Source organism: Runella sp. R5_40 (assembly GCF_057652295.1).
In genome coordinates this window covers 1-49,936 of record NZ_JBYFCH010000037.1, presented here as the reverse complement: position 1 = coordinate 49,936, position 49,936 = coordinate 1, and the positions used below count along the sequence as shown (strand labels likewise).

Annotated in this window: 45 protein-coding genes and 1 riboswitch; of the genes, 13 read left to right on the top strand and 32 right to left on the bottom strand. The window is 43.5% G+C overall.

Annotation, left to right across the window (positions count from 1 at the left end; genetic code table 11):
• Window positions 1-252: 252 nt before the first annotated feature.
• The gene (locus AC23N5_RS30320; RefSeq protein ID WP_487758398.1) at window positions 253-1,170 is read right to left on the bottom strand and encodes a CE1 family esterase; all 918 of its coding nucleotides are present in this window, start codon (window positions 1,168-1,170) and stop codon (window positions 253-255) included.
• 173 nt (window positions 1,171-1,343) lie between these two features.
• On the opposite strand from AC23N5_RS30320, the gene AC23N5_RS30315 reads away from it, so the two are divergent.
• The 5 genes from AC23N5_RS30315 (at window position 1,344) to AC23N5_RS30295 (ending at window position 4,771) form a co-directional block, all read left to right on the top strand.
• Entirely contained in the window at window positions 1,344-1,844 is a 501-nt protein-coding gene (locus AC23N5_RS30315) for a DinB family protein (protein WP_487758397.1), read from the top strand.
• Between the two features lie 59 nt (window positions 1,845-1,903).
• Window positions 1,904-1,994, top strand: a riboswitch (TPP riboswitch).
• A 105-nt stretch (window positions 1,995-2,099) separates the two neighbouring features.
• Window positions 2,100-2,825 carry a class I SAM-dependent methyltransferase gene (locus tag AC23N5_RS30310; protein ID WP_487758396.1) on the top strand — a complete coding sequence of 242 codons (726 nt, stop codon included), beginning with the start codon at window positions 2,100-2,102 and terminating at the stop codon, window positions 2,823-2,825.
• 2 nt (window positions 2,826-2,827) lie between these two features.
• The gene (locus AC23N5_RS30305) at window positions 2,828-3,880 is read left to right on the top strand and encodes an AIR synthase family protein (RefSeq protein ID WP_487758395.1); all 1,053 of its coding nucleotides are present in this window, start codon (window positions 2,828-2,830) and stop codon (window positions 3,878-3,880) included.
• Window positions 3,877-4,515, top strand: a complete 639-nt coding sequence (locus AC23N5_RS30300) for a thiamine phosphate synthase (RefSeq protein ID WP_487758394.1) — start codon at window positions 3,877-3,879, stop codon at window positions 4,513-4,515. The genes AC23N5_RS30305 and AC23N5_RS30300 overlap by 4 nt, the downstream gene beginning before the upstream one ends.
• Window positions 4,493-4,771 (top strand): Trm112 family protein, encoded by a 279-nt coding sequence (locus tag AC23N5_RS30295; protein ID WP_487758393.1) that lies wholly within the window; start codon window positions 4,493-4,495, stop codon window positions 4,769-4,771. The genes AC23N5_RS30300 and AC23N5_RS30295 overlap by 23 nt, the downstream gene beginning before the upstream one ends.
• Here the strand turns inward: AC23N5_RS30295 and AC23N5_RS30290 are convergent.
• Entirely contained in the window at window positions 4,755-5,339 is a 585-nt protein-coding gene (locus AC23N5_RS30290) for a Crp/Fnr family transcriptional regulator (protein WP_487758392.1), read from the bottom strand. The genes AC23N5_RS30295 and AC23N5_RS30290 overlap by 17 nt on opposite strands.
• Window positions 5,340-5,345: 6 nt before the next feature.
• The gene (locus tag AC23N5_RS30285) at window positions 5,346-6,368 is read right to left on the bottom strand and encodes an SDR family oxidoreductase (RefSeq protein WP_487758391.1); all 1,023 of its coding nucleotides are present in this window, start codon (window positions 6,366-6,368) and stop codon (window positions 5,346-5,348) included.
• Between the two features lie 96 nt (window positions 6,369-6,464).
• On the opposite strand from AC23N5_RS30285, the gene AC23N5_RS30280 reads away from it, so the two are divergent.
• Window positions 6,465-7,202: an MFS transporter gene (locus AC23N5_RS30280; RefSeq protein WP_487758390.1), complete on the top strand. Its 738-nt coding sequence runs from the start codon at window positions 6,465-6,467 to the stop codon at window positions 7,200-7,202.
• A gap of 89 nt (window positions 7,203-7,291) precedes the next feature.
• Here the strand turns inward: AC23N5_RS30280 and AC23N5_RS30275 are convergent, their stop codons facing one another.
• The 23 genes from AC23N5_RS30275 to AC23N5_RS30165 all read right to left on the bottom strand — a co-directional run bounded on the left by AC23N5_RS30275 (window position 7,292) and on the right by AC23N5_RS30165 (window position 34,617).
• Complete coding sequence (locus tag AC23N5_RS30275) at window positions 7,292-8,452, bottom strand: NAD(P)/FAD-dependent oxidoreductase (protein WP_487758389.1); 1,161 nt, start codon at window positions 8,450-8,452, stop codon at window positions 7,292-7,294.
• Between the two features lie 10 nt (window positions 8,453-8,462).
• Window positions 8,463-8,783 carry a 2Fe-2S iron-sulfur cluster-binding protein gene (locus AC23N5_RS30270; RefSeq protein ID WP_487758388.1) on the bottom strand — a complete coding sequence of 107 codons (321 nt, stop codon included), beginning with the start codon at window positions 8,781-8,783 and terminating at the stop codon, window positions 8,463-8,465.
• Window positions 8,784-8,875: 92 nt separating this feature from the next.
• Window positions 8,876-9,244, bottom strand: coding sequence for a four helix bundle protein (locus AC23N5_RS30265; protein WP_487758387.1), 369 nt, complete (start codon window positions 9,242-9,244; stop codon window positions 8,876-8,878).
• A gap of 77 nt (window positions 9,245-9,321) precedes the next feature.
• On the bottom strand, window positions 9,322-10,089 hold the full coding sequence (locus AC23N5_RS30260) for an SDR family NAD(P)-dependent oxidoreductase (protein WP_487758386.1): 768 nt from the start codon (window positions 10,087-10,089) through the stop codon (window positions 9,322-9,324).
• A gap of 28 nt (window positions 10,090-10,117) precedes the next feature.
• Window positions 10,118-10,717: an HD domain-containing protein gene (locus AC23N5_RS30255; protein WP_487758385.1), complete on the bottom strand. Its 600-nt coding sequence runs from the start codon at window positions 10,715-10,717 to the stop codon at window positions 10,118-10,120.
• Between the two features lie 261 nt (window positions 10,718-10,978).
• On the bottom strand, window positions 10,979-12,406 hold the full coding sequence (locus AC23N5_RS30250; protein ID WP_487758384.1) for an aldehyde dehydrogenase family protein: 1,428 nt from the start codon (window positions 12,404-12,406) through the stop codon (window positions 10,979-10,981).
• Window positions 12,407-12,410: 4 nt separating this feature from the next.
• Window positions 12,411-12,998 carry an HD domain-containing protein gene (locus AC23N5_RS30245; protein WP_183980266.1) on the bottom strand — a complete coding sequence of 196 codons (588 nt, stop codon included), beginning with the start codon at window positions 12,996-12,998 and terminating at the stop codon, window positions 12,411-12,413.
• Between the two features lie 96 nt (window positions 12,999-13,094).
• The gene (locus tag AC23N5_RS30240) at window positions 13,095-14,909 is read right to left on the bottom strand and encodes a PEP-utilizing enzyme (protein WP_487758383.1); all 1,815 of its coding nucleotides are present in this window, start codon (window positions 14,907-14,909) and stop codon (window positions 13,095-13,097) included.
• Window positions 14,910-15,033: 124 nt separating this feature from the next.
• Window positions 15,034-16,107: a PEP/pyruvate-binding domain-containing protein gene (locus AC23N5_RS30235; RefSeq protein WP_487758382.1), complete on the bottom strand. Its 1,074-nt coding sequence runs from the start codon at window positions 16,105-16,107 to the stop codon at window positions 15,034-15,036.
• 24 nt (window positions 16,108-16,131) lie between these two features.
• A complete protein-coding gene (locus tag AC23N5_RS30230; protein WP_487758381.1) occupies window positions 16,132-17,367 on the bottom strand; it encodes a cytochrome P450 in 1,236 nt (411 codons plus the stop codon).
• Between the two features lie 103 nt (window positions 17,368-17,470).
• Window positions 17,471-18,952: an AfsR/SARP family transcriptional regulator gene (locus AC23N5_RS30225; RefSeq protein ID WP_487758380.1), complete on the bottom strand. Its 1,482-nt coding sequence runs from the start codon at window positions 18,950-18,952 to the stop codon at window positions 17,471-17,473.
• A gap of 103 nt (window positions 18,953-19,055) precedes the next feature.
• Window positions 19,056-20,390, bottom strand: coding sequence for a TolC family protein (locus AC23N5_RS30220; protein WP_487758379.1), 1,335 nt, complete (start codon window positions 20,388-20,390; stop codon window positions 19,056-19,058).
• Between the two features lie 18 nt (window positions 20,391-20,408).
• On the bottom strand, window positions 20,409-23,465 hold the full coding sequence (locus AC23N5_RS30215) for an efflux RND transporter permease subunit (RefSeq protein WP_487758378.1): 3,057 nt from the start codon (window positions 23,463-23,465) through the stop codon (window positions 20,409-20,411).
• Window positions 23,466-23,471: 6 nt separating this feature from the next.
• Complete coding sequence (locus AC23N5_RS30210; RefSeq protein WP_487758377.1) at window positions 23,472-24,512, bottom strand: efflux RND transporter periplasmic adaptor subunit; 1,041 nt, start codon at window positions 24,510-24,512, stop codon at window positions 23,472-23,474.
• Window positions 24,513-24,625: 113 nt separating this feature from the next.
• A complete protein-coding gene (locus AC23N5_RS30205; RefSeq protein ID WP_487758376.1) occupies window positions 24,626-25,189 on the bottom strand; it encodes a Crp/Fnr family transcriptional regulator in 564 nt (187 codons plus the stop codon).
• A gap of 49 nt (window positions 25,190-25,238) precedes the next feature.
• A complete protein-coding gene (locus tag AC23N5_RS30200; protein ID WP_487758375.1) occupies window positions 25,239-27,701 on the bottom strand; it encodes a TonB-dependent receptor in 2,463 nt (820 codons plus the stop codon).
• A 51-nt stretch (window positions 27,702-27,752) separates the two neighbouring features.
• The gene (locus AC23N5_RS30195; RefSeq protein ID WP_487758374.1) at window positions 27,753-28,034 is read right to left on the bottom strand and encodes a PIN domain-containing protein; all 282 of its coding nucleotides are present in this window, start codon (window positions 28,032-28,034) and stop codon (window positions 27,753-27,755) included.
• A gap of 43 nt (window positions 28,035-28,077) precedes the next feature.
• The gene (locus AC23N5_RS30190; protein ID WP_487758373.1) at window positions 28,078-29,607 is read right to left on the bottom strand and encodes an RNA/DNA-binding domain-containing protein; all 1,530 of its coding nucleotides are present in this window, start codon (window positions 29,605-29,607) and stop codon (window positions 28,078-28,080) included.
• Complete coding sequence (locus AC23N5_RS30185; RefSeq protein ID WP_487758372.1) at window positions 29,607-30,365, bottom strand: DUF5131 family protein; 759 nt, start codon at window positions 30,363-30,365, stop codon at window positions 29,607-29,609. The genes AC23N5_RS30190 and AC23N5_RS30185 overlap by 1 nt, the downstream gene beginning before the upstream one ends.
• A gap of 5 nt (window positions 30,366-30,370) precedes the next feature.
• Window positions 30,371-31,273: a hypothetical protein gene (locus tag AC23N5_RS30180; protein WP_487758371.1), complete on the bottom strand. Its 903-nt coding sequence runs from the start codon at window positions 31,271-31,273 to the stop codon at window positions 30,371-30,373.
• Between the two features lie 12 nt (window positions 31,274-31,285).
• The gene (locus AC23N5_RS30175) at window positions 31,286-33,109 is read right to left on the bottom strand and encodes an ATP-binding protein (RefSeq protein WP_487758370.1); all 1,824 of its coding nucleotides are present in this window, start codon (window positions 33,107-33,109) and stop codon (window positions 31,286-31,288) included.
• A gap of 10 nt (window positions 33,110-33,119) precedes the next feature.
• Entirely contained in the window at window positions 33,120-34,406 is a 1,287-nt protein-coding gene (locus AC23N5_RS30170; protein WP_487758369.1) for a hypothetical protein, read from the bottom strand.
• A gap of 1 nt (window position 34,407) precedes the next feature.
• Window positions 34,408-34,617 (bottom strand): helix-turn-helix transcriptional regulator, encoded by a 210-nt coding sequence (locus AC23N5_RS30165; protein WP_487758368.1) that lies wholly within the window; start codon window positions 34,615-34,617, stop codon window positions 34,408-34,410.
• A 163-nt stretch (window positions 34,618-34,780) separates the two neighbouring features.
• Between AC23N5_RS30165 and AC23N5_RS30160 the strand changes: the two genes are divergently transcribed.
• Window positions 34,781-34,930, top strand: a complete 150-nt coding sequence (locus AC23N5_RS30160; RefSeq protein ID WP_487758367.1) for a hypothetical protein — start codon at window positions 34,781-34,783, stop codon at window positions 34,928-34,930.
• 152 nt (window positions 34,931-35,082) lie between these two features.
• On the opposite strand, the gene AC23N5_RS30155 is transcribed toward AC23N5_RS30160, so the two are convergent.
• On the bottom strand, window positions 35,083-35,997 hold the full coding sequence (locus AC23N5_RS30155; RefSeq protein WP_487758366.1) for a glycosyl hydrolase: 915 nt from the start codon (window positions 35,995-35,997) through the stop codon (window positions 35,083-35,085).
• A gap of 37 nt (window positions 35,998-36,034) precedes the next feature.
• Window positions 36,035-36,448, bottom strand: coding sequence for a glycosyl hydrolase (locus AC23N5_RS30150; protein ID WP_487758365.1), 414 nt, complete (start codon window positions 36,446-36,448; stop codon window positions 36,035-36,037).
• Window positions 36,449-36,652: 204 nt separating this feature from the next.
• Here AC23N5_RS30150 and AC23N5_RS30145 point away from each other — a divergent pair, with 204 nt between their 5' ends.
• The 4 genes from AC23N5_RS30145 to AC23N5_RS30130 all read left to right on the top strand — a co-directional run bounded on the left by AC23N5_RS30145 (window position 36,653) and on the right by AC23N5_RS30130 (window position 40,782).
• Entirely contained in the window at window positions 36,653-38,248 is a 1,596-nt protein-coding gene (locus tag AC23N5_RS30145; RefSeq protein ID WP_487758364.1) for a 7TM diverse intracellular signaling domain-containing protein, read from the top strand.
• A 276-nt stretch (window positions 38,249-38,524) separates the two neighbouring features.
• Window positions 38,525-38,887 carry a hypothetical protein gene (locus tag AC23N5_RS30140; RefSeq protein WP_183980288.1) on the top strand — a complete coding sequence of 121 codons (363 nt, stop codon included), beginning with the start codon at window positions 38,525-38,527 and terminating at the stop codon, window positions 38,885-38,887.
• A gap of 58 nt (window positions 38,888-38,945) precedes the next feature.
• Window positions 38,946-39,371 carry a hypothetical protein gene (locus tag AC23N5_RS30135; protein ID WP_487758363.1) on the top strand — a complete coding sequence of 142 codons (426 nt, stop codon included), beginning with the start codon at window positions 38,946-38,948 and terminating at the stop codon, window positions 39,369-39,371.
• Window positions 39,372-39,579: 208 nt separating this feature from the next.
• Window positions 39,580-40,782, top strand: coding sequence for a nuclear transport factor 2 family protein (locus AC23N5_RS30130; protein WP_487758362.1), 1,203 nt, complete (start codon window positions 39,580-39,582; stop codon window positions 40,780-40,782).
• 81 nt (window positions 40,783-40,863) lie between these two features.
• Here AC23N5_RS30130 and AC23N5_RS30125 read toward each other — a convergent pair whose 3' ends face one another.
• A complete protein-coding gene (locus tag AC23N5_RS30125; RefSeq protein ID WP_487758361.1) occupies window positions 40,864-42,042 on the bottom strand; it encodes a hypothetical protein in 1,179 nt (392 codons plus the stop codon).
• 131 nt (window positions 42,043-42,173) lie between these two features.
• Between AC23N5_RS30125 and AC23N5_RS30120 the strand changes: the two genes are divergently transcribed.
• A complete protein-coding gene (locus AC23N5_RS30120; protein WP_487758360.1) occupies window positions 42,174-43,772 on the top strand; it encodes a hypothetical protein in 1,599 nt (532 codons plus the stop codon).
• Between the two features lie 212 nt (window positions 43,773-43,984).
• On the opposite strand, the gene AC23N5_RS30115 is transcribed toward AC23N5_RS30120, so the two are convergent.
• Together AC23N5_RS30115 and AC23N5_RS30110 are read right to left on the bottom strand one after the other, a co-directional pair.
• Complete coding sequence (locus AC23N5_RS30115; RefSeq protein ID WP_487758359.1) at window positions 43,985-47,602, bottom strand: family 78 glycoside hydrolase catalytic domain; 3,618 nt, start codon at window positions 47,600-47,602, stop codon at window positions 43,985-43,987.
• 129 nt (window positions 47,603-47,731) lie between these two features.
• Window positions 47,732-48,139 (bottom strand): EthD family reductase, encoded by a 408-nt coding sequence (locus tag AC23N5_RS30110; RefSeq protein ID WP_183980298.1) that lies wholly within the window; start codon window positions 48,137-48,139, stop codon window positions 47,732-47,734.
• A gap of 127 nt (window positions 48,140-48,266) precedes the next feature.
• Between AC23N5_RS30110 and AC23N5_RS30105 the strand changes: the two genes are divergently transcribed.
• Window positions 48,267-49,133, top strand: a complete 867-nt coding sequence (locus AC23N5_RS30105; protein WP_487758358.1) for a LysR family transcriptional regulator — start codon at window positions 48,267-48,269, stop codon at window positions 49,131-49,133.
• Between the two features lie 14 nt (window positions 49,134-49,147).
• Here AC23N5_RS30105 and AC23N5_RS30100 read toward each other — a convergent pair whose 3' ends face one another.
• On the bottom strand, window positions 49,148-49,906 hold the full coding sequence (locus tag AC23N5_RS30100; RefSeq protein ID WP_487758357.1) for an RpnC/YadD family protein: 759 nt from the start codon (window positions 49,904-49,906) through the stop codon (window positions 49,148-49,150).
• Window positions 49,907-49,936: the final 30 nt, after the last annotated feature.

Sequence of the window (49,936 nt, the reverse complement as noted above, 5' to 3'; positions counted from 1 at the left end):
GGTGGTGCATCACCAGCAAAAATATGACAAAAATTATACTCGCACGCTTGCATAAACCATAGAAATCCGTGCGGTTAACCGTTACCCGTTAATTGTTATCCGTTCAAAATCAATGAATTGCATTAATGCAAATACCCCAAAACTTTTGGTCTGCTACTTAACATAGAGATTCAATTTTAGACCCACAAGGGCAAATTTGCCTCTTGCCTATTTGCCTCTTGCCTTTTGTCTCTTGCCTTTTGTCTCTTGCCCTCACGGCAATTGGTAACGTTGAAAGAACTCCCAAATGACATCGTTGGCGTTGATGGCAGTGGAAGGGTCATCGGCGGCGACGCGACTTTTAACACCCCCAGGCCAGGAATGCCCCCCGTCGTTGGTAAAATAAAACTCGATGGTACTGTTGGTGCAATTGCTCCATTTGGTGAGCGTATAATTGGGGAAAGTGTTGACCGTTTTGCTAGTTGAAGCGCAACCGTCGTTTTTTACCCAAGCTGAAAGGCCGTCGGCGACGGGCGGGAAGTAATACCCAAAAATCCCCGTGCCACCTTCGTAGGGAACTTTGGCATCAAGTTTGGAATGAATGTGCAAAATCGGAACGGGGCGCGTTGGCTGGCAGGTAGTAGTGGTGGCCAATGTTCCTGCGACGGGAGCAATGGCGGCAATTTTGTTGGAAAGCTCACACGCAAGGCGGTAACACATCATGGCGCCGTTTGACATACCCGTGGCATAGACTTTTTTTGGGTTGATGTTGGGGTATTTTTTTATCAATTCATCAATCAGAACACCGATAAATTTTACATCGTCAATGTTTTTCTCCACGGCGTAGTCGCAGCACGTACCTGCATTCCAGGTGCGTGCCCCCAAGATTCCGTCGCTTTGTACGCCATCGGGATAGACAATGGCAAATTGAGCCGCGTTGGCTTTATCTGTCAATAAATAATCACTTTCCATTTGCGAACCTCTCCCACCACCGCCGTGTAGGGCGATGACCAGTGGAACGTCGTTGGATTGGTCGTAATTGGGAGGAAGATTGATTAAATAAAAGCGGTTTCGGCCATCTACGGTCAATGTCCCTTCGGTGCGACGAAGGGTAGGCTCGGCGGGCTGTGTGGGCTGGCAAGCAAGGGCAAAAACGAGGAAAATTCCCAAAATAATAGATAAAGTTTTCATGGAGGTTGAAAGACTGTTTAATGGTGAAGGTGTTGCGGGTTAGATGCGAAGACAGGGCGAAAGTTTAAACTGTGCCCCTAAAAAAGCTACTGACATAGGGTTGTCATAGGCTGTCCCGACCTTTGTGTTGTTCAAAAAACAAAAAGAAAGTTTACCAAAAAAACACAACAACCATGAAAACATTACTTAATTTATTACTGGCCGAATTAGAAGATGAAAGTATCGGTACTCGCAAAATGTTGGCACTTGTTCCTGCCGACAAAGGCGACTGGAAACCACACGCTAAAAGTATGCCTTTGAAGGAGTTAGGAGAACACGTAGCGGATTTACCAACGTGGATAACATTGGCTTTCACTACAGACGAATTAGATTTTGCCAAGAACCCCTACAACCCACATCATTGCAATGGCGGTGAAGAACTCGTTGCCTATTTTGATAAAAACTTGGCAGAAGCAAAAGCTCACTTTGCCCAACATGAGGACGTTATGCTTGAAGAGCGTTGGCAGTTAAAAAATGGCGATGTGGTATATATGGACATCAGCAAGTACGAAACCATTCGCCATACTTTTGGCCAAATGATTCACCACCGTGCGCAGTTGGGCGTCTATCTTCGTTTGCTTGACATTCCGATTCCAGGCGTCTATGGCCCAAGTGCCGACGAGATGGGCGCGTAGTTCAACTATTTTTGCCAAACTGTTGATACTTTAAAATTCCTCCCTACTTTTGTGCTCATATTTCATGCACGGGGTGCTGTAAAAAGCTGAGATGATACCCGAGAACCTGAACTGGTTAGGACCAGCGGAGGAATGCAGGAGACAAAAGACGTAGGAGAACTAGCCCCATCGTAAGAGGGGTATTCATACTGGTTTTGAAACCTCATTTCGAGCATTCGGTGCAGAAATGAGGTTTTATTTTTTAATCCAACTCGTATGAATGAAGAACTTCAATTGAGCGAAAAAAGCCTTGTCAATCCTCCACTGCGCAACTGGCAAGGCCGCAAAGAGTGGTTTTTTAACCGCGAACACACCGACACGTACGAACTTTGGTACGAAGGCCGTTACAAACGTGCCGAAGTTTGGCAGAAGAAAATCATGGGACGGTTTGTCACCTCCGATACTCGCATCAAGACCTTGCTCGAATTTGGCTGCGGCACGGGGCGCTTCACCCGTTGGTGGAAAGAAATCGGCATTGAAGCCGCTGGGGGCGACATTTCTCCCTTTATGCTCGGGCAAGCAGTTCATCTTTTTGGGGGAAATTTGGTGTGGGCCGACTCCCATTTTATGCCGTTCAAAAATCATACCTTCGATTGCCTCGCATTTATCACGACTTTTGAATACTACCGCGACCCCGTGCAGGTAATCCGTGAAGCGGCGCGCGTGGCCAAATACGGCATTGCGTTTGGCATGATGAACCGCAATTCGCCCAAAGTCGTCCGCCGACGAGTGCAAGAAGCTTTTGGCAAAAACCCCTTTTACGTTACCGCAACGTTTTACACTCCTACCCTGCTTACCCAAAAAATCAACGAGGCGCTGGAGGGACGGAGCTATACAATTGAATGGCAAGCAACGGGGCTTCCTGAGTGGTTTCCTGTGCAAGAATGGCACGTTCCGTACGGCGATTTCTTTGGTTTATTTGTCAAATTCAACGATGTGTAGTGATGGAAAACGCGGGCAAAATCAACGAAGAATACTTCAAACAAGTCATTTTACCCAACAGTGGTTTTCGGCGAAAAGAAGTGCTCGTCGGGCCGAATTTTGGCGTGGACGTGGCATTGATTGATTTGCTAGACGGCCGAGCAATAGCACTTACGAGCGACCCGCTCAGCCTTATCCCGACCTTGGGACTGCAAGAATCGGCTTGGCTATCGGTGCATTTGATGGCCAACGACATCGCGACCACGAGTTTTTCGCCCCAGTATTTGCAAACAGTGTTGAACCTCCCAACCAGCATCACCGACGCTCAGTTTCGGGAATATTGGCAGCACATCGACCACTTTAGTCAGCAAATTGGGGTGGCCATTACGGGAGGTCATACGGGAAGTATTGAAGGACAAAATTCAACGATTGCGGGCGGTGGAACGATGATTACCATTGCTCCCAAAGATCAAATATTGACCTCCAACAACGCGCAAGCGGGGGATTTGATTGTGATGACCAAACAGTGCGCCATGTCGTCGGTGGCGATTTTGGCCTTGTCTTTTCCCGAAACGGTCAAACAGCGATTGGGCACAGAAATAGCCCAGAAAGCCAGCGATTTGTTTTACCAAACCTCAGTTTTGACAGAAGCGGAGGTAGTTCGACAACTCAATGAAAAACAGCGGGTTGTCAACGCCATGCACGACGTCACTGAAGGCGGTGTGCTGGGGGCGGTGCTTGAAATGTCGGTAGCGAGTGGGCTTGGCGTGGAGGTAAACGATGAAAAAATTCCGCGTACTGCTGTAGAAATGGCGGTTTGTGAGCTGTTTGCACTTGACCCTCGCTATTGCATTGGGGCAGGTTCTATGATACTTTCGGTAAGGCCAGCCCACGAAACAGCGGTGGTTCAAGCGTTAGTTGAGCAGGGACTTCCAGCAACCGTAATTGGTAAGTTTGTCGCCTCTTCTGAAGGACGTACTATTATCGAAGATGAACAAAGACAAACCTTGCCTTATTTTGAAACAGACCCGTATTGGGCGGCATTTTTTGGGGCATATCACAAAGGCTGGAAATGAAAAAAAGCATCTATCTAATTGCCGACCCAAGCCTCAACACATCGCTTTTGCTCCAAAAAATTGAGCAAGCGCTACGGGGCGGTTTGTTTGCGGTTCAACTTTGGCATAACTGGCGGGGTGTTTCAGCTCCACTTGCGGTGATTCAGCAAGTGCATGAATTGACCCGAGCATCTCACGTACCTTTGTTTTTGAATGAAGGATTGGCGTATCTAAAATGGAGGAGTTTCGAGGGAATTCACCTCGACAAACCCAATGAAACACTTCCCGCCTTAAAAAAACAACGCCCCGATTTACTGTGGGGAATGACCTGTTCTAACTGCGTTGAAGAATTACAATGGGCCGAACAGCATTCGCTTGATTATATTTCTTATTGCTCCGTTTTTCCGTCCAAAACAAGTACGAGTTGCGCGTTAGTCACCTCCGAAACCATCCAAAATACCCGTCAATTTTACCAAGGAAAGGTATTTTTAGCGGGGGGAATCAATGAATTGACCTTACCGCGTTTGCACTCGTTGCCTTTCGACGGAATCGCCTTGGTTTCGGCCATTATGGGGACGTCAAGTCCTGCCGAGGCTGTTTTGAATTACCATTCACTTTTAAATCAACCCACCGATGACAACCCATTTTCTCTCTAAGTTGTGTTGCCCATTTGATAAAAGCGACCTTCATTTACAAGTTTTTACCGAAAAAGAACCAGACCTTATTCACGAAGGATTACTGACTTGCCCAACTTGTAACCGACTGTATCCCATTATCCACGGAGTACCCATTTTGATTCCTGACAATTATCGCGAAGCCCAATTGGAACAACCTTTTTTTGTAAAATGGGAAAGTCAATTGAGCCTCGAAGCGAAAGAAAAAGCAACGCAGCAACTCAAGGGCGTTCTTTAGTAGCTAACTCCTTGCGGATTCTGCTCAATGATTGCGGGGTTATTTTGAGGTAAGAAGCGACGTATTGTTGTGGAACTTGGAGCAAAATTTCGGGATAACGTTTTTGTAACTCAAGGTATTTGTCCATAGCCGTGCCATAGTTCAGGAAGTCATTGTCTTTGATTTTGGTAAGAAATGTGGCTTCAATAATGGTTTTGGTAAAAATATAAAAATTAGGAATGGTCTCATTAAATATTTCCCAGTTTTTGCGTCTGATTACCAAAACTTTCGCAGGTGTCACTGCTTGAATGGCATTTTCACAAGGAGTTAAATTGTAGAAGCTCTCCAAGTCGGCATAAAATTGATTAGGGCGAACAAAATACTTAGTAATTTCTTCGCCCTGATTTCCAGTATCATAACTACGTAAAATACCCTCATCCACAAACATAATTTCGTGCGCAACGGCTCCGAATTCGAGAAAATATTCTCCTGTTTTGAGGGTTTTTAAGTGGACGTGGTTGAGCACTTGCTGGATGCTATCATCGCCCAGAATTCCACCAAATTGAAGGGCTGACTTGAGTTTATTCATACTATTCTATTGGACTATCCCAAGTTTTAAAACACTTTCAGCGCAGGCAAGTACAGCTTCTCGGTTAGTGCGGGGGCGCCATCCAAGTTCGTTGATTGCTTTTGAATTATTGATTTTTCGTTCGACGCCTAAATCTACTAAAATGGGCTGGAGGGTTTTGTCAAACAGTGAAAAAAGTTGCACCACAAAATTGGGTAATAGAAACGAAGGAATCCTTCGACGAGGATAGGCAGTTTTTAAAAGCTGAGCCACTTCTTTGAACGAAATAAATCCTGCTGAACCCGCGTAACGTTGATGAGCCGCTTGGGGTTTTTCCATGGCTAAAATCAGTAACTCAGCGACCGAACGCACGTCCACCATATCGAAACCAATAGCAGGTAAAGCTGGCATGGTTCCGTCCAATGCTTTGATGACAATGTTTGCAGAAGTTCCAAAGTCTTCTTCTAACACAGGGCCTAAAATTGCCCCAGGAAGAACCGTCGTAAGTTCTAAGCCCGATTTGTCGGTTTTTATGTACTCCCACGCGGCCTTTTCTGCAATGGTTTTACTTCGGAAATAAGGAGTGGTATCTGCCAAATTGGAGACGTCTGTCCATGTATTTTCGTCAAGAACAACGTTTTTGTCATTTTTTGCTCTTCCATACAAAATAGCTGAAGAAGAGGACGTTAACACAACTCGTTTAACACCGTTTTTTGAGGCAGCTTTCAGAATATTGAGAACACCGTTTTTAGCAGGCTCTATTAGTTCCTCATCGTTTTTGGGTAACTCTCTTGGAAACGGTGATGCAATGTGTTGTACGTAATCCATTCCTTTGGTAAGTAGCATCCACACTTTTTCGTTACTCAAATCCGCTTCCGCAAAACTCAGTAAATGGGTATTGGCAGTGTGCTGACCAATGACAGCTTTGATGGCGTCGGCACGTTGGAGGCTACGGAGCGTCCCTACGACTTCGTAGCCTTTTTCGAGTAGTTGAATGGCCGTATGCGACCCTAAGAAACCTGTTATTCCAGTGACTAATACTTTTTTCATGGCGATTACTTTTGTTTTAGGCAAAAGTAGGGATGCCCAAAATCACTGCAATTACCAAATGGTAAGAAATGATGGAAGTAATTGGGTATTGATATTATGCTACCAGCCTTTGCGGAAGTTCGACGCCATTTTGCCGTCGGAAACGACGTTGCCCAAACCGACAGGTTGGTTACTTTTTTCTTTATGGGGCAAATTATGCAAATTGTATTTGGCTACCTCACCGACAAAATGGGAAGATTGCCTATCCTACGGTTTGGAATTATCCTCTACATTGTGAGCGGATTCGCCACGGTCTATGCGCCCAGTTTGAATTGGATGTTTTTCTTTCGGTTTATTTCAGGCATGGGAGCCGCGGCAGTATTTATGACTTCTATCGCTTCTGTTCGCGACCGATATGCGGGCGACGAAATGGCCAGAGTCATGTCTCTAGTGCTAACCTTGTTTTTATTCACGCCCGTCATTGCGCCGTCGCTCGGGGCGGTGATTTTAAGTTATTATTCGTGGAAATTAGCGACAGCATCGGTGTTGCTTGGGGGTGTGCTGTTGTTGGGAAATCCTCCACCGATGGTCTATCTCTTTGTGATGATAGCGCTATTGATGGCGTTCACTACCGCTGGTGACCCCAATAGTGGGGCGTTAGCCCTAGAGTTTATGGGTGAAAATGCAGGTTTGGCAGCCGCAGTTGACGGCACTATCTTCTTTTTTATTGGTTCAGGAATTGGAGCCGTCATTAGTAGTCAGTTGACCAACGGCGTTTTACCATTGGCGATTGGAGCGGTTGTTGCTAGTTTGATTTCGGTGATTTTGGTTTTTGGGGATACTGCTAAAAAATAAGGACACATTGCTTTTTAACGGTTCCCCCGCCGAACTCGCTAAAGAATAAAAACGCAGATGCGCGCGGATTGTGAGGGGTTGGTTATCAATCAGGATGTTATCAATTTGAGGGTTGCGTCTTCCACTTGTTCCTTGGTGGGAGTGATACCCGCTTGAATCAATTTGCGAGCTGCCAAGTGATCAGCAGGGCGATTTAGAGAATCTACCGCCACCAGTTTATTTTCTTTAAAGTAAAAAATAGAAAACTTATTAGCCACTAAATCTCCTCGAAAGGCGTACGAATCGTAGTCCGAATTGATGCCTGCCATTTGCAATTTAAGGTCAAACTGATTGGTCCAAAACCACGGTACGGCATCATACGGCTGCGTCTTTTCACAAATATGCGCTGCCGCTATTTTGGCTTGATCCACTGCATTTTGCACCGACTCCAAACGACACTGTTTTCCTGCGAAACGGTTGTAATGACTCGCACAGTCGCCAATGGCATAGACGTTGGAAACGGAAGTTTGTTGATACTCATTGACCAAAACCCCATTTTGACACTCAATACCTGCCTCCTGGGCAAGTTCTTGGTTTGGAACAACCCCAATCCCCACGACGACCAAATCAAACTCAGCCAATGCTTCCGCCGAAACAGTGGCATTTAACTGTACATTTACGCCCATTTCTTGGTGCTTTTTGAGAAACACTTCCGACAAAACGGGCGGCAATACGCGTGCCATAAGTCGATTTTGCACCTCCAAAACTGTCACCTGCTTACCAGCTTCAGCAGCACTAGCAGCTACTTCTAATCCGATAAAACCACCACCTACTACGGCTACACTTTCTACAACATCAAGGGCTAATTTCAGTTGTTGAGCATCGCTCATACTTCTTAAATACAGCGCATTGGAGGCAATAGCCTTCGGAAGTTCCCGATTACGAGCACCCGTGGCAAGTATCAAATAGTCGTACTCAAATGTATGTCCAGTTGATGAGGTTACGGTCTGGTTATGAAGCTGAATTGCTTCTATTTTTTCCCCAACAATTACCTCAATGTGATGTTCGGCGTAGTAATTGGCATTCCGAAATAGTAGGTTCTCAACGGTTTGTTTACCATTAAGAAAACCTTTTGACAATGGAGGTTTCTGATACGGCAAATGCGCTTCATCGGCAATCAATTGTATCGTTCCTTCAAAGCCCATTTCGCGCAAAGAAGTAGCCGCTTGGACACCTCCATGCCCTGCTCCGATGATAACCACTTTTTTCATGTTAAAAACGCTATTGTACTGAAGGAATACGAACAATCAAGCCATCTACTTTTGGGGTTGCCCGCACTTGACATCCCAAGCGACTATTCGGCCGTCGCTCGGCCGTAGCGCTATCTAGCATTTCGTTTTCTTCTTCCTCCATTTCAGGCAATTGGCTCAAAAACGCATCATCGACATAGATATGGCAAGTGGCACACATGCAGGAGCCGCCACATTCGGCGACGATACCGTTTACACCATTTTGTACAGCGCCTTCCATAAGGCTAGCTCCCAAGGGCAAATCATACGTCTTTGCCGTTCCGTTCGGTTCAATGTAAGTAATGTGAGGCATAGGGATTAATTTGATTTACGATTATTTCGACTTGCGATTATTTCGATTTTGCGAAAATCAATTATAGTTAAGTTCAAAATTATTATCTTTTGTTAGTCGGTACCTTTGCTTTTTTTCTTTCGAAGGGTGCGCAACGATGCTACAACCATGGATAGTATTTCATTAGTCTCTCGCATCAAGTCAGCTATCCTTTCTCGCGGCACTAAGTTTGATTCAGTTACAAGTTCGAGCCAGTAGAGTGTTTCATCTGCTTCTTCTTCAACAATTTTAAGCTTATTTATCATGTCTGCCAGCGATTTTGCCCTACAAACAGCTCGATAATTTGCTCCTACTGACGAGGATGAGCGAATGAGTTGTTTACCATAAATATCTGCACTCCTACTCGAAGGAAGGGCGTCAGCTAATCGTCCAATCCGAAGAGCTAGCTTTTGGGTTCTTGCTTTAAATTCGTCAGCTTTCATGCGATTTAATTAATTTGATTAATAAATAAGACTACTAAAATAATCGAATTAATCGTAAATCGTATAATCGTTTTAATCTAAAGGAACTGTTTCCCTCCGTCCACCACAATGGTTTGGCCCGTGACAAAATCAGAGGCCGACGAGGCGAGGTAAAGGGCTGTCCCTACAATATCCTCGGCCGTAGAAGAACGTTTAATTGCGCCACGTTCCACGCCGTATTTCTGCGCATTTTCAATCAAATTTAAACTAGCATCGGTCAACGTAAATCCTGGAGCAATCGCGTTGACGGTGATGTTAAACTCGCCTAATTCTTTGGCCATCGACCGCGTTAACCCAATCACGCCCCCTTTGGAGGCCACATAATGTGACCACATGGGCGAACCACTCATGACCGTTGCCGATGAAATATTGATTATTTTACCCGTACTCATTTCGCTATTGGCCGTACTTGCCCGATGCTCCTGAATCATGTGCTTTGCAACGGCTTTGGTACACAACCACGCCCCTTTTAGGTTTACATTCATGACCAAGTCCCACTCAGCGACGGTAATTTCATAGAATGGCTTTCGTTGAATGGTGGCATAAATCGCGGCGTTGTTGACCAACACATCTATTCTCCCCCATTTTTCTATGACCGTACGAGCCATTTGTTCCGTTGAGGCTTCATCGGCTACGTCCACTTTCAGCGCCAAGGCATCTTCTCCCACCATGGCCGCCGTTTCTTCGGCTCCTGCAAGATTCAAGTCACAGACAGCTACTTTTGCCCCAGCACTGGCAAATCCCAACGCGAAAGCACGTCCTAATCCTCCTGCGGCTCCTGTAATAATGACTACTTTCTCTTTCATGCTAATTTCTTTTTAATGGCTCTGGGTTTTACAATTCACCTTCTTTAAAGGCTAATTCTATGCGTTCTGCATCTAGCATGGACTTGGCCATGCGTTTCCCAAAATCGGTCAGCAAAGTCGGGAAGACGTAGTTTTGTAAAATCTCGTGAACTTCCGCTCGCGTAATGCCAAACCACCCTTGAATGATGGTAATCCCGCCCGATGAGTAACGCCACAATTTGTCGGCATCTTTCATCACGGCGTCGTTCAATGAGCGGGCTACAGACGTGGTATCATGCCCATCTATGATTTGAGCAACTGCTTCGATGCGAGTTGTATCAAACCCTGCCTCCATCATTATTTCTTTGGCTACTTTTACCCCTTCCACTTCGTGAAGTCGTTGGATTTCGGGGTATTTTGCTCCTGGACCAAATGCTAATAAAAGTTTGTCCTGAGGGACTTTTGACCAACCCGTATCGTGTAGCAAAATGGCAGGCAGGACGATTTCTGCCTCTGCTTCTGGGTAATAATCAAGCAGTTGTTTGGCAAAAGTCATCGCTACCAACGTATGAACATCGTTTGAACGAACGTTGAGGTGAGGCTTAGCTGCTTGCCATAACGTACTGTATTGGCCTAACAAATCACTCATTTTTGGTTTATTTTAATGGTTCTTGTGTGTGTGAAGGGTTTCTCAAAACCCGAGCGTCGCAATCAAGGTCGGGTTTTGAGAAACCCTCCGCACGGGACACGGATTCTCTACACACACCATACGTCGCAATCAGGGTCGGGTTTTGAGAAACCCTCCGCACGGGACACGGATTCTTTACATACACAACACACGTCGCAGTCAGAGTCGGGTTTTGAGAAACCCTCCGCATGGCACGAAACCCTCGACACGACAGGCACGTTGCTAATAATTAAGATAAATCGTTTTTAACTCCGTGTAAGCTTCCAAACCGTAATGTCCTTTTTCGCGACCAACACCGCTTTGTTTTACTCCTCCAAAAGGAACATCTTGGTACGAACGGTGAATGTTATTAACCCACACCGAACCTGCTTCCAACTCCTCTGCTATGCGTAATCCTGTTCCCAATTGTTGGGAAAAAACATAAGCGGCTAATCCATAGTCAGAATCATTGGCGAGCGAAATAGCTTCGTCGATGGTCGAAAATTTCATGACACCGACCACGGGACCAAAGGTTTCTTCGGTCATAATTTTCATGCCATGGTTAGCATCTGCTATAACCGTGGGAGGGAAAAACCAACCTCGGTCGTACATTTCTCCCGTCAGGCGTTTTCCACCTGTTCGTACGGTAGCTCCTTTGTTAAGCGCATCTGCAACTTGAAGTTCGCTGTTTTGGTAAATTTTTTGGTTCACCAAGGGTCCCATGTCCACGCCATCAAAAGGAAATCCAACCTTGATTTTTTGGGTCAATTTTACTATTTGTTCAACAAACTGCTCATAAATGGTTGCATGAACATACATCCGATTCACTCGGTAACAAAATTGTCCGCTGTTGGCAAAAGCGTGTTTGACAATGGCAGGGCAAGCTATCGCCAAATCGGCATCTTCGCAGACAATCACGGGCGACTGCCCACCGAGTTCGAGCGTAATTCGTTTGTTGAGGCTTGCCGCTAATGCCCCTATTCGTTTTCCCGTTGCAGTTCCGCCCGTAAAAGCGACTTTTGACGTAATAGGATGTTCAATCAAAGCATTCCCAATTTCGTGGCCATAGCCCGTAATGACGTTCAATACGCCTTCTGGATAACCCGCCTCTTTAAACAACTCCGCAAGTCGCAAGGTGGAAAGAGGGGTATCCTCGGAAGGTTTGGCCACTACCGTACAACCCACAGGCAGCGCTGCCCCAATTTTCATACAAAGGAGCGTAATTGGATAGTTAAAGGGCGTTATAGACACCACTACGCCAATGGGTTCACGTACGACCAGTGCCTTTTCTCCTTCCAAATTATGAAGCGGAATTTCTCCTTTGAGACGTAAGGCTTCTTCGGCATAAAAATCCAGCAGGTCGGCACTACGGCCTATTTCATGAATACAACCTGCTATGGGTCGCCCAAGTTCGTTGGCTAAAATACCACCAAGTTCCGTGGCATTTTTACGCATCAGTTGGGCCACCGCATGTTGTAATTTGACCCGCTGGGCCGTCGGTTGTTTTTTCCATTGTCGAAATGCTTTTTGGGCACTTTCTAACGCAAAATTCACGTCCAACCCATTCCCTCGGGCGCACCTTCCCACGACCTCGGCGGTACATGGGTTTAAAACCTCAATGTACTGCCCAGAGTCAGGAACGTGGTCATTATTATTGATGAAGTGATTCATATGTTTAAAGTATCTCGCAAAGCAACATTTTACGGGTTTCGGCTAAATCTGCTTGGGCCATTTCGACCGATTCTGGCAAATCTAACAGCGGAATGATGTCGCGTTCGAGGCGATTGGCGTAAAGCGTGGGCGTTAGTTTAAACCAATCAGCCGCTACACTCACACCCACTACGTGAAAGCGCCACAGCTTGTCGGCATCCCGAACGATTTTATCTTCCAACGATTTGGCAAAACTCCGTGTATCGTGTCCGTCGATGATTTCAGCTACTTTTTTTATAAATGCCTCCTCATAACCCAGTCCTTTTAGCACTCCTTCCGACAAGCGTACGCCCTCTGATTCGTGCAGATACCGAACGTCGCTTTGCATAAAGTTTTCTGACTGAAACCCTTTTTTAAAAATATCATCTTCGTCGATGGAATACCAACCGATGTCGTGAAGAATGATACCCGCCGCCACTAAATCGGCATCGGCGTCGGGATAATACTCCAACAATCGGAGGGCATACGCAAACGAAAGCGGAATATGGACGTCGTTTTTACGAACGCGCATATACGTTTCCGCAGCCTTGAAGATAAGAGCGTATTTTGTCATAACAATTTCAAAAGGTATTGAAAACGAATGGGCAAATGTCTTACTATTGGCCATTTTTTATTCACCCATTCGTCATTCGATGATTCGTCATTCCTATCAAGCTGCTTCTACAATCAGCACTTCGCCGCTTGAACCATTTACTTTGATTAAGTCGCCCGTTTTGATGGCCGTACTTGCCGACCCCGTCCCCGTTACGGCTGGCAGTCCATACTCACGGCACACAATGGCTGCGTGCGACATCATTCCGCCAATATCAGTCACCGTTGCTTTGATTTTCCCAAAAACAGGAGCCCAACTAGGTGCCGTCACACGGGTGACTAAGATTTCACCTTCCACGAGTTGGTCAAGGTCTTCGGCTGAGGTGATCACCCGCGCTCTTCCTTCTACTACCCCTGGCGACGCCGCCATGCCTTTGAGCGAGCTTGTATCGTCGCTTCCACCTAGCCAACTTTGAACGCTTTCGGTGGTAATACCCCACAACATAATCGTGAAAGGCTCCGTAATCACCGCTGGAGGTTCGTTATAGGCTGGTTTTGGAGGGGCTGTCGCCAACGCTGCCAAAATTCCCTTGCGGCGTTCGATTTCTTGGGGCAAATAATCGGGGCCAATGTACGGCACGCCAATCGCCCACGCATTACCATAGTCGAAGATAATTTGCCATATTTCCTCCCGACGGAAGTAGAAAATATCCTCCAAATCGCTCCAAAAACCCGCCTGTTGGAAAATAGCACTAAGCTCGCGCATTTTGCGCCAAAATACGCCCAACGACCAGTGTTCAATGTAAAAATTATGGTTTTCAACGTACGGAAACACCAAACGTGCCAAGCCTAACTTCCCTTCAAAAGCCGCAATGGCTTCATCATTGGGGAGCAAATCGCGGTATTCTTCGGTGATGCGCTCTCTTTCTGCCGCAATGGCTTCGGTAGGGCGGTCGATGTTCTCACCTTTGAGCAAACGACCTGTATAGGTTTTTAAGTACCCAAAAGGAATATCAAGGTGGTCGCGCCAGTACTTGTCTGACGAATACATCCCGTTGCCAGAGGTAAAATTAAACCACGGATTTTTTGCTGCCTCCCAAGCAGCCAACCATTGTTGCCCATTTTCGCTCGTTGCAAGTGCGGACAAAGCATCATTGACGTCGTTTTCTAACACCACCGCCGATACATTCAATTCGATGGCCAACTTGGCTAATTTGCGAATCTCTTCGTCGGGGCGGAACAAATCCACTTCAATCCCTTGCACCATTTTTGCTACGGCCAAATCAGGAATATTTGGGAAAGATTCTTTACAAAAACCAAAGAAGTCTAAGTATGCGGCATAACCCAAGTTCAAAAACTCGAAGTGGTACATACACACTTCATAACACAGCTCAATAAGGCGATTGTAATTTTGAGATAGTTGCAAACTTGGGTCGGTTCCTACTCCCCCTTTTACGTCTTCGATGGAAATTACGTCGGGAAGTGGCTCAAATTTGAGCGTTTCCATGTCTTTAATCACTCGTTGAACTTTCTGATGCCAATTATCCAACAAGTCGTTCCAATTCATAAAGTAATGCCCCGCACGCTCCAAAAACTGTGGCACTCGGTCGCCTATCAATTCGGGAGACACCCCTACTGGACTCATGTAGCAATAGCCATTGTGAATCTTAAAATCCACACCATTGGCAGGCGGAATCAGCCATTGACGCGTATTGTAAGCCCCCAAACAGCGAACAAAAAATTCGACCGTAATGGCATCAAAAGGTTTAAAAACGTTAGGCCAGTGCTGAGAATCACAAAAGAAAAACTTGGCTTCTTCGCGTTCTTTGAGGTTGTCGTGAAACAACATGTAGTAGGGATACAACTCCCTCCACCCTTCCGAACCCGCTGGTGCTTTATCGTCGTAGGGACTAATGAACTTGGTTGCTGACATTGGTTTGATTGATTAAAGTGGTTTAAGAATGGACTTTTTAAATGAGGAATGATCCGAGTGACGAATTACGAATGATGACAATTCGTCACTCGTTATTCAAATAATTCGTCATTCATTACTCGTTCTATTTTTTGCTTGCCAAAGGGTTGATGAGGCTTCCTACTAAGCCTTCCATGCCCATTTTGAAAGCAGGAGCAGTGGTGTTTTTTTTCTGCGACCAAACCGTTTCTGGACGGCTTTGAAGTAGCGTAAAATTTTGTCCTTCAGGCAAATCGGCATCAATGGCCCACTCAATATCCTGCGGGCATTTGTAGTGTTTTTCAATGATTTTAGCCATTCGGCACACTTCCTTTACCTCTGATTCGGTAAGCGAAGGCTGCGAGGCACGGTCCTCTGGGACTTCACGAGTTAGCACTTTTCGGCTCACTTTATCAGGGACGTGTTCGATGTGTTTGTGTTGGATATTGGCCTTCACAATGTGCATCATTACTTTGTCAACCAAGTAGTTATCGGGCGTCACTTCTCCCGACACCACGGCTTCACCCAAGCCCCAAGCGGCGTCGATGGCAATGGTGGAGCGGTCGCCATTGGTGGGGTTGAGCGTCATGGCAACGCCAGCGGTACGGGCATTCACCATTTTCTGAACCACTACACTCATCAGCACTTCGTTTTCGACGATTTTTTGGTCACGGCGGTAGTTGATGGCCCGAGAGGTAAACAAGCTTGCCCAACATTTACGAACGTGTTCCAAAACCGCCTCCTCTCCCACTACCCACAAATAAGTATCTTGTTGTCCCGCAAAACTCGCATCGGGAAGGTCTTCGGCCGTAGCACTCGACCGAACCGCCACGGGCAAATCATCGTTTGCGTTACATAGTTCACACAACGCTCGGTACGACTGCCTGATGCTCTCGGCAACCTCAGCAGGCAGCTCAGACGCAATGATGAGTTGGCGAATTTGGGCCGAAATAGCATCCAATTCGGACACTTTCTCAAAAGGAATCGAAGCTACTTTTTGGAAAATAGTTTCGCCGTGCCCACTATCATGCAAAAAGGCTTCATAGGCATGAGTAGTCACACAAAAACCGATGGGTACGGGCAGGTTGGCGCAGGTCATACTGGCTAAACTCGCCCCTTTGCCACCCAGCAAAACGTAGTCGTTGGGAGTGGCGTCCTTGAAGAAAAGGGTATGTTTCATTTACTTGCGAATTGTCCTTTTAACTTACCATTCAACTTCCAGCGCAATGGGTGCGCGGAACGATGTATTGAAAGCAAATTCAAATGTCTGATTGGGTTTGAGTTGGAGTTGCGGAAAGCGTTTTGTCAGCTCCTCCAGTACGATTTTAAACTCTAATTTGGCCAACGGAGCACCTAAACAATAGTGTATTCCGCTCCCAAACGATAAATGTTCTTTGGCATTCGTACGCTCAATATCCAAGGTTTCTCCGTTCGGAAATACACTTTCGTCGCGGTTGCCAGAGCCCATGATGAGTAACAAATTAGCCCCTTTTGGAAAGGTTACTCCCCCAACCGTTGCCTCTTCGGCAGCTCGGCGTCGCCACGTTATCACGGAGGGATTGAAGCGAAGAATTTCTTCAATTGCCCCAGGAATGAGCGCGGGATTGGCGCACAATTTTTCCCAATTTTCGCGGTATTTCAACAATTCACGAATACCGTTTCCCATCAAGGAAGTGGTAGTTTCGTGGCCTGCAAAAAGCTGATTATAGCACATGGCCGCAATCTCTTGGTCGCTGATTTCGTAGCCTTCCTGCTGCAAACGCACCAAATCGCTTGGAAAATCGTCGCCCAGTTGTTCCTTACGGCGGGTAACCATGTCTTTGCAATATTGCCAATACTTAACTACTTGATTGGCATGAAAAAGCTGTTCTTCTTCGGTCGTTTCGCTGAAAGTCAACATCATGCGACTAATCGCCCATGCTTTAACCTGCGTCACTTCTTCTTTGGGAACGCCTAGCAACATAAAAATTACAAAAGCAGGCAAATCATACACCAGTTCTTTGACCAGCTCAGCGTGGTTGTTCTGCTCAAACTTCTCAATCATTTCAATCGCCAACGCCCGAATGTCTGGTTCAAGCTTCCGAAGTCTTTTAGGAGTAAACGCCATCGTAACAATCCGACGAATACGAGTATGGTCAGGCGGAATCCGCCCTGAAAGCCCCGAAAGCCCTACGATACCGCCTTCAACCATGATTTTACGCACCGAATCAGGGACGGGTTTGGGGGGAGTTTGCGCATTTTCAGACGTAAAAACCTGCCAGTTTCCAAAGATTTCTTTGATGTCGGCATAGCGAGTTACTACCCAATAACCCAACTCTTCGCTAAAAAAAATGGGTTCTTCTTCCCGCGCTTTTTTGTAAACGGGAAAGGGGTTGGTCAGGTCGAAAGGTTTAAACTCTTTCGATAACTTAGAATGATAAGGGCAAGCCGAAATATCCATGATGTAGCGGTCGAATTTGCGATTAAGGGATGCATTTGCTTGAATGATGAAACGAAGGTAAGAAGCGATTCTTTGGTTTTTCTTTGGTTTTTGTTGAAGTATTTCAATTTATTTTTGAAATATTCAAATAAAGGCTTCGCATGGCTTCTGAAGGCATTCCCATGTTGAATTTTTTCAACGATTCGCAGTACACCCGATACTGTCGATGAATGGCGTCGATGCGCCTTACTACCGCAAGTGCTTTGATTTTTTCTTGGTGGGCCATTTCCAAGCAGGGGTCTTCGGCCAGGGCTTTATCGGCGTATTTGATGGCTTCGTTGGGATTGCCCAATTGCCGATGCACCGACGCCAAACTGTACAACAACTTATGGTACATTTCGCGGTACCAAAATCGGCGACTCCAGCACCAATCGTTGTCGTTGTTTTCGACGTATTTCATTGGAATATCGCTGAACAAATCGCCCCGATACAAGCGTTCGGCTGATTCGTAGCAGATTAATCCTTGTTCTAAATTAGCTACTTTTAGTTCTTGACTCCCTTTAAAACACAATTCTTCGAACATCGGAAGGTCAATCCAACTATCGTAGGGCAGCGCCAAATAATAATGACTATGCTGATAGACTATAAACGGAGAGTCTTTTTGCGACACATCGCTACCACCCAATGCCACCCGTAAATACCGAATACAATGGTAAAGTCGATTGAGCGTTTGGGTTGTATCCGCCTCATCTTTCCAAAGCAAATCTGCCAATTCTTCCAGCGTTGCGCCTTTTTCTCCTTTTAAAAGTAAGTATGAAAATAAGGCTTTCAGTTTCTTGGTTGCTCCCCCTTTGGAAGACCAATCGATAAGCTCCCCGTTTTCGCGATAGACTTTTAATTCCCCCAAACACCGCACTTTCCAGCGTCCTTCGTCCGTTTTGGCGTTAAATGTTGTCAAAGGATTCTGAACTGCGTACGTTATTTTTTCTACTTCTGCCTCGGTTGAAATCCCCTTAGATTGTACCGTTTTAGGTTCTTTTTCGGGAAAAATACGCTCATACCACGCTTCAAATTGCAGTTTTGGGGTAATTCGACGAAGGACTTGACTCGGCAAATAATACGGATTAGCCTGTAAATGGTCGTGAGAATACAAAAAAGGATGGGCGTACAAACCTAACAGCAAGTGTTCGTCGAGCAGCAAACTGCGGTTGTATAAACAATAAATTGTCAGTGATTTTCGGCCAATGAGTTGTTGTAGATATACCAAAATATCGCGCAAATACACCGAGCCCGAAGGCGTCCGAATGGCCCACGACATTTCTAAAAAGAGTATGGAAGGCACCGTGCTGCTCGTCCACTGGTTTTCAAGCTCTTCGACAACTTGCTTAGCCCGAATGACTTGCTCCCGTAATTTTACGTCGGATGAATTGATAAAACTCCCTTGGTCAATGTCCAATTGGCGTTGCCTAAACCCATCTTTTACGACCGACACGGGCCGTTCATCGCATACATACAGCCAATTTTTACTTTCGTGGGTCAATGAAAGTAAGTTTTGAAGCAGCTCTTCCGAAGCGTCAAAAAACAATCCAATAAAATTCCCGTTCACGCCTTTCACTCATTCTTGTTATTTCAACCAAAATTAGTGAAAGGCGTGCGTTCCTATTCAATTAATCCTATTTTTTCTTGCTAAAATAAGAGAGATGCTGGGTTTATTGCCCAATCAACTGCTTCACTTCTGACACCGACAAGATATACGCCAACTGGGCAGCATATACATCGGCTTCCGCTTTGGCAATGAGCGCTTTGGTTGTCAGCAAATCGGTTTTGAGGTTCATCCCTACCGATTGTTTGTCTTCTTGAAGCTTCAATTCTTCGCGACGGTAATTCAACGCTTTTTCGGCTACCCCAATCAACGATTTGCTTTGAACCGTTTTGCGGTACGCTTTTTCCAAGTCGTACGTCAATTGTTGCTGGGTATTTAGGATGTTTTCTTGGGCTTGTTTTAATTGAAATGAACGTTGTTTTGCTACCTGTTTGTTGGTGTACAAATCCTGCAAATTCCATTTCAGGTTCAATCCAACAAAGGAGTTGTTCATGGGGCTAATCGGATTCCCACTTTGGAAAACATACCCCGCCACCAAACCTACGTCAGGACGATCGCTTAGTTTAGCCGCTTTGATGCCCAATTCGGCCTTGTTTTTGGTCAATTGAGCCATTTGAAGGTCTGGGTTTGACGAGACCTCCCCCGCCAACGTTGCATACGCAGGTAATTCAGGGAGAACGGGCACTTGGCTTTCCACTTCAAAATTGTCATCATTGATTCCCGTCAACTTGGCCAAATCCGATGTATAGTTTTGGATTTGGTAGGTAAGTTTAAGGATGTTTTGCTCTTCGTCGGCAATGCTTGCCAGCAATCCCGCACGGTTCACTCCAATCGTTTTTCCAGCTTCAAGGGCGTTCGTAACATCCTCCAATTTTGCCTTGGCCAACTCCCATTTTGCTTGTGCCTCCGCCAATTGTTTTTGGTTGATAAGAATCCCAAAATACAACTGCTCGATGCCATGTTTGATTTGGAGCGTTATTTTCTGTTTTTCTTTTTCGGTCAAATTCACCTCCAACTTACTGGCTTCTACTCCTGTTTTGATTTTGGCTTGTTGCGAAAGAGGCTGGTAAGCCGTGACCCCTGCGTTGTACATGTTGTTTTTACCAACAGTAAACGTTTTATCGACATTCGGCAAGGGCACTTGGTTAGTCGCACTCAACGGAATCACACCGATGGTTCCTGCGGGGATGGTGATTTCGGCCAAATTAAAATTATACTGGTAAGAACCATTAACGTTGACCACAGGCAAACGCTTGACTTCGTCTTCTTTGATTTTGGCTTGTCGTTCTTCGATTTGTAGTTGTTTGATGGCCAAAATATGGTTGTTTTTAAGTGCAATGTCTGTAAGCTGACCCAACGAATACGTCGTCGATTGGGCTAGGACTGTTCCCCCAAAAAGCACCAAAAGCACTACGGGGATGGTTTTATTGAACGTTTTCATGCGCATTTCATTTCGATGTTAATTCTTCTCTTTGATCCAACCAATGTACAGAATAGGGACGGTCAAAAGCGCCATAATCATGCTCCAAACCACACCAAAGGCCAACACACTTGCCAACGGCGCCCACATGGGAGATTTGGAAATAATCATGGGCAACACCCCAATCGCCGCCGCCATGGCCGTTAGGAAAATAGGGCGCAAACGTCGCTTGCCACTTTCGATGGCCGCCGTTCGGATGTCCATGCCGTGTTTGCGAAGTTCATTGGTATAATCCACCAAAATAATGGCGTTCCGAACCACAATTCCCGAAAGGGCAATCAACCCCACAAAGGCCGTAAAGCTGAAGTTGTTTCCAGTTACGTAAAGACCTAAAATCGCCCCAAACAAGCTCAATGGAATCGTCAACATCACAATGGTGGTTTCCTTGAGGTTTTTGAATTGGAACAATAAGATGAAAAATATAGCCACCAAGCTTACTGCCAGCGCTGTCACCATTTGGCTCAAGGTTTCTACTTTGTTTCCTTGCTCGCCCCCGTACTCAATATGATAGCCATTGGGGAGTGCTATTTTTGCGATTTCGGGTTGTACTTGTTTCAGCAATTCGGCGGGCAATACATTTTCCACTACTTCCGACTGAATGGTGAGGGTACGCACGCCATTTCGGTGCATAATTTTGCCCGTTTGCCACTGAGGAACAATGTCGGCGATTTGACGGAGCGGCACGTTTACGCCCGTTATCGGCGATTTTAAATAGACCTTTTGGAGGTCGTCGGTGTTTTGCCGTTTGATATCGTCCAATCGAAACACAATGCTTACGGGGTTATTTCCTTCGTACATGGTCGAAATGGCCGCCCCACTAAAACCCGTATATACCGTTTGTGAAACGCTGGTGGTGGTAAAACCTAGCCGACTTGCTTCTGGCTTGAGGTTTATGCCGATTCCATAATAATCTTCCGCAAAATCTTTTCGTACGTACTTACTTCCGTTGGCTTGTTTGAGAATGGCCTCGACCTGCCCCCCTATTTCCTTCAACCGACTCATGTCATCCCCCACGATTCGCACCTCCACGGGCGCTTTCAAGGGCGAACCTTGCTGCATCAATTTAACGAAAGTTGTTCCTTCGGGAATCGTTGCATCCACTTGTTGGCGCAGCTCTTCCGTCAATTCTTCCGCCGTTTTATCGGTGGTTGTGTTGACCAAAATTTGGGCATAGTTAGTCGTCGGAAACTCAGGAGAGAAATTATAGTAAAACCGTGGAGCCGCCGTTCCCGTAAACGTCGCATAGGTGGTCACTCGTTTGTCGTTTTTAATCAACGCCTCTGCCTTCAAAATCGCTTGATTGGTTTTATCTAGCTTGGTCCCCGTCGGCATCCAAAGTTCGATGACAAATTGATTTCGCTCAGCAGCAGGAAAAAACAATTGACGAACCCCTTTAGCAAACAAAACTCCCGCCAGCGCAATTGACAAGAAACTCACCGCAATCGTTGTTTTAGGAAATTTTACGCACACATCCAACAACCGATTGTAGCCATCTTGCATGTAATCCAACAACGATTTGCGTTTGGCAGGCGCATTTTCTTCGTGCTGATGTAAGCCTTTTTTGATAAAAACATAACACAACAAAGGCGTCAACAACATCGCTACCACAAACGATGAAAGTAAGGCGATGGCAACCGTAATGGGCAAGGCAAAAATGAACTCACCGATGCTACCGTTAAGCAAAATCATGGGCATAAAGGAGGCGATGATTGTCACGGTGGCTACCAATACAGGCACTACTAAATCGTTGGCACTTCGCCACGCTGCGGTCCAGCGGTCGATGCCCTCGTCAAGCAATTCGACGTAATTATCGGCAATGACGATGGCATCGTCCACCACCATTCCAAGCACCAAAATCAACGCCGCAAGCGATACTTGATGGAGTTCAATGCCAAGGGCGTGCATAAGCGCAAACGTCACCGCGACAGTCACAGGGATGGCCGTAGCAGCCACCGCTGCAATGCGAAACGGCAACAACAAAATCACCACGATAATCACCGAAACGATGGCCAAGAAAAACTCTTTGATGAAGTGCGAGATATTTTCTTGTACCAAATGAGGCTGGTTAACGATGGTCGTTACGGTAACATTTGAAGGGATGACTTGTTTGGCAAGCTCAATTTTTTGGTCAATGGCTTCGCCAAACTTCACGATGTTGTTTCCCTCTTGCATCTGCACAGTCAGCAAAATGGCTTGTTTTCCATTGACGGTTATAAGACTTTGCGGTTCGGCATAGTCGCGTTTGAGCGTAGCCACATCCCCCAATTTTACCAGCGACCCCGATTGCGACGTTCCTACAATTTGATTGGCGAGGTCGTTTTCGGTGGTAAAATACCCATTCGTATATAAAGGTGTTTTGCTGTTGTCCGTTTTAATGTCACCCGTTGGGTTAATGGCATTTTGCGATTGCAGCACCTTCACTACTTGCGGCAAACTCACGCCGTACTGCGACATTTTTTCAGAGCTGGACGAGACAACAATCTCTTCTTTCTGTTCGCCAATGCGCTTCACTTTTGACGTGGCAGGAATCGCGCGGAGGTAATCTTCCAATTTTTGAGCGTATTCCTTTAATTCCGTTGGGCTTGCGGTTGGACTTTCCAAGGCAATCACCATGGCTTCGGTATCGCCAAAGTCAGAGTTGACCAACGGGCCTCGAACACCTTCGGGAAGGTCGAGTTGCTTGGCTACCAACAACTGATTGCGCAATTTGCTCCAAAAAATATCTGGTTGTTTTACACGCTCTGTCAATTCCACGTTGATAACCACCACGCCGTCTTTGGTGGTAGAGTACGTTTTGGCTTTGTTAACTTCTTCGTATTGAAACAAATACTGTTCGAGTTTCTTGGTCACTTGGTCTTCCACTTGGGCAGAATTCGCCCCTGGAAAATAGGCAATGACCAAGCCCGAACGAATGGTGATTTTGGGGTCTTCGCGGCGGGGCATGTTCAACAATGACTGTATCCCGACGGCAAACAACATCAGCAAAACCGACAATGTTATTTGCTTGTATTTCAATGATGCTTGAATGATATTCATGGCTGTCTATTGGTTGATTGAAACCACGGTTCCGTCCGTAATTTTTGTTTGTCCTGCTACCACCACACGCTCGCCAGCTTGCACGCCTTTGGTGATTTCAATTTTGTTTTCTATCATTTTACCAATGCCTACTTCGCGCTTAAACGCCTTGTTTTGAGCTTTATCCACGACATAGACGTAGGTTTGGTTGTTCAAATCATGGATGATACATTCGGCAGGAAGTAGTAACGCCTGCGAGCTGGCATCGACCTTGATTTTTGCCTCGGCAATCATCCCAGGGCGAATTTGGGAGGCGGGATTGGCCACCTCAATCTTGATGGTAAACGCACGAGTTGTAGCGTCGGCAGCAGAACCAACCTCAATCACTCGCCCCATAAATGTTTTTTCCAGCGCCGAAACGGTGATTTCAGCCCGTTGCCCAATTTTGATATAATGAAGTTCTCCCTCTGGGATATACGCCAACACCTTTACTTTACTAATGTCCGATACGACAAAGGCGGGAATACCGACACCCACAATTTCGCCCGTTTCGGTAAGTTTTTTCAGCATCACCCCACCAATCGGCGAATACAACTTGGTATCACTTTCGTTTTTGGCGTGAAGTTGTTGTTGAAGTTTGGCCTGCTGCAAGGAAAAATTCACCTTTGAAAAATCACTGTCTGTGACACTCCCTTTGTCGTGCAAGGTTTTTAGGCGAGAAAATTCGTCGGAAACAGCATTGACCTGAACGTCCGACAATTCTTTGGCGATGTGGTAATTAGTAGGCTCCAAACTTGCTACTAACTGGCCTTTTTTGATCATTTGACCTTCTTTGGCCGAAATAAAATTTACTTTACCCGCCACCAAAAAAGCCAATTTTACGGTGGTATTGCCTTCGATATTGCCACTAACCGACACATCGTTTTTCACGGTAGTGGACTGCACTTCTTCTATGCTAACGGGAATGGCTGCTTCGGCCGTTTTTTCAGCCGTTTTTTCAGTTTTTGAGTTACACCCTACCAGCAATGCAACCAAGGCTGGCGCGGCAAAAATGACTGTCTTTTTCATGGGGATTGCGTACCTTTTGTTTTGATGCTACAAAGGTCGCGGGTATTTTTCCCCCAATTTTTAAGATAGATTAAAAAATGAACTGATTTTCATTTTTTAATCAACCACCCATTTTAACCGATTTGTCCACGAATTACGCTGAGGGTTTGTTGGGTAATGCCCAAATACGACGCCACGTGCCCAAGCGGCGCCCGAAGAAGAATGTTGGGATACTCGGCAATCATGCGCTCGTAGCGTTCTTTGGCCGAATGAAACTTCAAGAAGTAATTGGTATCGGCTAGTTTTTTGATAACACCGTACAAAATGAGTTTTTCTAAATGACTCACCTCAGGTAGCTTGTTGCTCAGCTCCGTAAAGTCACGAAAATTGAACGAAGTAACCGTAGTTGGCTCTAAGGTATCGCAGCCGTACGCAGAGGATTGTTGGTAAAAAATACTTTCCACAGACATCAACACGGAATCTTCGGCAAAGAAACCGTGGGTGATTTCTTTGCCATCTTTTTCGTAAAACATCCGCAAAAGTCCTGATTCGATGAAATAGACGCGTTGGGGAGAATCGCCTTCGGCAAACAAAACCTGGCCTTTGGGATAGGTCTTGGTTTTGGAATGATGCTGTACCCAATCGACGAGCGAATCTGAGTAAATACCGTGCTGTTTGAGGTACGACAATATGTCCATCGAAATTTGCTTCTTGAGTTTGAGGGGTAAAGTAATAAAAAATCCGTTTTTAAAACTCTCGCTCCCCAAATTCGCTCGATGGTAACTTGGCTTTACGGTCGGTTTTGTTGAAGCTATACGAAAGGTTTAGCAAGAAAATATTGGTTTCTTGGATGTAGTTGGTAGTCGTATAAAAATTGGCACCCCAAGTCGAGATCCGTTGTTCATTGACTTTCATTTTTCCAAAGGACGTATTTTGCCAAAGCAGTGAAACGCTCATCTTGTTGTTCATCAATGATTTCTTTATCGAAAAATTGGGTTGGTAAAAACGCGAATCTTCTCCCTGCGCCGTATTTCTAGCTGATAAATACGAGAGGTTAAACTGCGTGCTCAACGTTGGCGTAAATTGGTAATTGAGGTTAGCATTGATGGAATAAGCCCAACCTTGACTATTGACTACCACCGAGTTATCAAACAATGTCCCCTTAATTCTTAGATTATAAACGTTGCCTCCCACAAAGATTTTCAGCTTCTTGACGGGCGAAATTGTCACCCCGATTTCTGAACCCATCAAGCGCGCTTTGCCTGCATTAGTATAAATTCGATTCAAAATCGTGTCATTATATACACTGTTGACGCGGTTGACGATGTTCGTAATTTGTTGGCGATACACGTTCCAGTACAACGATACCTTTTTAAAATCTTTGGTGAGTCCAAGTTCATAAATCCCTACAAACTCAGGACGGATATTAGGGTCGCCCTGTTCGAGGGTTTCGCTGTGTTCGCGTTCAGGGTAAGGATTCAGCTCATTGTTGGTCGAGCGTTGCACGCGACGACTGTAAGCGGCTTTGAGGCGAAGGTCTTTCCCCATATCGTACAACAAATTGGCCGAAGGGAACAAGTTTGACAATTTCAATTCATTCGGTTTTCCTCCACGGTCATCCGTAAATTCCCGCAAAGCGTTCTCATACCTCAGTCCCGACGAAAATTCCAGCTTTTTGTACTTGCCCGCGTACTGCGTATAAAGACCATGTATTCGGTTATAAATAGAAACGTTGGCCGTAAAAGCAGGATTAACCACCAACGGCTGATTGTTTCCATTTTTCTCAGAATACACAAACACGCCCTCTTGGTTTTGTTGACGATATTGGTAACCTATTGAGAGTTTCCCAATGCCTAGTTGCTTTTCATAATCGGCTTTGAGGCGGAGGGCGCGGAGCGGATTCGAGCCCGTATTGAGGGTGTATTGAAGGGTATCTCTGAGGTTATTGATGTTGATATTGCTATTTTTGGTAAAGCCATCAATCATCGCATCTTCGTACAAACCCGAAACGCTCAAGGCGGAGGAGTTTTTGAATTTGTGGGTATAATCGAGATTTACGACCTTAAACTCTCCCGATTTTAGCACCAAATTGGGATTATAATACTGCGCTCTCCCCACCATTTGGCTGGTAAGAATATTTCTTTTAGTATTGTTTCGGTAATAAATATCTGCCGTTCGGTACTGGTCGCGGCCACCCACATATACGCCCGCCGAAAGTTCATCCGATTTCGAAATGGTATAAATGGCGGAAGCCCGCAGGCCATAGTTTTCGCGTTTTAGGCTTCGCTCTCCGTCGCTCGGGAACTGGGTCAGTACATTATTAATGATGGTATAAACATCTCCTACGCGTTGTCCTGCAATGTCGTTTTTGAGGTAATTGCCCGAAACCGTCACGTCCCACTTTCCTTTGCGGTAATTGAGCGTCGCATCGACTCCATAGCGACGGGGTTCGGTGGCGTTTTCATAGGCTTGCAGACGAGGCAAGCCGTATTGGAGGTTGGTGGTTAGCGACAAACCGTCGTTGGTACCCGTTTTGGTGATGATATTAATAATTCCCGCTTTGCCATCGGCATCGTATTTGGCCGAAGGTGCAGTAATCATTTCTATTTTTTCAATGGTATTGGCGGGAATTTGCGACAAAATTGTGGCGGCATCAATTTGCGAAGGTTTGCCATTGACCAAAATCAAAAAACCTTTTGACCCTCTGACCAAAATTTCCCCTTCGGCATTGACCATCACCGACGGGATATTTTTTAGCACATCGGTGGCCGTCCCGCCCCTTGCTACTTCAAACTGTTCGGCCTTAAATACTTGTTTTTCGAGGGTTGCTACTACGTTGGGTTTGATTCCAGTCACCGTTACCACGTCTAATTGTTGGCTCGTTGGAGTGAGGGAAATCGACCCCAAATCTAGGCGTTGACTGGCTTTGTCATAACTCACTTCGATGTACTTGGTTTTGTAGCCAACGTACTCGACTTTGATGACGTACTTATCGTCTTTTAGACCCACAAACTGAAACGACCCTTTGTCGTCGGCCACTTCACCTTTTACCATACTACCCTGCGATTTGGACTCCAACCGAATGGTGGCGAACGACAATGGCTCGGCTGTCAGCGAATCAACAAGTTTACCTTTGATAAAACTGCCCGACTGTGAATAGCTCGTCAAAGCCAGTAGAACTAACAATGGAATAAAAATCAACTTTTTCATAGAATGGGGTAAATTCAACTTCTCATTACAAAAGTGTAAACTTCCCCCAAGCTACTTTGGTTTCCAGTGGGTGAGGCGTTCGCGGCATTCTTTTAGGGGAAGTCTGCGGTTAATTTTCATTAACTGCTCTAATAATTCGCAAGCCATTCGTTCCCTAACCTTTTGATTGCGAACCAATTCATCCAAAATCCACAAGATACCATGAACCTCTACACCACTGCTACTAGCTCTAGTTCTCAGTCTATTATCACCTGTCAGTAACATACAAGACCACTTTTGGGCAAAATAATACGCTGACCAGTCTTGTTCTGATAAATTTGGGTCAAGTGGCAATAAATTAGAAAGGCCTCAGTTTATTACCTCATCAGAAAAATTCTTAAAACGTATTTTTTAAAACTTTACGGCCTAGTTCAGTTATAAAATAAACTTGATACCCTGAAAAATATTTAGCGCTAATTAGATATTTTTTTTCCAAATATTCAATACTTGGTAAAATATCAACATCAAATTTTTGACTAAGCTCAAACCTATCAGATGGTTCAATAATTAGTTCGTCAAGTATAATCTGTTGAATATCTGAAAGACTAATTATATTTTCTACTTCTTTAGAATTATCAAATGGAGTATCTGGATGTACCTTAATAACTACTAAAAAATGGCTTCTTTCGACATCAGTGGAAAGAATTGGTTTGGGTGATCCATTCACTTCTAATGCATTTAGAATCGTAGGTATACCAGTAGCGTATTTTTCAGCTAACCGCAAATTTTTTAGCCAATCACCAAGTTTTATATTTCTATAGTTTCTTGCAGTTATTTTCAATTCTACCAAGGCATTTTCATCTATTGGTGGCAAAGGTCCTGGGTAACTTAGTATTTCAATTCTTCTTTCGTCGACTTCAGAACTAAAAAATTTTTTTGTCTCAGAATATCTATATATTCGTATTTCATTAGGTGTTGGATTATTGTAACTTCTATGATACAAAGAATTAACAACAGCTTCTTCTAAAGCTTGATAGGGGTAATTTACAAAGCGTCTTGATTCAGCCCTTGAAGCATCTTTTTGAACAAACTCTCTAATGATATTATTTTGTAAATAATCCATTATCTGTTTTATTTGTATGTGTACAGGGCCTTGAAATTTTTTTTCAGAATACTTTGTTCCAGCCTCATTTTCAAACTCTACAATATTTGTATAACAACCTTCAAAGTATTTTTCAGGAGTTTTACAAAATAATAATAATCCAACATTAAGAGGTTTTAAATTTTCAGCTGTCCCTCTTGCAATCTGCATTTTAAGAGCTATTTCTGCCAATGGCAATTTTAGTGTTTCATCATATAAATCACTCTTAACTTCTTGAAGATATGATTGAATCAACCCTAAATCTAAATCGCCAATGTCTGCTTTAGTATTTACCCGATCATCAAAATGTTTATAACCTGATAATTCTCTAAGTTGGTCTTCTAATATTTGTGTTGCTGGAATAGTAACGGACGTTGGTCTCACATATATTCTACGTTGAGCTTTACTACCAAGTGTACTAGGTGCTGAATATGGTCGCTCTTCTCCTGTATTAACCCAAATTACAACTATATGCTTTCCCTGATATTCTAAAGGCTCTATTATTGGGAAAATATTTGGCAATATTTTAAAGCATAGTTCTAAAAATTCTTTTTGAATTCTATCAATTTGATTAAATTGTACACCTTCTGGAGGAAGAATAGGAGTTCCTTCTTGCTCATCGATTCCTATTATAAGGTACGCACTACCATATTCATTTATATCATTTGCATAGGCACAAACAGTATGCAATACTTCTTCAGGATTCCAACCTTTCTTAAACTCTATTCTAACAGATTCTACCGTCTTTGAGTTTACGAGATCTTCTAAATTTATTGGTAATGCCATTATTTATTTTTTGGATATTCTCTGTAAATTTCATTATCAATCATACACCCACCTTTAGCAAATAAGGGGTGTAATTTATTAAGTGTTGGATCATTTTTATTCGGATTATACATTCGTCTCCCCCATTGTTTAAAGAAAAATGGAACTTTATAATCTTTACAGTTTTCTTTAATTTTAATTACCCAATCTTTTTGGATTGGTCTTGCCTTTCCCCCTGATTCACCACCTACGAGTACCCAGTCAATACTACTGTAGTCCTGATAGTCTATATTGCTTATCAATGGCTCAAAAGATATAAATTTTATACAAGCAGAAGTTTCCTTTAACAATTCTATCCTTCTAGTGAAGTCATTACTCTCAACTGAAACCCCTAACCATATATTATTCGACCACTCAAGAAGTGAATGCAAATATTTCAATCGTTCTATTCTCTTTGTCAATATTTGATATGTATGTTGAGGGGTTGAATTCATGACTCTAAAAATTTCACATATATAGGAATCTTCCACGTCACTATGGAATAAATCACTCATCGAATTTACAAACACTATTTGAGTTTTCTTCCATTTAAAAGGATCATTTAAGCGATCTGGGGCCAATGTTAAGTCAAAGCCATTTCTATATTGATTTATTCCACGTTTTTTTTGCATTTTAGCCCATCTTTCTGCATAGCAATTTTTACAACCACTAGAAATTTTCGTACAACCAGTTGTTGGATTCCATGTAGTTTCTGTCCATTCAATATTTGATCGGTTCATAATAATTAAAAAATAGATAGTTCATTGATGCAATCTGAAGTGGCCAATGGTTTTGACACTTTATAATATCTTCTTAACATTCCACGAAACCTTCCCCCTAGCCAAGTCTGATCCTCTAACTGCAACCAAAAGGAGTCAGTAGTCTCATTATGAGCTCTTAAAGCAGCAATTTTAACAGCCTTATCTAGTTCTTTAGACATTTCTTCCACATTCATAGGTAGTGGATTTTCACTAATATCTCTATGCATAAATAACCTTCTTAACACATCTTCTCTTTTAAATCGCATTGAATGAAATTCCCCATGTGTAATTACGACATGCTTAGGTTTAAGTAAGACCAACAGAGTAGGTAAAATTGGCAAAGTAGAACCGCATGTGTCTAAATCAACAATGTCAATATGAATATTATTTACCTTAACATATGCAGCTGCATCAACTGTATCTCCAATAAAAAAGAAAATCTGCTTATTACCTTTTTTATAAAGGTGCCATGATGCAACTTCTGTACTAAATTTCATAAAACCATTAGCTAATGCATTTTTTTCAAATTGCTGTAGCTTGGATTTCATCTTTTCAGAAGCATAGACAATATCAGCAACTGCAATCCATTTAAATGTTTGATGTCCAGCTCCTGCATAAGCATCAAAAACGGATTTAGGCTCTACTTTTTGAGCTATTTTTAAAGTAAAATCTTCCTTATGTCCTCTATAGGATTCTCCAAACAAGTCATGTTTTATTCTTAATTTCCTCACTTTACTTCTAATACTTGGTAAAGCCCTATTAGGAAAAAGTTCTCTAATCAATTTAGTATCAAAAGCTTCATGTTTGAGGTAGTTTAATAATAACTCCTCTTCCTCGTGGCTCCATGACACAGGAATTGTGTTTGCCTTTCTTCTTTCAAGTGCCATTTGACGTTATTTTTATATTGAAGCCTTTCTTATCATTTCGTCTCTAAAGACGTCCATCGAATCATGCGGAATAGGAGGGGCAATGCTGTGAACTCTTACCCAGTCAGGTGTTCCGTTAAAAGGGCTTTGTATCCAAAACTGGCCATGGCTAAAACTATTAGCAACATATGCTAGTTCTTTATCAAGGAATGCATATTGAGCATTTTTCGGATTTATTTTCATGACTATTCTAGTTGGACATTGCTCTGGTACGATTGGATGTAAATCTTGAGGATTTTGAGTACTTAAAACAAGATTTACTCTGAACTTCCGGCCTTCCCTCGCCAATTTTTCAAAATTCGATCTTAGCCTACTGAAAACTTCTGCACTGCTACCAGAACCACTAGATTTAGCAGCAGGTATGATTTGATGAGCTTCGTCGAAAAATACATATGTATTTTGCATCTGTTTCTTCTTCTTATATAACCAACTTACCAGTTGCATTTCCCACATTAGGCGTTCGTCTTGATTCAGATGATCTAAATAAAGAATTGTGGTACCATCGAAATCAAAATCGTCAAGTGGATTTTTATCTTCTTGAAGCCCTATTGGGTCTATATCAAAATATTCCTCAAGGCTTCTGAGCGCCCTTTTACTAGCCTCAAACGTGCTTCTGTAATAGGATACCCCATTCGTTGGAATAGTAATTTGAGGTGTAGTATTTCTAGTCAGAAGTCTTGAAATTGCGGTTTGTAATCTAGATAAGGAGGCAGGCTCACCACTAGCTTTTAACCCTTCCGATAAATCCTCTATTAGTAGCGTTGCTTGATCTGAACTTGTTCGGAATAAATATTCTGCATCTCTAGGTGAATCTAAATCCTGAAATCTTAAACTAATTCTACGAACATCCACACCTCTTTTTTGAGCTAACTTAGTTAAAGCAGTAACCTCTGTATCAGGGTACGATTCCTTTGTCATTGGAACAATTAATCTAAAATTTCCAAATACTTTTTTTGCATCTTCAAAGTCTTTCTCTGTCACAGGTGGCTGCCATCCGCTAGGCGATATGTTCTTTACAAAATCCCAGAATAATAGTTGAGAAATATCTCCCTGTACATCAGTAAGGATAATCTTATTTTTCGAACTGTGCTTCCTGATTTCATAAGCTAAATTTTTAAGAAATACCGTTTTCCCTGACCCACTTTCTCCAACAATAAAGATATGTTTGTTGTCAAGCCTATCAATATCCCATTTGTATTCAATGAATTTTTGATCATTCCAGCCATAAGGCTTATTACCAAATCCAATCATTCCTAAATCAAGCCCATTATCTTTGACCCTCAATATATCTTTAAGTGTAGGTGAGGGGTCAAGACTATCTCGTTTCAATTTTGGAAAGAACAATCTGCTATAACCAGACGGAGGTCTTTGGATTGCGGAATCCATAAATTCTCCAGTTTTGCCTTCAATTTTAGACAATTCTCTAGTCAAGTTAACTTGTATAACCATTGGTTGATGGGTATGGGGGCCATTTAGAAAATCTAAAGGTCTAGTAGGATCCATTTGACTATCTTCCTGATAAAGCATACTAGTTCTTTCAGGATTAAAAGGAGATACAACCTTCAAACCAATAATTCGACCAGCATACCAAAAATCACGATACTCATTTGTACCAATACCTTCTGTTTTCCTATCTCTTATCAAAATAGACGCCCCTAATGCTAACTGGGGCATCTTTTCTGGATCATTTATTATATATTCTGCTAACGCTCCATGCTCATCAATTGAGAATGGGGTATTTATATCATGGTATGGTTTAGCAACCTCGATGTTATGTGATATATCGTTATCCGTCATGTCCTCAAATTTAAAATTCAACCAAACCAAGCTTTTTCTTTTCAAATGCCGCCTTTATCTGTTGCTCTATAACCCAATGTTCATGGTCTAAGACACACCTTTCCAATGCAGCTTTAATTATCAGAGGCCTATCACCACCAAGTTCATACTGCCAAATTGCCGAGGATATTGCGAATTCAACCTGTTCTTTACATTCATCCCACATAAATTTTGGAATTTCTATCCTTATGAAATTGTATGGTTTTGATCGCTTATGATAATAACAAGTAAGAGGCTTTAAACCTTCAAACCCTTCTTTTTGAATAATAGGCTCTCTTGTTTGTTCTATGTATTCGATTAAAGGAGTTCTATAACCAGGTTTTAATACCTTTTTTAGAAGTAGGGCATCAGTGCCAAATGAGTTGATTACCCCAATTGTAATTTCTTGATTCGGAAAATAGCTTTCGATAAGATGAGGATAAGCATTTAATGTATTAATAAGAACTCTTGAATCCGCTATTTTTGATGACAGCGCCACAAATATTTTCTTTTTGTTAGCCCATGAAAATAGTTTTTGTAGTCCGTTTTGTATATCAGATGGTTTACTACTGTTAGAAAATAATGCTCCATCCTTTATACAAACTAATGGGCTAGAATCAGTCACATCTATGTCCGCTATTGCTAATAGTTCAAGGGAGTGCTGAAACTTAACAGCTAACCCTAAAGATTGTGAACTAGGGGCTTTTTTGAATTTTTCGTAATTATATTTAAAAATGAAAGGTCTTCCTTTACTTTTTTGCAAGTGATCATAGATTGGACTATTTGCATTATCTATAAGTTCATTATACGTATATAGGTTATATGCACTATCAAAAATATTGTTGTCTAAAATTAGCAAGGCCGACACATCTTTACTTTTAGTATAGAAATAAGGCTTCTCGAATCCCTTCGTATATTTAAAATTGACAATGGATGATCTAGCTAAAATTAAATGAAAAGAGGTGGTTAAAATTCTATTATTGGCTCCAGTGATTCCTATTATATTCAAACCATCTAAATCATCTTCATTTGGGAGATATACTTCTTTAATTTCTGAAGTCTCAACGATTTTAATTCTGTTTGAAGGTATTATCGAACCATCTTCTTCATCCTCGCCATATATGTCTTGATCAATAGACCTAAGCTCTTCATCCGAAACAGACGAAAATGGCAAATCGATTGGCCCTTTAGGAGGGAGTGAATCATACTTATCACCATCCACTAAGTTATCAAGGATTCTGCTAAAAGCATTTATTATATTTTTCTGACTATCTTCCATTTTATATTTTTGATGACCACAAAAGATCCTTTATGTCTACATTCAAAATATATGCTATATCCAGAAGTGTCTCTAGTGATGGTTGCATTTCATTACTACACCATCGAGAAATTGTCGTTGGATTTTTTTTCATTTTTTCTGCCAACCATTTGTTTGTCAAGTTTTTCTCGGCTAACACAACACGAAGCCTATTAATGCTTTTATTTATCATATTTTTAGCGTAATACGCAAATATATGAACAAATTACGACAAATATTTCTTCTGAAATATACCATAGCCGTTTTTCATTATAATATTAGAACTACATCTTCCAAATTTATTCTTTTTTCGTAACTGTTTAGGTAGCCCATTGCAAAGTGCCTCGTAGAACACTTTGGATATTGAGGATGATATTCTGGTTCATTTTTCGGGTTGTAGAAATGAAGCCAGCGATACGGGCGTAGGCAATGACCCCAACAATAATTCGGAAGCAATTACTGACTTTTTGTTTAACCTTGGCGGCTCTAAGGTCACGCTCGCCTGATTATTGGTGAAGGGTACGCCTGACTCGAATGCAAATGCAAGCACGGCTTCTTGATGTAGCATCAAGCGCTGTAATAAGTTACGCCCTGTCGTCCTTTTGGCTCGGCCCAAGCGGCCATTCGATTTGATAAAGCAGATAGGGGGATGTTCTTCTTAATCAGCTTGTTGGCAGATTTGTTGGTAGCGACTTCTCCAATGAGCTTGTAGGTCAACAGGAATTCGACCATTGATTGAGGTGCGACAACAAATGGGTTTTATTGAACTTGTCCACCTCATAGCCCGTAGCTTCTGGCATCGCAGGGCCATTTTTGGCGTACCATCAGGCTTCATGAAAGAGGTTACGTCAATGATTTCGTCGCCTTTAATGACCGTATTTTGGCCTGTATTTGGTGTTTTAAGACTTTCAAAAGCAAACATTGGCGCAAAAGCTGCTTTGTCTTCCCAACGATGTACCCGCGCACCCGAATGAAAAATAGCTTCGTCAATGTCAAACGACTTAGGCGCGGTGGTTGGTCCCCCAAAGCCTCCCACATTATCGGGGCCACCGACGGTTGTCATCGTTGCTCCTTTAACAAACACTACCCGAAAGTACTTAGCCGCCACCTCTGGAAACGAAAAAGTACGCAATGGCAAGGCACGAATGTCGTGCTGCGGCCCAAGCAATGCCAATAGCGTTTTATAGTTTTTTCCATCTTTACTAAACTGAACGTACCCCACTCGCATCATACAGCTGGAAAACCTTGCTCTATCCCCCAATGCCAACGAAAACGACCTCGCCGTAAACGGTTTTTCATACTCAAATTGTAAATAAACTGGTTCGTCTTGTTTGGGCGCCTCAAGGGTAATTTTTGAGATTAAATCATCATCCAAGAGGACATCGTATGCCACATTTTCACCTTTGTGGTTGGTGATTTTGGGCGTAGCCACTGTCAGTTCTGCTTCGGGCGTTTTGTAGGCAAATACAATTTGATCTTGGTAAAAAGGTTTCGATTTGCTGTTGCTACCACCGAAGCTTGCTCCTTTGGGCAAATTCCGAATTGGTCCCGCAACCGTTGGTGGTAAAGGCAACGGACTGCTAAGTTTTTCACCTCCGCGAAGTTGGGTTCTACTCCATACTATTTTTTTTCATGGCTTCCTGCGGCTTTACCCACGTTCCACCCGTTTCGCTCCAACCTGCGGCAGTTACCATGGTCATTTCCAAGCCCAAACGGTCGGCTTCTGCCGCGGTGTGTTTGATGAGTTCCAGCCATTCAGTTGTCATAAACTTGACTTTTTTCTCAACGATTTGTCCACCACCAATCGACACATCAAACGCTTGAAAACCACCAATACCAACGCGCTGCATCCATTCGAGGTCTTTGGTGATTCCTTCTCTGGTCACATTGCTCCCCACCCAATGCCACCACACGACAGGTTTGGCCGATTTAGGGGGATTTTGAAAGTTTTTTCGCAAAGTAGTTTTTGCCTTACTCCCGAAAGTAACTACAACCAATACCACGAATAGAAGTGTTTTTTTCATTTGACCGAAATTTTGTTTACAACCGATAGTTACTTACCTCAAACGATTTACCTTTTAAATCCAAAAATAAATCCATTAAGTATCATCTCTATCCTACACCTACCTGCTATTGTCTCAAATAGAGAAAATAAAAGTCTTTTGCCATTTTGCTTGACGAGCTTATTTTTTATTTAACTTGCTGTAACGCTCCTCAACCCTTTCGCCATGCGATTTTTCATTTTTTGGTTTGGTTTCTGTGCTTCCGTGTCGTTGTTTGCTCAACAACGTTTTGTGTATCGTTCTTCCGAGGAACTGCAAAACGTAGAACCCTTTACCTATTTTTTAATTGATTCTTCTAAAACATTGACGTTTACACAATTACGTCAACTACCCGACAAAGCATTTACCCAAAACACGAAAAGTTTTCTCAATTTTGGCAATACCGAATACCCCATTTGGCTTCGCGTAGATGTTGAAAACTCGTCGAATGAAGCGTTATTTTTGACGCAAGAATTGCACGACGTGCGATTGCTGGATGTATATGTATTTGACAAAAACGATTCGCTAAGAACCTGGCAAACAGGCGCTATGCGGCCTTTTGGAACGCACTTTTTGAAACGCAGCAATACTGTTTTTGACATCGGGAAAGCACCCAAAAGAGTCTATTTACGCATCCAAAACACCAGCGTGTATGTACCCCTAAAAATGGGTACGATTCAGGCCGTTTCTAATTATTTACACAAATATGACTTGCTTTATGGGGCTATTTACGGCGTTTTGTTGGCGTTGATGTTCTACAATTTGTTTGTGTTTTTGGTCGTTCGCGATCGCGTATTTCTCTATTATTTCTTCTATATCCTAACCTCGGGTTACATCATTTTTAAAGCCGACAACCACCACCACGAATTTATTTTTAAGCAAATCCCTAATTTTAGTTCTGACATCAATTCTTCTTCCGTCATCACTCTATTTTTTATCATTCTATTTGCCAATGCTTACTTGCGAATGAAGGAACTGACCCCCAAATTCTTTTGGACGTTGGTCGTTTTGTGGTGTATTGGGCTAGTTTTACTGCCTTTTGAATGGCTTCCTTACCGTGGCTGGGTCAATGACGTGTTTCAGTTGTTGGTGATTTCCATCATGTTGGTGCTTTTGGGAGCCAGTATTTACATTCATTTTCTGGGCTTCAAACACGCGCGGTACTTCGTACTGGCCTTTGGTTTTTACATTTATGGGGTCGCCAATGTGTTGTTGGGTTTTATGGGAATTGTGTCGATGAACAATTTACGTTCGGCGTATATCTACCAAATTTGTTCAGTGTTGGAGGCCATTTTCTTTGCTTTTGCGGTCGCCTACCGTTTCAACACTTACCGAAAAGAAGCCAAAGATGCGCAAGAAATTGCGTTGAAACGCTCGCAAGAACACGAAGCGTTACTGCAAAAAAACAGTCAGTTGCTGACCGAAAAATTACAAATGGAACAAAGCCTTCAATCGGCATCGAATCACAAAGATTTTGACCAGTTGCTTCAACAAATCAAATCGGATAGCCAACCGATTAAGAAAATTTCAATACCGACCGTAGAAGGGGTGATTCTGTTTCCCGAACAGGACATCAACCGCTTAGAAGCAATGGGAAGTTATTGCACAATTTACTTGACCGACCACAAAAAAATCACCACCTCCAAACCCATGGCGCACTTTGAGCAGATGATTGACGAACGGCAGTTTATGCGCATTCATAAGTCGCACATCGTTAATCTCGACAACGTAACGCGCTACATTCGGGGTGAAGGTGGGTCGGTAGAAATGAAAGATAAGTAGGTAGTACCCGTGTCGCGACGAATGAAAAACGAACTTTTGCAACGGTTGGCGATTGAAACACCCGCCGTTTAGAAATTAGATGCCGCCGTTCAGAAAGTAGAATTGTTTTGAGGGTAGTAAGGCCACTACTTTTGGAGTGAGTTCTTTACCACATAGTCCACAATAGTATTTACACATAGTTTACACTAGGTTTCTCTGTGTTACTTATGTGGTTTTATTCTGATGTGTACTATGTGTGGTAAAGAAATGTAAAAAGCACTCTTAAACCTCAAAATTATGTCAAAATCGGCCAAAACCGTCTATTTTTTCAGTTTTTACCTTTTCTTGGTAGGGCTTGAACTTACCTTTATCCCAAACTTTTTCACCAAAACGGCGCAACTACCCGAAGCCCACGAACCCTACATTCGGGTGGTGGGGATTTTGGCCCTTATCCTCGGCGTTTATTATTATCAGTCGGCCAAAAATGAGCTTACTCCTTTCCTCAAAACCACGATTATCGGTCGGCTGATTTACTTTTTGGGAGCCGTTGGATTGGTCGTTACGCAAATCGCTCCTCCCCTTTTTATCGCCTTCGGTGTGCTTGATTTGCTGGGCGCTGTCTGGACGTGGCAAACACTGAAAAGCGAAGGCAAAATGTAAGTACAATTCTTTCTTCTACAAATACCCATTCACTAACTGTGCCTACGCACGTATTCCCATGAAAAAGCTCCTTTGTTTCTTATTTTTTGCCGTTGCGTTGACAACTTCCGTTTCGGCCCAAACTCCCATTGCGACCTTGTTTGAGAACATGAAAAAAGAGTTTGAAGCAAATCCCTCTAAAGCCATTCAAGACCAAGCGATAGAAGACTATGTGCTTGTTTCGGGCACGGGCTACATTGCCAACAAACAACAGATTGTCAATTTGTTCAAAAACGTCAGTAAAGTAGAGGCGCGCTTTCAAGACCTCAAACTCCGCCAATTTGGTAACCTCGTCATTGCCACTGGTCGCGAGTTTTCCGTTCGGCACTATTCCAACGGCACTCCCGACTTATCCACTGATTATTTGGTCACTTATGTGTATGAAGTCAAAGACGGCAAACTCACTTACGTAAGCGGACAACATACGGTACCCGCAGCTAAATGATTTCTGCTTACACACACTAAGCGTGAGGTCTGGTCTGACTATCGTCTGACCTGTGTTACCCCGCAATAGGCAAGCCTCTTCAGCCCCATGTCGTACGGCCTGGGGCTAAAAGAGTACGTAGATGTCGCATTTTTACAATTTCCGCTCATTTTAATGGGGTAGTTTTGTCAATGAAAAAAAGGTATTTACACAAACCAAAAAACGACCAATGAAAAATCTTTTATTTCTTTTTCTCATCGCCGTGGCGGGTAACGTTGTTGCTCAAACCCAAGCTGAAAAACTCTTTCAGCAAAACATGAGCGATTACCAACAAAATCCTCTGAAAAACGTAACGGAAAATCTCAGCGACAATTACTTACTGGTGTCGGGAAGTGGCTACATTGCCAACAAATCGCAGATTATGGCTTTGTTCAAAAATGTTAGAAGCGTAGAGAGTAATTTTAAAAACCTATCTATCCGCCAATTCGGGAATACCGTGATTGCTACTGGCAACGAACACCATGTAAGACATTACAACGACGGCACACCCGACTTATCAGTTGATTATCTTTCGACATACGTTTATGAAATCAGGGGAAACAAATTGGTTGGTTTGAGTGGGCAGCATACCTATGCGACTCCTAAAAATACCCAAGTAGATGAAGAAATCATCAAAAATAAGCTCCGCCAAGAAACAATTGACGTGTATGCAGGCAAAGACGTAACAGGTAGCTTTATCGACTCTCCAAAAACCTTCAGAGGCTGGAATACTCGTACGGGGTATTCGGTGAAGTTTGGCGTTGCCGATATTAAAAAAGAAAACGACGTTACATTCGGATACCGACCTCGGGAAATGAACCCTATCAATGAGAATTTTACGTTTAAGTTTTACACGCCAAATGTCGCTTTGGTTATCTACGACCAATACCTCTACGGTAAAACACAAATTCCCTCAAAAGAGATGCGGATGCTCGAAAAAGTTAACGGCACGTGGAAAATTGCGGGTTTGTTAGCGCTTTGGGACTATTCAGACAACGCTTTTGAAAAAGGCAATGTTCGTAAAACCATCGAAGCCGAAACCAATGCGTACCATGCAGGCGACGTAGAAGCGATGAATAAACAGTGGGCTTACAATGCCAGTTATGTGGAGCGTCAGCAGGAATATTTTAAGAAAATGGGCATTCCTGTTTATTTGAAAGGTGATGCGCTCAGAGCGTTTGGCGAACAATTTAAGAAAGCCCACAAACCCACTGGCCAAACCTACAAAATTTCGGATTATGAGGCACACGTAGGCACCACCAACGCTTGGGTCACTTACACACAAGAGACTTTTAATGCTGATGGTAAAGTTGCCAATAAAACCCGTGAAATGAGAATCCTGGAAAGAGTAGATGGCTGGAAAATTGTCGCCATGAGTAATGTGGAATTGTAAAGCATACTAAGCTTTGGTGCAAAAGTGTTTCTTTTCTTTGGCCAGAAAAAAAACACCTTTGCTTACCTTCTCAACCTTTGTCTAAAACACGTACGAAAGCGTAAAACTTGGCGATAGGCGGCTCGATAAATTTACCGACAAGTTTTCTTGAGCCCCAAAAGGTGAGTTGTAATAGATATTTAAACCCGCCAATTCGGCCTCAACCAAAAAACGGTTACTAATCAAGTACGCAAGTCCGACCGATGAACCCAACTGATAGGTGTTAGTGTGGTACGTGCTATTGGTAGAGCTTCCTTTTTGGGTTGAGTTAAAACGCATAAAATTGAGCGAGCTTTCGATGTAAGGTGTAAAGCGGCTGTTGGCCAAGTAGCGCTTCACAAAGACACCACCCGAAAGTTGCTCTTCGGTTCTGGTGAAATTTCCTGATACATTGGTATATTCTTCCTTGTCTTTTGCAAATCCAACGCTTGCTCGAACACCAACCACCGTTCTATCTTTTACAAATTTCCCAACTTTTACCCCAAAACGGTAATTACTTTCGTTGTTTCGTACGCGGTAATTATTGACAACGGAATTATTGTCCTTTTGCTGCAATGACGACAAGCCCATGTCTAGTCCAACAACCCAATTACCATTTTGTAACGTAGAAAACGTTGCTTCCTCTACCCGAAACGACGTAGGACGCACCCAGTAAAGTAAGCCCAAAGAGACTCCCGAAAAGTTGATGGGAAACGAGTTTGAAGTTGTTTCAGCCTTTAGCGCCCACTGTTTATCCATGAAATAAATGGCTCCTGCCTTAAAGATTGGGTTGACAGAAAAACTCGAATAGTCTGAGTTTACAAGCGTGTTTGTTCTATTTTCGCTTTTGCTGTTAGTAAAACTGATTCCAATATCTATCCCTCCTCCCACAAAGCCGCGCCATTGGTTTTTTCCAAAAAAGTACGACCCTGAAGTACCTATTCCAAAACCCGAATTGGTCATTCGGAATTGATTATCATTGGCTCTTCCGACGACATTGCGACTAAAAACGATGCTCTCATTGGCATTGATTTCCCAAAGGACATTATCTTTTACAAATTTTCCGTACTGAAGCCCTAAGCCCACAGCCGTACTTCGCCATTTTGAGTTGTAATTCTCTTTTTTCAGCGTCGTTTCAAATCTCGTAGAGAAATTACCTGCAATAAACGAATTTCCTTTTTCGGTTTGACCGCACACACTGAGGGCAGAGAAAGTGAGTAAAAATACGTAAGCGTTTTTCATGACATTGTTTTTTTGAGTGAATAACTATACTCAAAACGCCGATTTCACTACTTTATTGGGGAAACTACTTCCTAAATAATGTTAAATTTCGTCGGTTGTCTGCTTTTGTCATTATTCCTAACACCTCCTCCATGTTTCGCCATTTTTACCTCCTCCTTTTTCTTCTTGGGTCGCTCAAAAGTTGGGCGCAAACCAACGACCAAACCTATTTTGACCAAGCCCTGGCCAACGGCAAAGTGGCTAACGAAGCCTTCCTACGAAGTCACCGTTTTTTGTTGGGATGGCTTGGCAAAGCTGACCCCGCTACGGGCCTTATTCCGCGTAACCTTACCCAAAGTACGTGCATTTGGAACGCTTGGGATGCCGCCGCCGACAATTATCCGTTTATGGTAATGACCGCTTCCATGCTCGACAAGCCCCTTTTTGAAGGCAAAATGCGGAAAATGCTTGCTACCGAAACCCGCCTTACGTCACGCGTCGGGCGACTTCCCGATACGTATTCGTTTTGCAAAAAAGGCTTTGAAAATGCGGTGATTGATAGCAGCCAACTGGTGTTTGGCAGCGCCGAATACATGAAAGACGGACTCATTCCCCTCACCGAATGGCTGGGGACAAGCCCGTGGTCGGAGCGGATGTTGGGAATCTTGGAAGACCTCGATAAAATCGTGGATGTACCAACTCAAATCAAAGGCAGCTTTTTTGGAAACAGCGCCGTGGTGGAAGTTGGCGGCGATTTGTTACAGGTATTGGCGCGAATGTATTGGCTTACCAAAAACCCCAAGTGGCTGGCGTGGGGCATCCAAATTGGCGATTATTACTTGAGCGAAGCCCATTTGCCCACTCGTGCATTGCCGCGCCTTCGCCTTCGCGACCACGGCTGTGAAATTGTGTCGGGGTTGGTAGAAATGTACGCGGTTGTATCGATGGCAAATCCTGCCAAAAAGAAACAGTGGCAGCCGTTTATTCACGAAATGTTGGATACCATTTTGGCCAAAGGAAGAAACGAACACGGGCTTTTTTACGACGAAGTAAATCCACTGACGGGTGAAGTGATTCAAAAGCGAATTGCCGATAATTTTGGCTATACGCTCAACGCATTCTACACCGTGTATCTTCTTGATAAGCAACCCACTTACCGCGACGCTACCTTAAAAGCACTCAGCGCCCTCAATGCCAATTACTGCAACCACGATTGGGAATCGGGCAGCGCTGATGGCTACGCCGACGCCATTGAAGGCACGTTGAATTTGTATTTGCGCGAACCTATCGCCAGCACCAAAGACTGGCTTGAAAGCGAAATCAAGGTGTTGTGGAATTTTCAAAAACCCGACGGAATCATTGAGGGCTGGCACGGTGACGGAAATTTTGCGCGAACGTCGCTGATGTATGCCCTTTGGAAAACGGCAGGCACGCAACTTTCAGACTGGAATCAGGAGGTTGTGTATGGCGCTGTGACCGACAACAATACTGTTTACATTACGCTCAGTTCGCCCAAAGCTTGGTCGGGAAAGCTGATTTTTGGTGGACAATGGCACAAACAAAACTTGCATTTACCGTTTGACTATCCGCGCATCAATCAGTTTCAAGAATGGTTTCCGATTGATGCCAACAAAAGCTACGAATTGACGATTGACGGGAAGTCATCCAAATTAAAAGGGGCGGTTTTACTGGCAGGCTACCCCCTCCAACTCAAACCTCAACAAACGATTCAGGTACGGTGTAAGCGTTGACAAAAAAAAATTGAATTTGTCAAAATCGCCTCGGCAGAGGCGCAACATTTGTAGAAAGGTTTTAAAAAAATCCAAAATCGCTTCGGAGAAGCGCAACCTTTGTAGGCGCAACATTTATTGAAAGGTTTTGAACAATCCAAAATCGCTTCGGAGAAGCGCAACCTTTGTAAGGGTTACGCTTCTCCGAAGCAATATAAACTTCTTTGTAACTATTACTCTTTCACCTCAAAAACATAACTTCCTGATATTAAAGGCAAAACCACTTCTCCATTTTCCAGCTTTGCCCCTTTCCATTGCGCAATAGGTTTGCCGCTTTCGGTGATTTGGGTCAGGCTTTTGGCAGGAAGATGCAACGTCGCGGTTGTATTGGCAGGCACCGTGCATTTGTACGTAAACGTAGTTGATTTGCTTTCCCATTCACTCGAAATGCGTCCGTACATTGTGTCCACGTAGCCTTTAGCAAAGGTAATGCGTTTGTCGGGGTCAGGAGTAGGCTTGAGTACAAACTCTTTGAAAGCGGCTTTGTCGGGATGGCGCTGAATTCCCAACGAATAATTGTACATCCACGAAGCTACCGCCCCGAAAGAATAGTGGTTGAAGGAGTTCATGCTGTTGTTTCCTCCAAAACCATTTTCAACGGTGTAGCTGTTCAAACGTTCCCAAATCGACGTTGCGCCATTGACCACCGAGTACAACCACGACGGATAGTCTTTTTGCTGCACCAAACGATACGCTTGGGCGTGATTTCCGTTATCAGACAGCGCTTCCGAAATAGAAGCAGTCCCGATAAAGCCCGTCATCAGCGAATAAGGGGGACGTTCGATGCCGCCGTCGTCTTTGTTTTTACGCTCAATGGTTTCGTTTAAATACTTGATAGCAAACGGCTTATTTACTTCGTCAAACATTCCCAACGCTAACGGAATGGCGTACGAGGCTTGGGTATCCATGAGCACGCCTTTGTCCGATTTTGTTTCAGCCGCTTGCGGCCCTGGAGGCCCCATCCGTGCTGCTACTACCCCCGATTTGATGGTACGGTGCGTATTTTTATCAACATAGACGTCATTAATGGTCTTTTTGATTTCTTGTTGACGTTTGGCAAACTGCGCCGCTTCGTCGGTTTTGCCCAAAATGGTCGCGACTTTACTCATAATTTCCAAGTCGTAGGCAAAGTACGACATCCAGAAAAGGGTGTTGTCATTTTTGTTGTTTTCGGGACTGAGCCAGTCGCCCAGCGGGCCTTCGTTCAAAATCCCGTTCGTTTTGTCCACCTTGGTTTCCAAGAAGTTGATGTACTTTTTCATGGCATCGTAGTGTTCCCGTAAAAGTTGTACATCCCCGTATTGACGGTAGGTTTCCCACGCCACCGTAAGCCCTGCACTTCCCCACAACGTTCCTCCAAAACCACCACCCACGGGCGCGACGTCGGTAAAACGGCCATTTTCAGGCTGCATGTCACGCATTGCCAACAAATGGCGGCGCAAGAAAGGATTGGCCTGAGTCAAAAAGGTAGCACTTTTGACAAAAACCGAAATATCACCACTCCAGCCCATGCGCTCGTTGCGGGCGGGGGTGTCGGTGGGAATCGACAAGAAATTACTACGCAACGACCACGTAATGTTTTGCCAAAGCTTGTTCACCAATTCATTGGAAGTGGTGTAACTCGACGATAAATCCATCACCGAGCTAATCACCAAACCCTTTACATCCGACACGGGAATGGCTTGGTCGATGCCCGTAATTTCTAAATAGCGATAGCCGTGGAAGGTAAAACGCGGCTGAATCACTTCGTCGCCCCCCTTCAAAATGTACAAATCTTGGGCCAACGCCGCCCGAATGTTTTCCATCATCACCATGCCTTCATTGCCTTTGTAGTCGGGCAAATTGGGGTACTTCACTTCCGCAAAACGCAGGGTAACAGCTTGACCTTTTCGGCCATTTTTGATAGTAATTTGGGGGACACCTACCATGTTTTGCGTCATGTCATAGACAAATACCTTGGGGCGCACTTCCTCCACGCTTTTAGCGGTCAACGTTTTGACAATCGTGGCATTTTCACCCATTTGTCCAACAAGTTTAAAGTCATCGTATTCCAGCGACGATTTCCGCCCCAAGGCATCGGTAACGGTACCCTTAAACGCAGTTCCGTCCAAAGGTACAACGACTGCCGATTTCCATGCAGCATCGTTGTAGTCCGCCGTCGCCCAGCCATTGACGACTGCTTCTTTGTTGGCATCATAAACCTCGCCCTGAAAAAACGAACCGTACCGAATGGGACCATCGCCAAAAAACTTCCATTCGGTAGGATTTGACGTTACCACTTGCTCTGAACCATCGGCGTAGGTAATGACCAATTTACTCAACAACGACTGACGGTCGCCGAAGAAGTTCCAGTTTTCGCCGCTGAACGTGATATTACCACTCCACCAGCCTTCGCTCAACCATGCTCCAATGGCATTCTTTTTACCCGATTTTATACCAGTAGTAACATCGTACGTTTGGTATAGGTGGGTTTTGTTGTACTGCGTAAGACCTGGGTTAAAATAATCGTTAGATACGCGACTTCCGTTGAGAAATAGTTCGTAAATCCCACGGGCAGTAACGTACAAACGTGCCTTTGCGATGGGTTTCGACTGGGTAGTAAACGTAGTCCGAAGCATGGGCGCTGCATTTTGGCTGGGGTCGGCCGTGACTAAGCCGCCACTTACTGCGTAGCTTCCGTTCTCAATTTTCACATTTGAAGCCGCAAAAATCCCCGAATATGGTTGTTTTTGGAGGTTTTCAGTAAAAATTGGATTGGATGGATAGCGATAATTCCGAATTGTTACTCCCGAAAAAAAGGCTTTTTGTCCGTTAGGTACGCGAAAACCAATGTCGGACAACATGGGAAAACTGATGTAATTATTTCCACTTCCAACGGGATTTAAGTTGTACCCCCGAGCACCAAAACGCCCTCCACCGCCAGCGGGTGCCGCTTTGTCTTTCAGCTTGTTAGCATCTTTGTTGCCGTCCACGTAAAATTCAAACAATCCAAAATTACATTCCACCAGCAATTGGTGCTTTTCGTATTTATTGGCCGTATTTATCAACGATTGCGGAATGTCAAAGCTTTTCAATGGGACGTCTTCCTTATCGTCTTTGGTATAACCTACACGATAAATAGTCAGTTTGGCGAGACCGTCCGCAGCGTCGCTAACGTTGGAAATATCCAATTCCAAGGCCACATAACTTTCGTTTTTGCCTTTGGTCATCCCCATGAGGTTCAAGTCTTTGGTCATCAAACGGCGGTCGTTGGCACCAAACACAAAAGAAGCTTTCGTAGCATTGCTAGTTTTATCGAGTTGAAGGCCATACTCAAACTTAAACACCGATAAATAATGCGAATACAACACCATATCGTCGTCGCTTCCCCCAATCCAATTGGCTCCCGACCACGCCGCAATCGAAGGGTTCATCAAGCCCGTTTCAAACCAAGAGTTACTTGTAGTTGGTTTACCCGTATTGTCCCAAACAGTCAATTTCCACTGGTAGCGCGTGGTGGGTTGGAGGCCATTTCCAGCATATTCGATGCCATGCGAAAGCGCCGAGTTTACCTTTTTGGTGTCCCAAACCACTTGATTTTTAGCGTTGGAAACCACAATTTGATAAGCAGTTTGGCTGTAACCTCGTTTGGCGTCCAAGGCTTTCATTTGCCAAGAAAACTGCGGAATTGGGGTATCAATTCCTAAGGGCGTGGCTTGATAGTTGACTTGTAATTGGTTCAGCACGACGTTTGCCAACACCTTTGCTCCCCACAAAAACAAGACACAAGCGGTAAAAATTAGTCTTTTCATTTTTGAACTTTGGTTTAGATATGCCATTGCATTTCTTTTAATTATTCAAAAATATATTGACATTATACCGCTTGTATCCTGTGCTTCCCCGTTATTGTCTCAAGTGGGGGCAATAAAAACTGACTATGGCTACTTCACCACTTCACTCACCAAAATGATGGGAGCGACATTGGTATAATTGGCAAAATCAGCCCGAATGGCTTCTCTATTAGGGGCAACGGCTGCTTGATAGTCGCTTAGACTTTTGATGTAAAAAGTCCCAATCGCCATAAAGGGAAGTGGTTGATTAGGCAGCCCACTCGCCAATCCTTTTTCAATGGTATATTTTACCAAATTTGCCCCCAAATATCCTGCAACCATGGGCATGTGCTTGGTTTCGTAGTACTCCATGTTGAAGGTTTTGCCTTCGGCGTAAGGATACATGACGGATACTTTAATCAAGCCCTTTTCGGCAGCTTGATTTGACTGTTTTTCTTGGCTAAACGCCGCCAAACAAGAAATAAGAAGAAAAGATGACAGAAGTAGTTTGAGCTTCATGGCTAAGGGTGCTTTTTAAGTGTTAACTGATTGATTTAAAACAATTTCGCACAAATATCTAAAGAGGTTTTATATTTGCAAAACGCTATTTTTCGATAAAAACAATCGAAAAAACCGATTTAGAAAGATGGAATTACGACAACTCAAGTACTTTTTAAAAGCCAAGGAGCTCTTGAACTTTACGGAGGCGGCAAAGGCACTGAATATCAGCCAAAGCACTCTTTCACAGCAAATTAAACAATTAGAAGATGAATTAAACGTGCCCTTGTTTAACCGTATCGGCAAACGAATCACGCTTACCGAAGCGGGAGGTCTGTTTGAAATGTATGCGTTTCAGTGCATCAATAGAGCAAATGAAGGATTATTGCTCTTGCAAGATTTGAAAAACCTGAACACGGGAAAAATTACCGTCGGCGTGATTTATTCCATGCGGATTCTTTTTGCCAAAACCTTGATACAGTTTGCCCAGCAGTACCAAAATATCAAAATCCAAGTGGTGTTCGGTACCACCAAAGACCTGCTCGACAAACTCAATTCGCACCAATTTGATTTTGTCTTGATTTTCCATGAAAAGCCCAACGAGCCACACCTCAAATACCAGCCTATTTTGACCTCTAATATGGTATTGGTTACTGCTAAGAAATCATCGTTGGCCTCCAAAAAAACAATCTCTCTTCATGAAGTAGCAGCCCTTCCTTTGGCACTCCCTTTCAGCGGCTACAGTACAATCCAGTTTTTTGAAGAAGTGTTCAGCCAAAAAAATTTAGAACCCAACATCTGCATGGAAATCAACGATATACCTACATTGTTTGAAATTGTAAAAACGGGGTTTTGGCACACCATCTTGAGTGATACCAGCGTCAATGACCCCGAAGTAGTGGGCATTCCCATCGAAGGCGAAAACATGAAGCGAACGATTATGATTATTTCACTCAAAGAAGCCTACGAGAAGCAGGCGGTAAAAAAGCTGTATGAATTGCTGCGGGGGATTTGAGTTATACAGAATGTCTATTTACTACTAATCTGTTGTTGAACAGCTTTAACAAAGTCCACCGTAGTACCTGCAATCTCTGCGATTTGCTCAAAAGTTTTGTTTCCTTCACGCAAAAGAAAAGTAACAAATCTTATTTCAACTTTTTCTTGTCCACGAAGATAAAGAACGTCTCTTTCTTCTTTGATATATTCTGCGATACTATCCATAGCATTTTTTAAATTTAGCTCCAAGTTACGAAGTTGAGCCAACACACGCAACTGATTAAAGTATCTCTTTAACGAAAAATCCCCTTGAGCAGTTTCTCTTACACGCACAAGTATCTGTTTTAAAGCAATTTCTGGGTTTTCTCCCTTGAAATTCACCAAAATACCTAAGATGATTTCCTCAGGCTTGTCTGAATTGAGGAAAATATGATAATCAAGTGTCGAGAGTGCAATAAGTGGAAACTTAAATTTGAGCATCTCTCGATCAAGTCTCGTTGACATTTTAGGGTCTCCAGAACCAAGAAAAATAACAAATTGCTTAACAGGCAAATCATACTTCCTTTCCAGCATGATAAAATATTCTGCCATTCGGTAAACCATTTTTGGTTCATTCCTCAATTGGAACTCTATTTGAAGCACAAATGTATCTCCCGCGTTATCAGTTATTTTTTTAAGTACATCTGGTTTTCGCTCCTTGGTATATTGAATATCATCAGGCAATTCTTCCATAGAAACAGCAGTCATTTCAACGGGGCCGCCCTTTAGGTTTGTACTATGGTAAAATTTCAAGATTGAGTATTTTTAACAAACAGTACCAGA

Coding starts and splice junctions, on each gene's coding strand:
- AC23N5_RS30145 (WP_487758364.1), top strand. CDS start 36,653: ATGCGATTTTTCATTTTTTGGTTTGGTTTCTGTGCTTCCGTGTCGTTG.
- AC23N5_RS30125 (WP_487758361.1), bottom strand. CDS start 42,042: ATGAAAAACGCTTACGTATTTTTACTCACTTTCTCTGCCCTCAGTGTG.
- AC23N5_RS30210 (WP_487758377.1), bottom strand. CDS start 24,512: ATGAAAAAGACAGTCATTTTTGCCGCGCCAGCCTTGGTTGCATTGCTG.
- AC23N5_RS30300 (WP_487758394.1), top strand. CDS start 3,877: ATGAAAAAAAGCATCTATCTAATTGCCGACCCAAGCCTCAACACATCG.
- AC23N5_RS30120 (WP_487758360.1), top strand. CDS start 42,174: ATGTTTCGCCATTTTTACCTCCTCCTTTTTCTTCTTGGGTCGCTCAAA.
- AC23N5_RS30140 (WP_183980288.1), top strand. CDS start 38,525: ATGTCAAAATCGGCCAAAACCGTCTATTTTTTCAGTTTTTACCTTTTC.
- AC23N5_RS30215 (WP_487758378.1), bottom strand. CDS start 23,465: ATGAATATCATTCAAGCATCATTGAAATACAAGCAAATAACATTGTCG.
- AC23N5_RS30260 (WP_487758386.1), bottom strand. CDS start 10,089: ATGAAAGAGAAAGTAGTCATTATTACAGGAGCCGCAGGAGGATTAGGA.
- AC23N5_RS30310 (WP_487758396.1), top strand. CDS start 2,100: ATGAATGAAGAACTTCAATTGAGCGAAAAAAGCCTTGTCAATCCTCCA.
- AC23N5_RS30295 (WP_487758393.1), top strand. CDS start 4,493: ATGACAACCCATTTTCTCTCTAAGTTGTGTTGCCCATTTGATAAAAGC.
- AC23N5_RS30205 (WP_487758376.1), bottom strand. CDS start 25,189: ATGGACATATTGTCGTACCTCAAACAGCACGGTATTTACTCAGATTCG.
- AC23N5_RS30285 (WP_487758391.1), bottom strand. CDS start 6,368: ATGAAAAAAGTATTAGTCACTGGAATAACAGGTTTCTTAGGGTCGCAT.
- AC23N5_RS30105 (WP_487758358.1), top strand. CDS start 48,267: ATGGAATTACGACAACTCAAGTACTTTTTAAAAGCCAAGGAGCTCTTG.
- AC23N5_RS30265 (WP_487758387.1), bottom strand. CDS start 9,244: ATGAAAGCTGACGAATTTAAAGCAAGAACCCAAAAGCTAGCTCTTCGG.
- AC23N5_RS30180 (WP_487758371.1), bottom strand. CDS start 31,273: ATGGCACTTGAAAGAAGAAAGGCAAACACAATTCCTGTGTCATGGAGC.
- AC23N5_RS30270 (WP_487758388.1), bottom strand. CDS start 8,783: ATGCCTCACATTACTTACATTGAACCGAACGGAACGGCAAAGACGTAT.
- AC23N5_RS30200 (WP_487758375.1), bottom strand. CDS start 27,701: ATGAAAAAGTTGATTTTTATTCCATTGTTAGTTCTACTGGCTTTGACG.
- AC23N5_RS30150 (WP_487758365.1), bottom strand. CDS start 36,448: ATGAAAAAAACACTTCTATTCGTGGTATTGGTTGTAGTTACTTTCGGG.
- AC23N5_RS30315 (WP_487758397.1), top strand. CDS start 1,344: ATGAAAACATTACTTAATTTATTACTGGCCGAATTAGAAGATGAAAGT.
- AC23N5_RS30185 (WP_487758372.1), bottom strand. CDS start 30,365: ATGAACCGATCAAATATTGAATGGACAGAAACTACATGGAATCCAACA.
- AC23N5_RS30235 (WP_487758382.1), bottom strand. CDS start 16,107: ATGAAACATACCCTTTTCTTCAAGGACGCCACTCCCAACGACTACGTT.
- AC23N5_RS30110 (WP_183980298.1), bottom strand. CDS start 48,139: ATGAAGCTCAAACTACTTCTGTCATCTTTTCTTCTTATTTCTTGTTTG.
- AC23N5_RS30220 (WP_487758379.1), bottom strand. CDS start 20,390: ATGAAAACGTTCAATAAAACCATCCCCGTAGTGCTTTTGGTGCTTTTT.
- AC23N5_RS30320 (WP_487758398.1), bottom strand. CDS start 1,170: ATGAAAACTTTATCTATTATTTTGGGAATTTTCCTCGTTTTTGCCCTT.
- AC23N5_RS30250 (WP_487758384.1), bottom strand. CDS start 12,406: ATGAATCACTTCATCAATAATAATGACCACGTTCCTGACTCTGGGCAG.
- AC23N5_RS30230 (WP_487758381.1), bottom strand. CDS start 17,367: ATGGATATTTCGGCTTGCCCTTATCATTCTAAGTTATCGAAAGAGTTT.
- AC23N5_RS30135 (WP_487758363.1), top strand. CDS start 38,946: ATGAAAAAGCTCCTTTGTTTCTTATTTTTTGCCGTTGCGTTGACAACT.
- AC23N5_RS30275 (WP_487758389.1), bottom strand. CDS start 8,452: ATGAAAAAAGTGGTTATCATCGGAGCAGGGCATGGAGGTGTCCAAGCG.
- AC23N5_RS30175 (WP_487758370.1), bottom strand. CDS start 33,109: ATGACGGATAACGATATATCACATAACATCGAGGTTGCTAAACCATAC.
- AC23N5_RS30255 (WP_487758385.1), bottom strand. CDS start 10,717: ATGAGTGATTTGTTAGGCCAATACAGTACGTTATGGCAAGCAGCTAAG.
- AC23N5_RS30165 (WP_487758368.1), bottom strand. CDS start 34,617: ATGATAAATAAAAGCATTAATAGGCTTCGTGTTGTGTTAGCCGAGAAA.
- AC23N5_RS30290 (WP_487758392.1), bottom strand. CDS start 5,339: ATGAATAAACTCAAGTCAGCCCTTCAATTTGGTGGAATTCTGGGCGAT.
- AC23N5_RS30130 (WP_487758362.1), top strand. CDS start 39,580: ATGAAAAATCTTTTATTTCTTTTTCTCATCGCCGTGGCGGGTAACGTT.
- AC23N5_RS30245 (WP_183980266.1), bottom strand. CDS start 12,998: ATGACAAAATACGCTCTTATCTTCAAGGCTGCGGAAACGTATATGCGC.
- AC23N5_RS30115 (WP_487758359.1), bottom strand. CDS start 47,602: ATGAAAAGACTAATTTTTACCGCTTGTGTCTTGTTTTTGTGGGGAGCA.
- AC23N5_RS30190 (WP_487758373.1), bottom strand. CDS start 29,607: ATGGCATTACCAATAAATTTAGAAGATCTCGTAAACTCAAAGACGGTA.
- AC23N5_RS30305 (WP_487758395.1), top strand. CDS start 2,828: ATGGAAAACGCGGGCAAAATCAACGAAGAATACTTCAAACAAGTCATT.
- AC23N5_RS30240 (WP_487758383.1), bottom strand. CDS start 14,909: ATGTCAGCAACCAAGTTCATTAGTCCCTACGACGATAAAGCACCAGCG.
- AC23N5_RS30280 (WP_487758390.1), top strand. CDS start 6,465: ATGCTACCAGCCTTTGCGGAAGTTCGACGCCATTTTGCCGTCGGAAAC.
- AC23N5_RS30170 (WP_487758369.1), bottom strand. CDS start 34,406: ATGGAAGATAGTCAGAAAAATATAATAAATGCTTTTAGCAGAATCCTT.